The organism is Streptomyces sp. NPDC036764 (assembly GCF_055609385.1).
Genome location: NZ_JBVJPT010000008.1, coordinates 1 through 55407, shown reverse-complemented (window position 1 = coordinate 55407; position 55407 = coordinate 1). Strand labels below are relative to the sequence as shown.

At 70.3% G+C, this 55407-nt stretch carries 59 protein-coding genes and 1 rRNA gene (1 of these 60 only partly in view); 35 read left to right on the top strand and 25 right to left on the bottom strand.

From position 1 onward, the window contains the following. The 6 genes from ygfZ to ACZ69Q_RS27055 all read right to left on the bottom strand — a co-directional run. Window positions 1–703 carry the 5' portion of a CAF17-like 4Fe-4S cluster assembly/insertion protein YgfZ gene (gene ygfZ, locus ACZ69Q_RS27080; RefSeq protein ID WP_471046471.1) on the bottom strand. Its footprint begins 263 nt before the window's first position, so only the first 703 of its 966 coding nucleotides appear in the window; its start codon is at window positions 701–703; its stop codon lies beyond the left edge, outside the window. 10 nt (window positions 704–713) lie between these two features. After that, window positions 714–1166 carry a Fur family transcriptional regulator gene (locus tag ACZ69Q_RS27075; protein WP_471046470.1) on the bottom strand — a complete coding sequence of 151 codons (453 nt, stop codon included), beginning with the start codon at window positions 1164–1166 and terminating at the stop codon, window positions 714–716. A 50-nt stretch (window positions 1167–1216) separates the two neighbouring features. After that, the gene (locus ACZ69Q_RS27070) at window positions 1217–1792 is read right to left on the bottom strand and encodes a heme-binding beta-barrel domain-containing protein (protein ID WP_471046468.1); all 576 of its coding nucleotides are present in this window, start codon (window positions 1790–1792) and stop codon (window positions 1217–1219) included. A 226-nt stretch (window positions 1793–2018) separates the two neighbouring features. After that, on the bottom strand, window positions 2019–2879 hold the full coding sequence (locus ACZ69Q_RS27065; RefSeq protein WP_471046467.1) for a hypothetical protein: 861 nt from the start codon (window positions 2877–2879) through the stop codon (window positions 2019–2021). Continuing rightward, the gene (locus ACZ69Q_RS27060) at window positions 2876–3829 is read right to left on the bottom strand and encodes a hypothetical protein (RefSeq protein WP_471046466.1); all 954 of its coding nucleotides are present in this window, start codon (window positions 3827–3829) and stop codon (window positions 2876–2878) included. Before ACZ69Q_RS27060 ends, ACZ69Q_RS27065 begins: the two co-directional genes overlap by 4 nt. Beyond that, the gene (locus tag ACZ69Q_RS27055; protein ID WP_471046464.1) at window positions 3826–4611 is read right to left on the bottom strand and encodes a hypothetical protein; all 786 of its coding nucleotides are present in this window, start codon (window positions 4609–4611) and stop codon (window positions 3826–3828) included. Before ACZ69Q_RS27055 ends, ACZ69Q_RS27060 begins: the two co-directional genes overlap by 4 nt. A gap of 156 nt (window positions 4612–4767) precedes the next feature. Between ACZ69Q_RS27055 and ACZ69Q_RS27050 the strand changes: the two genes are divergently transcribed. Continuing rightward, window positions 4768–5130, top strand: a complete 363-nt coding sequence (locus ACZ69Q_RS27050; protein ID WP_471046462.1) for a DsrE family protein — start codon at window positions 4768–4770, stop codon at window positions 5128–5130. An 18-nt stretch (window positions 5131–5148) separates the two neighbouring features. Here ACZ69Q_RS27050 and ACZ69Q_RS27045 read toward each other — a convergent pair whose 3' ends face one another. From ACZ69Q_RS27045 to ACZ69Q_RS27010, 8 genes are all read right to left on the bottom strand, one after another. Next, complete coding sequence (locus ACZ69Q_RS27045) at window positions 5149–5412, bottom strand: DUF3099 domain-containing protein (protein ID WP_030957146.1); 264 nt, start codon at window positions 5410–5412, stop codon at window positions 5149–5151. A 103-nt stretch (window positions 5413–5515) separates the two neighbouring features. Next, window positions 5516–5803: a DUF1416 domain-containing protein gene (locus ACZ69Q_RS27040; protein ID WP_003991226.1), complete on the bottom strand. Its 288-nt coding sequence runs from the start codon at window positions 5801–5803 to the stop codon at window positions 5516–5518. A gap of 64 nt (window positions 5804–5867) precedes the next feature. After that, the gene (locus ACZ69Q_RS27035; RefSeq protein WP_471046460.1) at window positions 5868–6707 is read right to left on the bottom strand and encodes a sulfurtransferase; all 840 of its coding nucleotides are present in this window, start codon (window positions 6705–6707) and stop codon (window positions 5868–5870) included. Between the two features lie 126 nt (window positions 6708–6833). Further along, entirely contained in the window at window positions 6834–6914 is an 81-nt protein-coding gene (locus tag ACZ69Q_RS27030; RefSeq protein ID WP_350751515.1) for an Ms5788A family Cys-rich leader peptide, read from the bottom strand. A 225-nt stretch (window positions 6915–7139) separates the two neighbouring features. Beyond that, window positions 7140–7877 carry an LmeA family phospholipid-binding protein gene (locus ACZ69Q_RS27025; RefSeq protein WP_471046459.1) on the bottom strand — a complete coding sequence of 246 codons (738 nt, stop codon included), beginning with the start codon at window positions 7875–7877 and terminating at the stop codon, window positions 7140–7142. Window positions 7878–8035: 158 nt separating this feature from the next. Beyond that, window positions 8036–9319: a hypothetical protein gene (locus ACZ69Q_RS27020; RefSeq protein WP_471046458.1), complete on the bottom strand. Its 1284-nt coding sequence runs from the start codon at window positions 9317–9319 to the stop codon at window positions 8036–8038. Between the two features lies 1 nt (window position 9320). After that, a complete protein-coding gene (locus tag ACZ69Q_RS27015; RefSeq protein WP_471046456.1) occupies window positions 9321–9575 on the bottom strand; it encodes a MoaD/ThiS family protein in 255 nt (84 codons plus the stop codon). 64 nt (window positions 9576–9639) lie between these two features. Further along, the gene (locus tag ACZ69Q_RS27010; protein WP_471046454.1) at window positions 9640–10527 is read right to left on the bottom strand and encodes an alpha/beta hydrolase; all 888 of its coding nucleotides are present in this window, start codon (window positions 10525–10527) and stop codon (window positions 9640–9642) included. A 181-nt stretch (window positions 10528–10708) separates the two neighbouring features. Here ACZ69Q_RS27010 and ACZ69Q_RS27005 point away from each other — a divergent pair, with 181 nt between their 5' ends. From ACZ69Q_RS27005 to ACZ69Q_RS26970, 8 genes are all read left to right on the top strand, one after another. Next, a complete protein-coding gene (locus tag ACZ69Q_RS27005) occupies window positions 10709–11488 on the top strand; it encodes a winged helix-turn-helix transcriptional regulator (RefSeq protein WP_471046452.1) in 780 nt (259 codons plus the stop codon). 127 nt (window positions 11489–11615) lie between these two features. Beyond that, window positions 11616–12638: a LacI family DNA-binding transcriptional regulator gene (locus tag ACZ69Q_RS27000; RefSeq protein ID WP_471046450.1), complete on the top strand. Its 1023-nt coding sequence runs from the start codon at window positions 11616–11618 to the stop codon at window positions 12636–12638. 208 nt (window positions 12639–12846) lie between these two features. Then, window positions 12847–13872, top strand: a complete 1026-nt coding sequence (locus ACZ69Q_RS26995) for a S1C family serine protease (protein WP_471046448.1) — start codon at window positions 12847–12849, stop codon at window positions 13870–13872. Between the two features lie 27 nt (window positions 13873–13899). Next, a complete protein-coding gene (locus tag ACZ69Q_RS26990) occupies window positions 13900–14094 on the top strand; it encodes a hypothetical protein (RefSeq protein ID WP_471046446.1) in 195 nt (64 codons plus the stop codon). 86 nt (window positions 14095–14180) lie between these two features. Then, window positions 14181–14918 carry a response regulator transcription factor gene (locus ACZ69Q_RS26985; protein WP_471046444.1) on the top strand — a complete coding sequence of 246 codons (738 nt, stop codon included), beginning with the start codon at window positions 14181–14183 and terminating at the stop codon, window positions 14916–14918. After that, a complete protein-coding gene (locus tag ACZ69Q_RS26980) occupies window positions 14915–16348 on the top strand; it encodes a sensor histidine kinase (RefSeq protein ID WP_471046442.1) in 1434 nt (477 codons plus the stop codon). The genes ACZ69Q_RS26985 and ACZ69Q_RS26980 overlap by 4 nt, the downstream gene beginning before the upstream one ends. Before the next feature lie 168 nt (window positions 16349–16516). Further along, window positions 16517–17374, top strand: a complete 858-nt coding sequence (locus ACZ69Q_RS26975; protein ID WP_471046440.1) for a hypothetical protein — start codon at window positions 16517–16519, stop codon at window positions 17372–17374. Window positions 17375–17505: 131 nt separating this feature from the next. Beyond that, entirely contained in the window at window positions 17506–18276 is a 771-nt protein-coding gene (locus ACZ69Q_RS26970; protein WP_471046439.1) for a carbonic anhydrase, read from the top strand. 117 nt (window positions 18277–18393) lie between these two features. On the opposite strand, the gene ACZ69Q_RS26965 is transcribed toward ACZ69Q_RS26970, so the two are convergent. Both ACZ69Q_RS26965 and ACZ69Q_RS26960 read right to left on the bottom strand, forming a co-directional pair. Next, window positions 18394–19623: an LmeA family phospholipid-binding protein gene (locus ACZ69Q_RS26965; RefSeq protein ID WP_471046437.1), complete on the bottom strand. Its 1230-nt coding sequence runs from the start codon at window positions 19621–19623 to the stop codon at window positions 18394–18396. A gap of 117 nt (window positions 19624–19740) precedes the next feature. Next, complete coding sequence (locus tag ACZ69Q_RS26960; protein ID WP_471046435.1) at window positions 19741–21555, bottom strand: bifunctional metallophosphatase/5'-nucleotidase; 1815 nt, start codon at window positions 21553–21555, stop codon at window positions 19741–19743. Between the two features lie 206 nt (window positions 21556–21761). On the opposite strand from ACZ69Q_RS26960, the gene mshD reads away from it, so the two are divergent. The 12 genes from mshD (at window position 21762) to pstB (ending at window position 34539) form a co-directional block, all read left to right on the top strand. Next, a complete protein-coding gene (gene mshD / locus ACZ69Q_RS26955; RefSeq protein ID WP_471046433.1) occupies window positions 21762–22688 on the top strand; it encodes a mycothiol synthase in 927 nt (308 codons plus the stop codon). Window positions 22689–22799: 111 nt separating this feature from the next. Next, entirely contained in the window at window positions 22800–23186 is a 387-nt protein-coding gene (locus ACZ69Q_RS26950; RefSeq protein WP_030958763.1) for a GntR family transcriptional regulator, read from the top strand. After that, window positions 23183–24070: an ABC transporter ATP-binding protein gene (locus tag ACZ69Q_RS26945; RefSeq protein ID WP_471046430.1), complete on the top strand. Its 888-nt coding sequence runs from the start codon at window positions 23183–23185 to the stop codon at window positions 24068–24070. Before ACZ69Q_RS26950 ends, ACZ69Q_RS26945 begins: the two co-directional genes overlap by 4 nt. Further along, window positions 24067–25068 carry an ABC transporter permease gene (locus tag ACZ69Q_RS26940; RefSeq protein ID WP_471046428.1) on the top strand — a complete coding sequence of 334 codons (1002 nt, stop codon included), beginning with the start codon at window positions 24067–24069 and terminating at the stop codon, window positions 25066–25068. The genes ACZ69Q_RS26945 and ACZ69Q_RS26940 overlap by 4 nt, the downstream gene beginning before the upstream one ends. Next, window positions 25065–25991 (top strand): hypothetical protein, encoded by a 927-nt coding sequence (locus ACZ69Q_RS26935; RefSeq protein ID WP_471046426.1) that lies wholly within the window; start codon window positions 25065–25067, stop codon window positions 25989–25991. Before ACZ69Q_RS26940 ends, ACZ69Q_RS26935 begins: the two co-directional genes overlap by 4 nt. Before the next feature lie 146 nt (window positions 25992–26137). Beyond that, window positions 26138–28504, top strand: coding sequence for an RNA degradosome polyphosphate kinase (locus tag ACZ69Q_RS26930; RefSeq protein ID WP_471046424.1), 2367 nt, complete (start codon window positions 26138–26140; stop codon window positions 28502–28504). Then, a complete protein-coding gene (locus ACZ69Q_RS26925) occupies window positions 28485–29648 on the top strand; it encodes a CHAD domain-containing protein (RefSeq protein WP_471046422.1) in 1164 nt (387 codons plus the stop codon). Before ACZ69Q_RS26930 ends, ACZ69Q_RS26925 begins: the two co-directional genes overlap by 20 nt. A 64-nt stretch (window positions 29649–29712) precedes the next feature. After that, the gene (locus tag ACZ69Q_RS26920) at window positions 29713–30135 is read left to right on the top strand and encodes an NUDIX hydrolase (protein WP_471046420.1); all 423 of its coding nucleotides are present in this window, start codon (window positions 29713–29715) and stop codon (window positions 30133–30135) included. Window positions 30136–30381: 246 nt separating this feature from the next. Further along, the gene (pstS, locus tag ACZ69Q_RS26915) at window positions 30382–31509 is read left to right on the top strand and encodes a phosphate ABC transporter substrate-binding protein PstS (protein ID WP_471046418.1); all 1128 of its coding nucleotides are present in this window, start codon (window positions 30382–30384) and stop codon (window positions 31507–31509) included. 131 nt (window positions 31510–31640) lie between these two features. Beyond that, window positions 31641–32645 carry a phosphate ABC transporter permease subunit PstC gene (gene pstC, locus ACZ69Q_RS26910; protein ID WP_471046415.1) on the top strand — a complete coding sequence of 335 codons (1005 nt, stop codon included), beginning with the start codon at window positions 31641–31643 and terminating at the stop codon, window positions 32643–32645. Further along, entirely contained in the window at window positions 32642–33706 is a 1065-nt protein-coding gene (gene pstA / locus ACZ69Q_RS26905; RefSeq protein WP_471046413.1) for a phosphate ABC transporter permease PstA, read from the top strand. Before pstC ends, pstA begins: the two co-directional genes overlap by 4 nt. A 56-nt stretch (window positions 33707–33762) precedes the next feature. Beyond that, window positions 33763–34539 (top strand): phosphate ABC transporter ATP-binding protein PstB, encoded by a 777-nt coding sequence (pstB, locus tag ACZ69Q_RS26900; RefSeq protein ID WP_471046411.1) that lies wholly within the window; start codon window positions 33763–33765, stop codon window positions 34537–34539. Window positions 34540–34689: 150 nt separating this feature from the next. Here pstB and ACZ69Q_RS26895 read toward each other — a convergent pair whose 3' ends face one another. After that, window positions 34690–34869, bottom strand: coding sequence for a hypothetical protein (locus tag ACZ69Q_RS26895; RefSeq protein WP_471046409.1), 180 nt, complete (start codon window positions 34867–34869; stop codon window positions 34690–34692). Window positions 34870–34995: 126 nt separating this feature from the next. Between ACZ69Q_RS26895 and ACZ69Q_RS26890 the strand changes: the two genes are divergently transcribed. Together ACZ69Q_RS26890 and ACZ69Q_RS26885 are read left to right on the top strand one after the other, a co-directional pair. Next, window positions 34996–35829 (top strand): SCO4651 family lipoprotein, encoded by an 834-nt coding sequence (locus tag ACZ69Q_RS26890; RefSeq protein ID WP_471046407.1) that lies wholly within the window; start codon window positions 34996–34998, stop codon window positions 35827–35829. A 113-nt stretch (window positions 35830–35942) separates the two neighbouring features. Continuing rightward, window positions 35943–36119, top strand: a complete 177-nt coding sequence (locus ACZ69Q_RS26885) for a hypothetical protein (protein ID WP_471046405.1) — start codon at window positions 35943–35945, stop codon at window positions 36117–36119. Between the two features lie 36 nt (window positions 36120–36155). Here the strand turns inward: ACZ69Q_RS26885 and ACZ69Q_RS26880 are convergent, their stop codons facing one another. Further along, window positions 36156–36533 carry a metal-sensitive transcriptional regulator gene (locus ACZ69Q_RS26880; protein ID WP_471046403.1) on the bottom strand — a complete coding sequence of 126 codons (378 nt, stop codon included), beginning with the start codon at window positions 36531–36533 and terminating at the stop codon, window positions 36156–36158. Between the two features lie 235 nt (window positions 36534–36768). On the opposite strand from ACZ69Q_RS26880, the gene ACZ69Q_RS26875 reads away from it, so the two are divergent. From ACZ69Q_RS26875 to ACZ69Q_RS26865, 3 genes are all read left to right on the top strand, one after another. Beyond that, on the top strand, window positions 36769–37389 hold the full coding sequence (locus ACZ69Q_RS26875; protein WP_030951199.1) for a DUF47 domain-containing protein: 621 nt from the start codon (window positions 36769–36771) through the stop codon (window positions 37387–37389). Between the two features lie 7 nt (window positions 37390–37396). Continuing rightward, complete coding sequence (locus ACZ69Q_RS26870) at window positions 37397–38395, top strand: inorganic phosphate transporter (RefSeq protein ID WP_471046401.1); 999 nt, start codon at window positions 37397–37399, stop codon at window positions 38393–38395. Between the two features lie 318 nt (window positions 38396–38713). Beyond that, entirely contained in the window at window positions 38714–40276 is a 1563-nt protein-coding gene (locus ACZ69Q_RS26865; protein ID WP_471046399.1) for an FAD-binding oxidoreductase, read from the top strand. A 188-nt stretch (window positions 40277–40464) separates the two neighbouring features. Here the strand turns inward: ACZ69Q_RS26865 and ACZ69Q_RS26860 are convergent, their stop codons facing one another. From ACZ69Q_RS26860 to ACZ69Q_RS26850, 3 genes are all read right to left on the bottom strand, one after another. Then, a complete protein-coding gene (locus ACZ69Q_RS26860) occupies window positions 40465–41175 on the bottom strand; it encodes a phosphatase PAP2 family protein (RefSeq protein WP_471046397.1) in 711 nt (236 codons plus the stop codon). Window positions 41176–41371: 196 nt separating this feature from the next. Beyond that, entirely contained in the window at window positions 41372–42379 is a 1008-nt protein-coding gene (locus tag ACZ69Q_RS26855; protein WP_471046395.1) for a C40 family peptidase, read from the bottom strand. 36 nt (window positions 42380–42415) lie between these two features. After that, window positions 42416–43201: a trypsin-like serine peptidase gene (locus ACZ69Q_RS26850; RefSeq protein WP_471046394.1), complete on the bottom strand. Its 786-nt coding sequence runs from the start codon at window positions 43199–43201 to the stop codon at window positions 42416–42418. Window positions 43202–43430: 229 nt separating this feature from the next. Between ACZ69Q_RS26850 and ACZ69Q_RS26845 the strand changes: the two genes are divergently transcribed. Further along, the gene (locus ACZ69Q_RS26845; protein WP_471046392.1) at window positions 43431–43841 is read left to right on the top strand and encodes a DUF1330 domain-containing protein; all 411 of its coding nucleotides are present in this window, start codon (window positions 43431–43433) and stop codon (window positions 43839–43841) included. Here ACZ69Q_RS26845 and ACZ69Q_RS26840 read toward each other — a convergent pair. After that, window positions 43806–44567 (bottom strand): PIG-L deacetylase family protein, encoded by a 762-nt coding sequence (locus ACZ69Q_RS26840; RefSeq protein WP_471046391.1) that lies wholly within the window; start codon window positions 44565–44567, stop codon window positions 43806–43808. The two genes, ACZ69Q_RS26845 and ACZ69Q_RS26840, sit on opposite strands and share 36 nt — an antisense overlap. Window positions 44568–44697: 130 nt before the next feature. Here ACZ69Q_RS26840 and ACZ69Q_RS26835 point away from each other — a divergent pair, with 130 nt between their 5' ends. Next, on the top strand, window positions 44698–45114 hold the full coding sequence (locus ACZ69Q_RS26835) for a hypothetical protein (RefSeq protein WP_471046389.1): 417 nt from the start codon (window positions 44698–44700) through the stop codon (window positions 45112–45114). Between the two features lie 123 nt (window positions 45115–45237). On the opposite strand, the gene ACZ69Q_RS26830 is transcribed toward ACZ69Q_RS26835, so the two are convergent. Beyond that, the gene (locus ACZ69Q_RS26830; RefSeq protein ID WP_471046387.1) at window positions 45238–46197 is read right to left on the bottom strand and encodes an oxidoreductase; all 960 of its coding nucleotides are present in this window, start codon (window positions 46195–46197) and stop codon (window positions 45238–45240) included. A 90-nt stretch (window positions 46198–46287) separates the two neighbouring features. Between ACZ69Q_RS26830 and ACZ69Q_RS26825 the strand changes: the two genes are divergently transcribed. The 7 genes from ACZ69Q_RS26825 to ACZ69Q_RS26795 all read left to right on the top strand — a co-directional run bounded on the left by ACZ69Q_RS26825 (window position 46288) and on the right by ACZ69Q_RS26795 (window position 54668). Then, a complete protein-coding gene (locus ACZ69Q_RS26825; RefSeq protein WP_471046385.1) occupies window positions 46288–46890 on the top strand; it encodes a TetR/AcrR family transcriptional regulator in 603 nt (200 codons plus the stop codon). A gap of 558 nt (window positions 46891–47448) precedes the next feature. Next, complete coding sequence (locus tag ACZ69Q_RS26820) at window positions 47449–47757, top strand: hypothetical protein (protein WP_030950340.1); 309 nt, start codon at window positions 47449–47451, stop codon at window positions 47755–47757. Between the two features lie 198 nt (window positions 47758–47955). After that, window positions 47956–48786 carry a hypothetical protein gene (locus ACZ69Q_RS26815; RefSeq protein ID WP_471046384.1) on the top strand — a complete coding sequence of 277 codons (831 nt, stop codon included), beginning with the start codon at window positions 47956–47958 and terminating at the stop codon, window positions 48784–48786. Then, window positions 48776–50107, top strand: a complete 1332-nt coding sequence (locus tag ACZ69Q_RS26810; RefSeq protein WP_471046382.1) for a hypothetical protein — start codon at window positions 48776–48778, stop codon at window positions 50105–50107. The genes ACZ69Q_RS26815 and ACZ69Q_RS26810 overlap by 11 nt, the downstream gene beginning before the upstream one ends. Then, window positions 50104–51663 carry an SCO6880 family protein gene (locus ACZ69Q_RS26805; RefSeq protein ID WP_471046380.1) on the top strand — a complete coding sequence of 520 codons (1560 nt, stop codon included), beginning with the start codon at window positions 50104–50106 and terminating at the stop codon, window positions 51661–51663. Before ACZ69Q_RS26810 ends, ACZ69Q_RS26805 begins: the two co-directional genes overlap by 4 nt. A gap of 6 nt (window positions 51664–51669) precedes the next feature. Then, entirely contained in the window at window positions 51670–53079 is a 1410-nt protein-coding gene (locus ACZ69Q_RS26800; RefSeq protein ID WP_471046378.1) for an ATP-binding protein, read from the top strand. A gap of 8 nt (window positions 53080–53087) precedes the next feature. Beyond that, a complete protein-coding gene (locus tag ACZ69Q_RS26795) occupies window positions 53088–54668 on the top strand; it encodes a type IV secretory system conjugative DNA transfer family protein (RefSeq protein WP_471046376.1) in 1581 nt (526 codons plus the stop codon). Window positions 54669–54697: 29 nt separating this feature from the next. Here ACZ69Q_RS26795 and ACZ69Q_RS26790 read toward each other — a convergent pair whose 3' ends face one another. Beyond that, window positions 54698–55243, bottom strand: a complete 546-nt coding sequence (locus tag ACZ69Q_RS26790) for a GNAT family N-acetyltransferase (protein WP_471046374.1) — start codon at window positions 55241–55243, stop codon at window positions 54698–54700. Between the two features lie 69 nt (window positions 55244–55312). After that, window positions 55313–55407 (bottom strand): 5S ribosomal RNA (gene rrf, locus ACZ69Q_RS26785); the annotation flags it as partial.

Sequence of the window (55407 nt, the reverse complement as noted above, 5' to 3'; positions counted from 1 at the left end):
CGCGGGCGACCGTCTCCTGGCCGCGGTAGCAGCCCTTCTGCAGATGCACCGCCGTACCGATCCAGCCCAGCTCGTGCGGGATCGTGCGGTGGTCGGTCTCGAAGCCGAGGCGCGGGCGGTGGTGCTCGACGCGCAGGGCCTCGTAGGCGAGGATGCCGGCCGCCGGGCCCGCCTTCTCGGCGTAGGACTCCAGGTCGGCCCGCGGCAGGAACAGGTCGCGGCCGTACGCCGTCTCGCGTACGACGACGCCCTCGGGCACCTCGGCGATGGATCCGGCGGGCAGGTGCACGACCGCGAAGTCATCCGTACGGTCGGCGACTTCGACCTGGTAGAAGAACTTCATCGACTCCAGGTACGCGATCAGCGCCTGCTGGGTGCCTGGCTCGACATGGGCCCAGACGGTGGTGCCGTCGTCGACGAGATACAGCGCGTGCTCGACGTGGCCGTGCGCGGAGAGGATCAGCGCCTCGGTGGCCTCGCCCGTGGGCAGCTCGCTGACGTGCTGGGTGAGCAGCAGATGCAGCCAGCTCAGCCGGTCGTCACCGGTGACGGCGACGACTCCGCGGTGCGACAGGTCGACGAAGCCGGTGCCGTCGGCGAGGGCGCGCTGCTCGCGGAACAGATCGCCGTAGTGGGCGGCGACGCCTTCGTCCACGCCCTCGGCGGGCACGGCGCCGGGAAGGGTCAGCAGGGGGCTCTTCATGGGGACAACCCTACGACTCGGTAGTTGAACTCTTGCCGGTCGCGCCCTTGCGCGCGCAGTCCTTGCACCGGCCGAAGATCGCGAAGTGCTTCATGTCGGTGTCGAAGCCGAACTCGCGACGCAGCTTGGCCGTGAACTCGGCGGCCACCGAGACATCGGCCTCGATCACGTTCGTGCAGTCGCGGCAGACCAGGTGGATGTGGTGGTGGCGGTCCGCCAGGTGGTACGTCGGCGCGCCGTGCCCGAGGTGGGCGTGGCTGACCAGCCCGAGCTCCTCCAGGAGCTCCAGGGTCCGGTACACGGTGGAAATGTTGACCCCCGACGCCGTCTTCCTCACTTCCACGAGGATGTCGTCGGGGGTCGCATGCTCAAGGGTGTCCACGGCTTCCAGGACAAGCTGACGCTGAGGCGTCAGCCGGTAGCCGCGCTGCCTGAGGTCGCTCTTCCAGTCGGTGCTCACCACACCGGAAAGTCTAGAGCCACTCGGTCGGATGCCTCTTTGAAGTCGGCCGCCTACTTGAAGAAGGCGATGCCGTCGTCCGGCATGTCGTCCGGGAGGGCCTTGGCCCAGCGCTCGACGTCCTCCGGGGTGACGACCTTCTTCAGGTGGGCCGACATGTAGGGGCGCAGCTCGACCTCGGGGGTCTGCTTCTCGCCGACCCACATCAGGTCGCTCTTGACGTAGCCGTACAGGCGCTTGCCGCCGGTGTAGGGGCCGGAGGCGGCCGTGCGGGCCACGGCGTCCGTGACCAGGTCGATCTGGGGCTTCTTCGCGGCCATCTCGCCGTACCAGATCTCGACGACGCCGTCGTCGCGGACCATCGTCACCTCGACCTTGCGGTCGGCGTCGATGCGCCAGAAGCCGTGCTCGGACTCCAGGGGACGGACCTTGTTCCCGTCGTTGTCCAGGACCCAGGTGTGGGACTGGTACTCCAGGAAGTCACGGCCGTCGTGCGTGAAGGCGACCTCCTGCCCGAAGTTGCACTTCTCGGAGCCCGGGAAGTCGTGCACGCCCGCGCCGGCCCAGTTGCCGAGCAGGAAGGCGAGCGGGACGAGGTCCTTGTGGAGGTCGGACGGAATCTCGATCATGAGCGGCGTTTCCTAGACGTGGGTCAGCGCTGGCCCTGGTACAGCTTCTTCACGGTCAGTCCGGCGAAGGCGAGGACGCCGACGCAGACCAGTGCCAGCAGGGCTTCGAAGAAGATCTCCACGGGGTGCTCCTCGATTGAGCGGAGGTTGTGCGGTACGTAAAGGGCCGGGCCCCAGCTTACGCGGCCGGGGACCGGCCCTCCTTGTGAGGTACGCCCTCGCGGGGTCAGTCCAGAAGCTGGCTCTGCAGGATCACCGTCTGCTGGAACGGCACGGCCGCCGCGCCGCCCTTTCGGGAGTGCACCACCAGGCCCACGACGTCTCCCGACACCAGGTAGGCCTGCCGGACCTGCTCGGCGCCGTACGGCTTGGCCTCGGTGTAGGAGTAGTGCCGCACGTTCATGACCACTGCCTCGCTGGGGAACTCCTCGTCCGTGTGCACCTCGGCGGCACCGCGCAGGGCGTGGTTGGGCGAGTCGTAGCTGGTCAGGTGGTCCTGCTGGAGCACGTCCGCGACCTGTCCCGAGTCGAACTGGAGCAGGTAGATCCGGGTATGGGTGCCGTCCGGGGTGGTCCAGCCGCGAGCGGCGACGTGCCGCAGGCCGTGGTCCTTGAGCACCTGGCCGAGGCTGTCCCGGTCCTCCTTCGACGCGTACGCCGACAGGAAGTCCTTCGTCGCCAGCCAGCCGCCGCGTCCGGCGAGCGCCTTGTCGGCCTTGGCTCCCACGGGCGACGGCAGCAGCAGCGCGCGCAGGTCGGCGTAGTGGGCGGAGGCCGCGTTGGCCTCGGCGAACGGGGCGGGACGGCCGGCGGGCAGCGGCGGCTTGGTGATCTCCGGGTAGGTCCAGCGGCCGTCCGTCTCGGTCGCCAGACCGGGAACGTCGGTGCGCTCCATCCGCGTGATGCCGTACGCCGTGGAGGCGCCGACGGCGGCGAGCACGGCGACGGCCGCGGTCCAGCGCAGGACCGCGCGCAGGACACGGCGGTCCTTCTGCACGGGCGGTACGGCGTCGATCACGGGCGGGGCGGGCGGCATCGGCGGTACGTCGGCCGTGGGCGCCGTCGCGATGGGCTGCTGCTCGGTCATACGGCCTTCCCCGGGTCGTCGATGCGGTCGAGCTGCTCGGTGACGAACATCCCGATGCTGTTCGTGTCGACCGGCCTGACGCCGGACGCCGTCACGCTGATCAGCACGTCTCCCGAGTAGGCCGTGCAGTACACCCGGTCGAGCTTCTCGTCGAGGCCCTTGGGCGTCAGGAAGCACTCGGCGTTCCTGTGTCCGCGCACCTTCGGGCCCTTGCGGAAGATGTGCAGGTCGGAGACGAACTCGTTCTGGGACGTCGCGACGTCCTTGGCGGCGTCACGGCTCTCCATGCGGGCCAGTACGACGCTGACGAAGAAGGCCTTCTTCTGGTAGATCGCCTGGCCGTCCGCGTTGTAGTAGCTGCGCATGACCATGCCCTTGATGGGCTTCTTGTCGAACTCCTTCTGCATCCGGCGGCGATCGGCGCGGGGCAGGTCCTTGAGGGACTCGTCGCGCAGGGCGGAGGCCTGACGGCCGCTGAGCTCGGCGTCGGAACCGAACTCTCCGAGGTCGGGGCCCCGGGTGTAGCCCTTCTCGTCGTACGGCAGCAGCAGCCCGCGCAGCCCGGAGGCCGCCTCGTCGGCCTTGCCGTCCGCCTTGTCGTCGGCCGCGGCCGACTTGGGGAACTTCCACGTCGGCAGGCCCGGGTCCCGGTCGGCGTCCTGGACGGTCACGACGGTGTACCCGGCACCGGCGACGACGGCGCCGAGCAGCAGGACGGTCCCGGCGACGGCGGCGATACGCGCGCCGCGCGGGCGCCGGCGGGCGGGGGTCGGCGAGCCCTCAAGGCTCTCCGGGGCCCGGACGGCCTCGGGGGCCAGGACGGCCTCGACGACCTCGGGGGCCTGGACGACCTCGGGGCTCTGCACGGCCTCCGGGCTCTGCACGGCCTCCGGGCTCTGCACGGCCTCCGGGCTCTGCACGGCCTCGGGGCTCTCAGGTGTCTCGTTCACAGCCGTCCCACCTGGCGCTTGGCGAGGTCCATGATCTTCTCCTTGGAGATCGGCTTGGTGTCGAAGACCCAGATGTCCATCGCGATGTCACCGCGCCAGGCGTGCGCCTCGGCCGAGTACACCGGGAGGAAGCCGGCCTCCTGCTCGGGGCTGCCGTGCACGTACGCCAAGCCGTCGCCCGTGCCGGGGATGGCCCAGCTACGGGTGTCGGGCTCGTCCTCGGCCCAGTAGTGGCCGTCGTCGGCGTGGGCGGCGGCGGCCAGGGTCTGCTCCTGGCGGAACTGCACCAGGTGGATCTCGACGCTGGAGGTGCTGCCCGTCCGCCAGCTCGCCACGGCACCGCGGCGGAACTCGTCGCTGATGAGGTTGCCGAAGACCTCGTCCGGATCCTCATAGGTGTCCGCGAACTCGGCGAGGTCCATCCAGCCGTCCGTGCCGGTCTCGAACACGGTGTCCCGCGCGCCCTTGGGGCGCTGGAGCAGCAGCTTGCGCAGGTCGCCGTCGGTCCTCAGCCGCCGGTCCTCGGCGGCCGACAGCGGCTCGGCCTCGCCCTTGGCCTGCTTGACCACGGGCTGGGACAGGGGCGGCAGCTTCGTCGGCTCGCGGTCGGCCTGCACGAGGTAACCGGCACTGGTCCCGCCGACGAGCCCGAGCACGACGGACGCGGCGAGCAGCAGCGCCGTACGCCCGCGCCGGCGGGGCCGGGGAGCGGCGGGCTCCTCGGCCGGACCGGGATCCGCCGCGCCGCCGGTTGCGGCCGCGGCAGCCGTCGCAACCGGCACAACCGGTGCGTCAGCCGCTCCTCCTGCCTCTCCTACTTCTTCGGGTACATCCAAGACGTCCCCCACAGAACGTGAAGCGCGCATTCCGTATGCGCTGCGCACAGGAGACCGACGGGTAACGTCCGGGGTTGCAACGGCGTTGATTACGATTCGGCCATGGCCAACAAGCTGGTGATCAAGGTGACGGCGGGGGCCGACGCCCCCGAACGCTGCTCACAGGCGTTCACGGTCGCGGCGGTGGCCGTGGCCTCCGGCGTGGACGTCTCCGTGTGGCTGACCGGCGAGTCCGCCTGGTTCGCCCTCCCGGGCCGGGCCGCCGAGTTCGAACTGCCGCACGCGGCCCCGCTCCCCGACCTCATCGACTCCGTCCTCGCGGCCGGCCGGCTCACCCTGTGCACCCAGTGCGCGGCCCGCCGGGACATCACGGAGAAGGACGTCATCGAGGGCGTACGCATCGCGGGCGCGCAGGTGTTCGTGCAGGAGGCGATGGCGGACGAGACGCAGGCGCTCGTCTACTGAGACGACCTCTGACGACCTCTACGGGTGGGGCCGCTTCTTGCCGTCCAGTTCGTCCCACCACTCGTCGGACTTCGGGTCGCCGGAGGGGTCGTCCCACCAGCGGTCCTCCGGCCCCCGCCGGTTGGCGACCATCGCGGCGAGCGGCGGGATGACCATGGCGACCACGCACATGCCCACGGCCACCGGAATCGACCACAGGCGCACGACACCCCACGCCAGGACGAAGAGGGCGATGCACGTCCCCATCATGGCGAAGTAGAGATGACGTCGCCGTGCGTACATACGTCCAGGGTAGGCCCGGAACCGACAGGCCGCGGGCATGCCGAAGGGCCGCATCCCCGGCGTCCAACCCAAGGGATGCGGCCCTTTCAGGAACCGAGTCGCGTCAGACCGCGATCGCGACCTCCGCGAGGCCACCCTGCTGCGCGACGACCGTGCGGTCGGCGGTGGCGCCGGGGACCAGGGCGCGGACGGTCCAGGTGCCCTCCGCCGCGTAGAAGCGGAACTGGCCCGTGGCGGAGGTGGGGACCTCCGCGGTGAACTCGCCGGTCGAGTCCAGCAGTCGGACGTAGCCGACGACGGGCTCGCCGTCCTTGGTCACCTGACCCTGGATGGTGGTCTCACCGGGCTTGATCGTCGAGGCGTCGGGGCCGCCGGCCTTCGCTCCACACATGTCTTTCTCCAGATTGGGGTCTGACCGGAAGGAAGGCCGGTCGGGTTTGCCTGCGAGGGGTGGGTTACTTGTTGGCGCCGAGCTCGATCGGGACGCCGACGAGGGAGCCGTACTCGGTCCAGGAGCCGTCGTAGTTCTTGACGTTCTCCACGCCGAGCAGCTCGTGCAGCACGAACCAGGTCAGCGCGGAGCGCTCACCGATACGGCAGTAGGCGATGGTGTCCTTCGCCAGGTCGACCTGCTCCTCGGCGTAGAGCTCCTTGAGCTCGTCGTCCGACTTGAAGGTGCCGTCGTCGTTGGCGTTCTTCGACCACGGGATGTTGCGGGCGGACGGGACGTGGCCCGGACGCTGCGACTGCTCCTGCGGCAGGTGCGCCGGGGCGAGCAGCTTGCCGGAGAACTCGTCGGGCGAACGGACGTCGACCAGGTTCTGCGAACCGATGGCCGCCACGACGTCGTCGCGGAAGGCGCGGATGGCGGTGTTCTGCGGCTTGGCCTGGTAGGTGGTCTCGGTGCGCTCCGGGACCTCCTCGACCAGCTCGCGGGCGTCCAGCTCCCACTTCTTGCGGCCGCCGTCGAGAAGCTTGACGTTCTCGTGGCCGTAGAGCTTGAAGTACCAGTAGGCGTAGGACGCGAACCAGTTGTTGTTGCCGCCGTAGAGGATCACCAGCGTGTCGTTGGCGATGCCCTTCGCCGACAGGAGCTTCTCGAAGCCCTCCTGGTCGATGAAGTCGCGGCGGACCGGGTCCTGCAGGTCCTTGGTCCAGTCGATGCGGATCGCGTTCTTGATGTGGTTCTTCTCGTAGGCGGACGTGTCTTCGTCCACCTCCACGATCGCGATACCGGGGTTGTCCAGGTTCTCCTGGACCCAGTCGGCGTCGACGAGGACGTCGCTGCGGCTCATGCTCTTTCTCCTCCGGGGCAGTTGCGGCGGGGCGTGCGAGTGCGAGGGGGTGCGCGGGTTCATGTCGAGACGGCGCACCTGTGCCCTGGTCAGGGCAGGGGGAAACGCGGAAGTCGGAGCTTCCGCTCAGAAGGGGCGACAGAGCATGGCGGCAACGCGGCAGAGGTCTACTGCCCGCCGCTTCGTGAGATCCGCCTGTCGCTTCATGGCCTCGATCGTAGGGAGCGACAGGCAGGCGTGTCACCGGTGTGTCGTATTCTGAGACACGATCGTCCGGGATATGGGATTTGGAAGCCGTCGGAACTGCCGCCGCATGGCTTCCGGCCGTCTGCGTCGCGCGTCACATCTACGGTACGGACGACACCGTCTCGCTAATTGGACGAGGCGCGTCCGCCACGGCCCGACGCGCCACGTGCACCGCCGCTCGCCGTACTACCCGGCGAGGCGGACGTTCGAACCCCGCACCGTGATCTCGACGCCGTCCTTCGCCGCCTGGACGCTGTCGAGCTGGATGCCGCCGGGCAGACCGTCGATCTTCTGCTCGAAGTCGGTGATCGCACGGGCCCGGTTCTCGGCGATGTCGGCGCCGCCGAAGTTCGGCAGGGTGTCGGCCTTCACCCGCACGGTGTCGCCCTGCGCGGTGACCGAGCTCAGGACGTAGACCGGGTTGGGCAGCTTGGTGCCGAGCACGGTGGCCTCGACGGCGACCTTGATCTTGCCGTTGCCGCCGTCCGAGAGACCGACGACGCTGGCGGTGACGCCGGGGGCGACCTGGGTGGGCTCGGACTTGGCGGTCTTCAGCAGTTCGGCGTAACTGACGGACGCGGTGCCGGTCGCGGTCGCGGCGGTGGCGGAGCTGTAGTCGCCGGAGAACTCGACGCCCTTCATGTTCGCCTTGAGGTCGTCGATCCGGATCGACTTGCCCTCGGCTCCGGCGGTGGCCTCGAAGCCCTCCATGCCGACCTCGACGTCGTCCAGTGAGCCGCTCGCGACCTGGGTGAGGAACGGGAAGCCCTTGATGGACACGTCAGGGGCGTCGGCGAGGTTCTCGCGGGTCTGGACCTTCGCGGCGACCTCGTCCTCGGCGAACCCGACGGCGAGCCGGTCGGCCAGCACGAACAGGCCGCCCAGGATCACGACGACTATGAGCAGTATCCGCAGGGCGCGCATGTTGTGGTGTTCCCCCCACCTCAGCGGTCGTCGACCACGTGGGTGACGGACGACGACGGTCTTGGACGACCGGGTGGCCGTCCAGCGCGAGGGTAACCCTGGGACGGGGCCCGGCCGGGAGATTGTCGATCACCTGTGACAGGCCGGGCCCTTGCGTCTCAGGTCAGCGCCCGGCCCAGGACGTACACCGCCGGCGCCGCGGCGGCCAGCGGCAGGGCGACGCCCGCCGTGAAGTGGACGAAGCGCGACGGGTAGTCGTAACTGGCCACGCGGTGGCCGATGAGCGCGCACAGCGCCGCGCCCCCGCCGAGCAGCGCCCCGCCCGACCCGACCCCGGTCATCGCACCGACGACGGCCCCGCCACCCGCGCCCGCGAGCAGCGCGACCGCCACGGAGGCAGGCGTCGGCAACGGCAGCGCGCGCACGACGACGGCGACAGCGACCGCCACCGCGCCCACGGTCACCGCGTCCGCCTCGGCCGCGAGATATCCCGCCGCGACGATCGACAGGGCGGCCGAGGCCACCGTCGCCATCAGGCCGTACATCCGCTCGTCCGGGTCGGCGTGCGAACGGAGCTGAAGCACCAGGGTCAGCAGCACCCAGACGCCGAGCGTGCCGAGGATCGCCGCGGGCGCGCGGTCGGCGACGAGCAGCGCGACGTCCGCCGTCACCGCCCCCGCGAAGGCGAGCGCGATGCCCTGCCGGGCGGGCCACATGCCGTTCAGCCGGAACCAGCCCGCGGCCGTCACCGCCTGAAGCGCGACCAGGGGGACGAGCAGGGCGTACGACCCGATCGCCGCCGCCACCGCGAGCAGCAGCCCGAGCAGGGCCGTGAGCCCGGCCGGCTGTATCCCCGGCTCGATGATCGGGGAGCGGCCCTCCAGGCGGGCCCGCTGGGCGTCGGTGACCCGGGGGTTCCCGGCGAGGGTCGCGGGACCGTAGCCGTCCTCCTCGCCCTGCCCGGCCTCGGTGTCGGACTGAGGAGCCTGGGGCTGGGGCTGGGGCTGTGCGTGCGGCTGCGCATGAGCCGGCGCGTGCTCCTGAGCCTGGACGTGCTGCTGCCCGGCGTGGGCCTGGTGCGTGCCGTCCCAGCCGCCCGTCTGATAGCCGGACGCGTAGGCGCCCTGGTGGTCCCCGCTCTGGTACTGCGCGACACCCTGGTACCCGGCGTACGGACCCGCCGTGCTCCCCTGCGGCGGCACATAGGCCGTGTCCTCCGCCGGGGCCGGTGTCACGGGCTGCTGCACCTGGGTCTCCCAGGTCTGCCCCTGCCACTGCTGCGTGTACTGCTGGGCGGCCTGCTGATCGTCGTACGGCTGCTGCTGGGCGGGCCACCCCTGCGGCGCCTGCCGCTGGTACGGGTCGTAGCCCTCGTGGTCCTGCTGGGACCCGTGCCGGGCGCCCTGATAGGGAGCCCCGCCCTCATACGGCTGGTTGGTCATCTCACCCTCCTGCGAACGGCGGGAGCACCTCGACCGTGCCGCCGTCGGCCAGCCGTACCGTCTCATGTCCGCGGGTGCCCACGGGGTCACCGTCGATGAGGAACGAGCATCGCTGCAGTACGCGCGTCAGTTCCCCGGGGTGTCGCTCGCGCACCGCGTCGAGCGCCTCGGCGAGCGTGGCCGCGTCGTACGGCTCCTCGGCGACCCCGGCTGCGGCCTTCGCGGCGGCCCAGTAGCGCACCGTGACCTTTGCCATCTGGTTCCTCAATCGATCGACGTGATCACCGCCGGGAAGCGAGGGGCGGTGAGCAGCGACCAGGCTAGCCCGCCCGGCCGGCGGCCCAGTCCCCGATCCGGGCCAGCAGCTCGTCGGCGGCCGCGTGCTCGGCGTGCCCCATGCCGGTCTCCAGCCAGAGTTCGCCGTGGTCACCGGCGGCGTCGGCCAGCATGCGGGGGTGGTCTAGGGGGAAGTAGCCGTCCAGGTCGCCGTGGACGATCAGCAGCGGCGTCGGGGCGATGTGCGCGGCCGCCTGGACCGGGGACATCGGCACCGGGTCCCAGCCCCGGTGATGGATCCGGGTGCGGAAGCCGTAGCGGCCCACCAGACGTCCCTCGGGCCGGGTCACCATCCAGTGCAGCCGGCGCATCCGGGGCGTGCCCCGGTAGTACCAGCGCGCCGGTGCGCTCACCGACACCACCGCGTCCGTGCCCGCCCCGCTCCGGCCGGACGGCCCGACCTCCGCGCTGCCGACACCCGTACGGCCGTACAGCGCCGCGTGCCGCAGCACGACCGAGCCGCCCATGGAGAAGCCGATGGTCGCCACGCGCGTGTGTCCGAGTTCTCGGGCCCAGCGCACCGCGGCGGCCAGATCGAGCACCTCGCGGTCCCCGACGGTCGAGCGGCCGCCGGACGCGCCGTGGCCGCGGAAGGAGAAGGTGACGACGGCGCCGTGCCGGGTGAGCGCCTCCGCCACCCGTCGAACATGCGGCCGGTCCACGTCGCCGGTGAAGCCGTGGGCGACGACGAACGCCAGGTCACCGGCAGATGGACGTGAGGCGTCGTATACGACTGCTCCCGGGTCGTATACGGAATCGATCGTCACCCCGTCGTCGGTGTACAGAAACGTCCGCAAAGGTGTACGTCTGGTCGTCTCAGAGTTCGGACGAACCGTCGATCGTGCCACATGACCTGCCGTACCAGCGCCCATGTCGGCTATTCTGCTGGACAGAGGACTCGGGCAGCGTAGCCCCCGGGTCCTTTTGTGCTTTCGGAAGCGTTGTATACGAAGCGGGAAACTCCAGGTGACCGCGGTGTACGAGGCCACCGGGATCGCAGAGCAGGTGAAGTACCACACGCGTCCTCGCAGGGACCGAGGAGGAACCAGACGTATGAGTTCACTGCTGCTCCTGACCAATGCCCTCCAGCCGTCGACGGAGGTGCTCCCGGCACTCGGCCTGCTGCTGCACAACGTGCGCGTGGCTCCGGCGGAGGGCCCCGCCCTCGTCGACACCCCGGGCGCCGACGTCATCCTCGTCGACGGCCGGCGTGACCTGCCCCAGGTGCGCAGCCTGTGCCAGCTCCTGCGCTCCACCGGGCCCGGCTGCCCGCTGGTCCTCGTCGTGACGGAGGGCGGCCTCGCCGCCGTCACCGCCGACTGGGGCATCGACGACGTACTGCTCGACACCGCCGGCCCGGCCGAGGTCGAGGCCCGGCTGCGGCTCGCCATGGGCCGCCAGCAGATCGTCAACGACGACTCCCCCATGGAGATCCGCAACGGCGACCTGTCGGTCGACGAGGCGACCTACTCCGCCAAGCTCAAGGGCCGGGTCCTCGACCTCACCTTCAAGGAGTTCGAGCTCCTGAAGTACCTCGCCCAGCACCCGGGCCGCGTCTTCACGCGCGCACAGCTCCTCCAGGAGGTCTGGGGCTACGACTACTTCGGCGGCACCCGGACGGTCGACGTCCACGTACGACGACTGCGCGCCAAGCTCGGGCCCGAGCACGAGTCACTCATCGGAACCGTCCGGAACGTCGGTTATCGATTCGTTACTCCGGAGAAGATCGACCGGGCCGCCGAGGAAGCGAAGGCCAAGGCCGCCCAGGCAAAGCCGGAGGATGCGGACGAGGCGGGCGCCCTGGACGGCACCGAGGTCCGGGCCGAGGCGTAGAAAGAGCCGACGGACGCCGGGGCGGGCAGCTTCGGCGTCCCTTTCGCACCGAGAAGGCGCCGGGCGGGCGGCAAGGGAGGTCCTTCACGCCCTGCCCAGAGCGGGTCCATCCGCGTAGACTCCGCGCGTGGCCAAGGTGACTCGCGATGACGTTGCGCGGCTGGCAGGGACCTCCACTGCCGTCGTCAGCTATGTCATCAACAACGGACCCCGGCCGGTCGCCCCGGCCACGCGCGAGCGCGTTCTCGCCGCGATCAAGGAGCTGGGCTACCGGCCCGACCGGGTCGCCCAGGCGATGGCCTCGCGGCGCACGGATCTCATAGGCCTGATCGTCCCGGACGCGCGCCAGCCCTTCTTCGGGGAGATGGCCCACGCGGTCGAGTGGGCCGCGGCCGAGCGCGGAAAGATGGTTCTCGTCGGCAACTCCGACTACGTCGGCGAGCGCGAGGTCCACTATCTGCGGGCGTTCCTCGGAATGCGCGTCTCGGGGCTCATCCTCGTCTCCCACGCGCTGAACGACCTGGCCGCCGCGGAGATCGAGGCCTGGGACGCCCGGGTCGTCCTGCTCCACGAGCGGCCCGAGGCAATCGACGACGTCGCCGTCGTCACCGACGACCTCGGCGGCGCCCAGCTCGCGGTACGCCATCTGCTGGAGCACGGCTACGAGTACGTCGCCTGTATGGGCGGCACCGCCGAGACCCCCGCGGTCGGCGACCCGGTCTCCGACCACGTCGAGGGGTGGCGGCGCGCGATGGCGGAGGCGCGGATCCCCACGGAGGGGCGGCTGTTCGAGGCGCCGTACAACCGCTACGACGCGTACCGCATAGCGCTGGACATCCTCGCCGGGCCCCAGCGTCCGCCCGCGATCTTCTGCTCCACCGACGACCAGGCCATCGGTGTGCTGCGCGCGGCGCGCGAGCTGCGGATCGACGTGCCGGAGGAGCTGGCCGTCGCCGGGTTCGACGACATCAAGGAGGCGGCGCTGGCGGATCCGCCGCTCACCACCGTCGCCTCGGACCGGTCCGCCATGGCTCGCGCCGCGGTGGATCTGGTGCTCGACGACGGGTTGCGGGTCGCGGGGTCCCGGCGAGAGCGGCTGAAGGTGTTTCCGTCGCGGTTGGTCTTGCGGCGGTCTTGCGGCTGCGCCTAGAAGCTCGGGGGCTCTGTTGTCGGTCGGCTCGCGGTCGTGTGTGGTTTCTCGCGCAGTTCCCCGCGCCCCTGGGTGGGCTTCCCTTAAGCCAATCTGAGAAGGCTCGGCCCGCTGCCAGAAGCGTCCTTACATCGGGCATACGACCTTCTGCCGGGCTTCTCAGCCGGCGCTCAGGAAGCTCTCATGGTCGGGCGACATGCTCATTTCCATGACCGAGAGCTTCCGCCGCAGCGGCGAGTACGAGAACCCGTACCAGCAGCAGGCCTCCTCCCCCGTGAACCCGGAGTGGCCGCCCCCGCCGGCGCACCAGCCGTCGGCGCACACCACCCTCCTCGCCGAGCCCGTCGCCCAGCCGCCGAAGTCGCGGCGTCGGCCTCGCGGACCCGTCGCCCTCCTCGCCGCCGTGGCCATCGTCGCCGCGGCGATCGGCGGCGGCACGGCCTTGGGCATCCAGGAGCTGACCGGCAACGACACCGTCGCCGCCTCCAGCTCCACCAGCACCAACGTCGTCCCCTCCAGCCAGAGGGGCACGGTCTCCGGGGTCGCCAAGGCGGTCAGCCCGAGCATCGTCGAGATCAACGCACAGTCCAACGCCGGTTCCTCCACCGGCTCCGGCGTGATCATCACCGGCGACGGCGAGATCATCACCAACAACCACGTCGTCTCCGGCGCCTCCACGGTCAAGGTGACGACCAGCGACGGCAAGCAGTACACCGCCGACGTCGTCGGCACCGACAGCGGCAAGGACCTGGCGCTGATCAAGCTCCGGAACGCCTCCGGGCTGCCGACGGCCACCCTCGGCAACTCCGACGGGGTCCAGGTCGGTGACGAGGTCGTGGCGATCGGCTCCCCCGAGGGCCTGACCGGCACCGTCACCAGCGGCATCGTCTCCGCGCTCGACCGTGACGTGACCGTCTCCACGGACGAGGGCCAGCAGCAACAGCAGCAGGGCGGCGGCTGGCCGTTCGAGTTCGGCGGTCAGCAGTTCAACGGCGACACCGGCTCGTCCACGACGACGTACAAGGCGCTCCAGACCGACGCGTCCCTGAACCCCGGCAACTCCGGCGGCGCGCTGATCGACATGAACGGCAACATCATCGGCATCAACTCGGCGATGTACTCGGCCGCCGGCTCGGGTTCGTCCAACGCGGGCAGCGTGGGCCTCGGCTTCGCGATCCCGATCAACACCGTCAAGGCCGACCTGGCGAAGCTGCGGTCGGGTTCGCAGAACTGAGCCCCACGCAACGCGAAGGAGCAGCTCATGATCACGCAGGTCGAGCACACCGCGGCCGGCACGCCCGCCGGCGCCGCCGACATCGCTCTGGCCCTGGAGGTCGCCGGCGCCCTGCACGCGCCGACGGCTCCTTCCCGGGCGCCGGAGCTGGCGACCGCCCGCCCGCGCGCGGGTCGCCGGACCGCCGCGGCCCGTGGCCGTCGCCGTACCGTACGAGGCTGAGAACGTGCGAGGCTGAAGCCGTTCGAGCCCGCTCAGCCCTCCTCCGTCCCAGCCCCTTTCCCACCCCACCCGAGGATCCCGAGCCCATGAGCCCCGCCGATGGCGACCGTGACCCCCAGCGCATCCTGATCGTCGACGACGAGCCGGCGGTGCGCGAAGCACTTCAGCGCAGCCTCGCCTTCGAGGGGTACGACACCGAGGTCGCGGTCGACGGCGCGGACGCCCTGGAGAAGGCGACCGCCTACCGGCCCGACCTCGTGGTCCTCGACATCCAGATGCCCCGCATGGACGGCCTGACCGCCGCCCGCCGCATCCGCGGCGCCGGTGACACCACGCCGATCCTGATGCTGACGGCCCGTGACACGGTCGGCGACCGCGTCACCGGGCTGGACGCCGGGGCCGACGACTACCTGGTCAAGCCGTTCGAACTGGACGAGCTGTTCGCCCGGGTCCGCGCGCTGCTGCGACGCAGCTCGTACGCGGCGGCGGCCGGGGCGGACGCGGCCGCCGAGGACGAGGCGCTGACCTTCGCCGACCTGCGTATGGACCTCGCGACGCGGGAGGTCACGCGGGGCGGGCGGCCGGTTGAGCTGACCCGTACCGAGTTCACGTTGCTGGAGATGTTCATGGCGCATCCGCGCCAGGTGCTGACGCGTGAGCAGATCCTCAAGGCCGTGTGGGGCTTCGACTTCGAACCGACGTCGAACTCGTTGGACGTGTACGTCATGTACCTGCGCCGCAAGACCGAGGCGGCCGGCGAGCCGCGGCTCGTGCACACGGTTCGGGGCGTGGGGTATGTGCTGCGACAGGGCGGGGCGGAGTGAGGAAGGTACTGCGCCGGTTCCGCTCCCTGCCGATCCGGTCCCGGCTGGCGCTGCTGGTGGCGGCGGCGGTGGCGTTCGCGGTGGCGGCGGTGTCGGTGACCTGCTGGTTCATTGTGCAGGGGAAGCTGTACGAGCAGCTCAACGCCGACCTGAAGGACATGGCACGCAGGCCCGGCACGGTCGCCTCGCTCCTCCAGAGCTGCACCCAGAGCCCGCTGGAGAACACCCAGGCGTTCCCGGGCCGCAACGACTACGTCCAGGCGATCAAGGAGAAGGGCGACCCCTGCGTCGACCAGACCTCCCCGGGCACGGTCAAGGTCACCGGCTCCGACCAGGACGTGATCAAGGCTGGGAACGCCAACGAGGTCTACTTCCGCAACGGCACCGACGAAGACGGCAACGCCGTACGCGTGCTGACCCGGTACCTGGGCGTGGACCAGAACGACGGGCAGGGGGTCGCCCTGCAGCTCGCGGTCCCCCTCAAGGGCACCGAGTCCACCCTCAACGACCTCGCCCTGATCCTCCTCCTCGTCTCCGGCGTCGGAGTGGTCGGCGCCGGTGCCGCCGGGCTCGCCGTGGCCCGCGCGGGTCTGCGCCCCGTCGACAAGCTCACCGAGGCCGTCGAACACGTCGCCCGCACCGAGGACCTGAACATCCGCATCCCGGTCGAGGACGACTCCGAGGACGAGGTGGCCCGCCTCTCCCGTTCCTTCAACTCCATGACCTCCGCCCTGACCAGCTCCCGCGAGCTCCAGCAGCAGCTCATCGCGGACGCCGGCCACGAACTGCGCACCCCCCTCACCTCCCTGCGCACCAACATCGAGCTCCTCACCCGCAGCGAGGAGACCGGCCGCCCGATCCCCGAGGCGGACCGCAAGGCCCTGCTCGCCTCCGTCAAGGCGCAGATGACCGAACTGGCCGCCCTGATCGGCGACTTGCAGGAACTGTCCCGCTCGGAGGCGCAGCGCGGCGAGCGCGTCCAGGTGATCTCGCTGGAGGACACGGTCGAGGCGGCCCTGCGCCGGGCCCGGCTCCGCGGCCCGGAGCTGACGATCACCTCCGATCTCCGGCCCTGGTACGTCCGTGCGGAGCCGGCGGCCCTGGAACGCGCGGTCGTCAACATCCTCGACAACGCGGTGAAGTTCAGCCCGGATGGCGGGAGCGTCGAGGTCCGGCTGGTGGACGGCGTCCTGACCGTCCGCGACCACGGCCCCGGCATCCCCGCCGACGAACTCCCCCACGTCTTCGACCGCTTCTGGCGCTCCCCGAGCGCGCGTGCCCTGCCCGGTTCGGGCCTCGGCCTGTCCATCGTGGCCCGCACGGTCGAGCAGGCCGGCGGCCAGGTCACCCTCTCCCACGCGCAGGACGGCGGCACGGTGGCGACGGTACGCCTGCCGGGGGCGCCGACTCCGCCCCCTGAGGTCGTCTGACCGGACGGACGGAGTGCCTGCCTCCGTGCCGTACGAGCTGTCGATGTCCTGTCATCCTCAGCGATCCAGACCCTACTCGCGGGTTCTCTGAAATCTTCCTGGCTGTCAGACAGGCAGGCGCCTGCCCGGTGCCGCCTGTGCACAGACCAACGGAGTGAGCCAACCCCCATGCGACTCATTCGCACATCGACGCTCAAGAAGAGCGCCCTGAACATCGTCTCCGCCGCCCTCGCCATATCCGGCGTGCTGGCGGGTGCCGGTTCCGCCGAGGCGGCCGGGCCCGGCGGAGCCCAGAACGTCCGGGGCGTCGACCCCGGGAACACCGACCTGATGATCGAGCGGCTCTGCGGTCAGGAGCCGAGCCTGACCGGCGTCTACGGTGCCTACAACGTCGACACCGGCGAGTTCAAGACGCAGGACGAGTACCTGCGGGACGTCTTCGGGCTGTGGAAGCCCGCCGGGCCGTGGGAGCTGTTCCGCGGCTGGTGCGGTTACGCCGAGGCCTCGACCTGGTCGACCAAGGGCGAGACGATCCGCACCTCCCGGTGGATCGGCAACCGGGGCTCGAAGGACGACAAGGAGACCTTCGTCAGCAGCTACAGCACCAAGACGTTCGCCAAGAAGAGCGTCGGCGGCACCATCAGTCTCTCCCTCGCCAAGAGCATCTTCTCGGGCGGCGTCGGCGGCAGCGCCGGCTACGAGTGGGGCTGGGAGAAGACCTCTTCCTTCGAGACCCGCAGCGAGAAGACCGTTCCGCCGTGCAGCCAGGTGGCCGTGACATGGACGCCGTACCAGCGCGTGGTGCGCGTGAACCCGGTCTTCCAAGTCGAGGACTACCAGTGGAACAAGGGCGGCGACGACGTCACCGCGCACACCTGGCGCGGCCGGGACGCAGGCTGGAAGACGATCTACTCGTACGGCTACTACATCGACGGCGTCTCCGACAAGCTCCTGCCCAACGGCCAGCCCGACGGCCGTGAGGACAAGGTGGAGGAGAAGCTGGATCCCGACACCTGCACCAAGTAGGCCACCGAAGGTCAAGGCGGGCGCGGGAGAACACCAAGAGCGGGCCAACAATCGATCATGGGATTCCCGCGCCCGGCCATGATTCAGTAACACGAACTGATGTCCGGTCATTCGAGCGTACGTTCCTGCCCGTGAACGCTGATAGTTCCGTCGGCGCCCAGCCGACCGCAGCCGCCCACAAGCGGTTCGCCCTTCCCTCTCCCGCCCGCCGCGCACTCCTGCGGTTCGGGCTCACCGGCGCCGCCGCACTGGGGGCCACCGCCGCCCTCGGCGCGGCTCCCGCGTCCGCCACCCCCACACCCACCTCCCGTCCCCGGCCGGGCACGCCCGACGAGGCCCTGCGTGAGCTGGCCGCCGGGAATCTGCGCTGGCGCACCTTCCGCGAGCGCCACCCCGACGAATCGCCCGCGGTGCGGCAGAGTCTGACGTCGGGTCAGCATCCGTTCGCCCTCGTCCTCGGCTGCATCGACTCGCGCGTACCGCCGGAGCTGGTCTTCGACCAGGGGCTCGGGGACCTGATGACCGTGCGCTCGGCCGGCGAGGTCCTGGACGAGGCCGTGCTCGGCAGCGTCGCCTACGGAGTGCTGGAACTGGACATACCGCTGGTGCTGGTGCTCGGGCACCAGTCGTGCGGTGCGGTGAAGGCCGCCGTCGAGGCGGACGAGTCCGGGGAGCGGCTGCCGGCCCACATCCAGTACATCGCCGACCAGATAGCCCCGAACATAGATCGCACGAAGGAGGGCGACGCCCGCGTCGACTCGACCATCGACGTCAACGTCCGTGCCGTCCGCGCCCGGCTCGCCGCGGAGCCCGATCTCGCCGCGAAGGTCGCCACCGGCCGACTGGCCATCGTCGGCGCCCGCTACGAGCTGACCAACCAGCGCGTCCGCCGCCTGGCCTGACCTCCGGAAGCGGCCGAGGCACCCGGCGTGCTCGGGGTCGGCGAATGCCGAGCATGCCGGGGGCGGGCACGTAGCCAGGCCGAGGACAGCCGGCCCCGAAGGCCGAGGCCGACGGCGTCAGCGGCCCACCGCCAGGTCGGCGCCCTCCAGGTGCACCCTGATCCCGTCCTTCTCCACCCGCACGTCCCGCAGTCGCACCTGGCCGCTCGGGGGTTTCGGGAGGCGGAAGCCCAGGGAGAGCTGGTCGGTGAGGACCGGGCGGGTGAGGCGGGGCAGGGCGTCCAGGAGGGCGGGGTCGAAGCCCAGGAGGGCCAGGACCTGGGGGTGGTCCAGGGCCAGGTCGATGAGGTTCAGGCGCATCGCCTGATGCAGGAAGCGCGGGGTGCCGACCAGCTCGGTGAGCTTGGACTCGTTGCGCAGCGCCTCGCGGACGAGGGAGTCGGGTACGCCCAGGCGCCGTACCACCGCAGGAACGGACAGCAGCGCCTTCGCCTTGCGGGTCTCGCGGGCGAGACGGGCCACCGACTCGCGGCTGAGGTGCAGGCCCTCCGAGGTGCGGGCGCCGGGCCGGTACGTGGCCAGGTCCCCGATGTCCAGGCGCATTCCGCCGATGTGCGTGGCGATGCCGCGGTCGCCGTTGCGCACGATCCGGGCCTCGGCCCGCAGCCGCAGGTCGTGCCCGGCGACCGGCAGGGTGCCGCGCGCGCGGACCCGGTCGCGGCCCTCGCCGGTGAACGTCACCTGGGACGCGCCGAGTTCACGGTTCAGGTCGGCGAAGGAGAGCAGGACGTCGCCCTCCAGACGCGGGACGTCGGCGCCGCGCACCGAGGTGGGGCCGTCGGTGTCCAGCCGTACGTCTGTCGCCGTCGCCGTCACCTGGGCGAGCGAGACCCGGTCGGCGGCCAGGTCGGGGACGGTCACCTTCACCGAGTCCAGTCGTTCGTCGGCGAGCTGGGTGAGGAAGGGAAAGCCGTCGATCTCGACTTCGGGAGCGGCCGTGAGCTTCAGCCGGGTCTTGAGGGTGTCCGCCGCTCTGCGCTCGGCGTACAGCAGCGCCCAGCGGTCGGCGAGGGTGAGGAAGGCGGCGAGGACGAGGATCGCGACGACCGACTTCATCGCGAAGGAGAGGCCCGCGAGGCTGCCGCGCCGCTTGCGCCGGCTGCCCTTGCGGTGGTTGGGCGGGGCCCAGGGATCATCCTGGGCCTCCGCCTCTTCCCGCGCACGCTCCGTGTCCTCGACGAGGAACTCCTCCAGCGGACTGTCGCCCAGTGGGCCTTCGTCCAGACCGCCGAGTTGCTCGTAGGGGTTTATATAGGGATGCGCCGTTATGTGGTGGGGGGAACGCATCGGCCCATCCGACCATGCGCACTCCCCCCACCCGCAACCTCTACCGGGGGTTTGCGATCTAGTTCACGCCAATTCACATACTTGAGGCATGAACCACCGCACGGATTACGGCAGTTGCTACTTGACGACCGTGATCCGGTTCGCCGCCGGCGGCTGGATCGGGTTCGTGGCCGTGGAATTGGCCGTCAGGTACTTCTCCAGCACCGTCAGGTCGTCCGTGCCGACGAGGTCGTTGGTGCCCTGGCCCAGCGTCGGGAAGCCGTCGCCGCCGCCCGCGAGGAAGTTGTTCATCGCGACGCGGTAGGTGGCCGCCGGGTCGATCGCCGCACCGTTCAGCTTGATCGAGTCCGTCACCACACGGTCCGCGCCCGACTTCGTCAGGTCCAGCGTGTAGGTCAGGCCCGAGGAGATCTGGAGGATCTTCGGGGAGACCGCGTTCGTGCCGCTGACCTGCTCCTTGAGCACCTGGACGAGCTGTGCGCCGGTGAGGTCCTGGAGGTTCAGCGTGTTGGAGAACGGCTGCACCGTGAAGCCCTCGGCGTAGGTCACCACGCCGTCACCCTCGGCGCCCTTGGCCGCGTAGGTCAGCGGCGCCCGGATGCCGCCGGGGTTCATCAGCGCCAGGTCCGTCTCCGGGTCCAGCTCCTTGCCGTACGCGAGCTGCGCGTCCGCGATCAGGTCGCCGAGCGGGGACTCGGTGCCCGTGCTGGGGATGTCGGCGCCGATGTAGCCGATCGCGCGGTTGCCGATGGGCGCCGCGAGGGTGTTCCACCCGGAGATCAGCTCGGTCATGTCGGGCGCCTTGGGGACGTCCCGGGTGACCACGCGGTTCGCGGACTTCACGGCCGTACGGGCGATGTCGCCGGTGAAGCGGTCGTACGTCAGCGTCGTGTCGGTGTAGAGCCGGCCGAAGGACGCGGCCGAGGTGACCATGCGGGGCTTGCCCGACGGGTCGGGGATCGTGCAGACGTAGGCCGCGTGCGTGTGGCCGGTGACCAGCGCGTCCACGGACGGCGTGATGTTCTTGGCGATGTCGGCGATCGGGCCGGAGATGCCGTCACCCGCGCCCGGCGCGTCGCAGTTGTAGTTGTACGCGCCGGAGGCCGGCTGCCCGCCCTCGTGGATCAGCGCGACGATCGACTTCACGCCCTGGCGCTGGAGCACCTTGGCGTACTTGTTGATCGTCTCGACCTCGTCCTTGAACTTCAGGCCCTTGACGCCCTCGGCGGAGACGACGCCCGGAGTGTCCTCCAGGGTCACGCCGATGAAGCCGATCTTGACGTCCTTCTTCTTCCACACCCAGTAGGGCTTGAGGATCGGCCTGCCGGTCTTCTCGTCGAGGACGTTCGCGGCGAGGTAGGGGAAGTCGGCGCCCTCGAACTCCTTGTCCGTGTAGCAGCCGGCCGTCGGGTGGCAGCCGCCGTTCTGCAGGCGGGCCAGCTCCTTGGCGCCCTCGTCGAACTCGTGGTTGCCGACCGAGGTGACGTCCAGGTCGAGCTTGTTCAGCGCCTCGATGGTGGGCTCGTCGTGGAAGAGGCCCGAGATCAGCGGGGAGGCGCCGACCATGTCGCCGCCGGCCGCGGTGATGGAGTACTTCTCGCCCTCGCGGGCCTGGCGCAGGTGGGTGGCGAGGTACTCCACGCCGCCCGCGTCGATGGTCTTGGTCGTGCCGTCCGCCTGGAGCTCGGTGACCCGGCCCGACGAGCCGGCCGGCGGCTCAAGGTTGCCGTGCAGGTCGTTGAAGGACAGGAGCTGGACGTCCTGGTACCGGCTGAAGTGGTGACCACCGCCGTGCTTCTCGGAGCTCTCCCCCGCCGACGCCGTGGCCGGGAGCGCCGCGGCCAGCGCGCCCGCGGTGGCGAGCGTCGCGGCGGTCGCCATCAGAGCGTACGTACGGCGTCTGCGGTGGTGCTGGTGGGATGTGGCTGACATCCGCCCCCCTGTGAGTCGTGAAAGACACGCAGGTCGTGGATGACCTGTGCGTCATGAATGACATGGCCCCGTCGGGCGGCAGCCTAGAGTCAACGCGCGTAGCGCGACAGGGGGTTCCTGGTTACAGCCTGGTTGCGTCTGATGTTGCCGCCGTCCTTGATTTCCGTGCCGGGACTTTGCCCGGACCGCCCCTTACCCTCGTACGCATGACCAGCGACGACACCGCACACCCCCTCCCCACCCGTTCCATCGAGACCTACTCCGCGCTCGCCCCCGAGCAGACCGAGGCCGTACTGGAGCTGCTGGCGGAGGCCGCCCGGAACGACGGGCAGCAGGCGGTGTCCGAGCAGGGCCGGCTGCAACTGCGCGGAGGAGAGCGCGAGGGCGTCTCGCATCTGCTGCTGAACGTCGGCGGCGAACTCGTCGGCTACGCCCAACTGGAGGACACCGACCCGGTGGAGGCACCGGCCGCCGAACTCGTCGTCCACCCCTCGCACCGCGGCCACGGCCACGGCCGCGCGCTCGGCTCGGCCCTGCTCGGCGCGTCCGGCAAGCGGCTGCGGGTTTGGGCCCACGGCGGCCACTCGGCCGCGCGCCATCTCTCCCAGGTGCTCGGCCTCACCCTGTTCCGGGAACTGCGCCAGATGCGCCGCCCGCTGGCGGATCTGAACCTGCCGGACCCGGTGCTCCCGGAAGGCGTCACGGTCCGCACCTTCGTGCCCGGCCGGGACGACGCGGCCTGGCTCGCGGTGAACGCGGCCGCCTTCGCCCACCACCCCGAGCAGGGCTCCCTCGCCCAGCGCGACCTCGACGACCGCAAGGCCGAGCCGTGGTTCGACCCGGCGGGATTCTTCCTTGCGGAACAGGACGGCGAACTCGTCGGCTTCCACTGGACGAAGGTCCACGCGGAGGAGGGGCTCGGCGAGGTGTACGTGCTCGGGGTGCGACCGGGCGCGCAGGGCGGTGGCCTGGGCAAGGCCCTGACGACGATCGGCCTGCGGCACCTGGCGGCCCAGGGGCTGCCCACGGCGATGCTCTACGTCGACGCGGACAACAAGGCGGCGGTGTCGGTGTACGAGCGGCTGGGGTTCACGACGTACGAGACGGACCTGATGTACCGCACGGAGACCTGATTCCCGGTACAAATAACCGACATAACTCCCTTAAGGGGCGGCGATCTTGACGCCGCCCCTTCTCTTGCACCACCCTTTCACTACTCAATTAGTGAAAGGGTGGTGGAACGGATGGTCGAGTACCGCATAGACCGGCGCTCCGGCGTCGCCACCTACGTGCAGATCGTCCAGCAGACCAAACAGGCCCTGCGTCTGGGCCTGCTGGAGCCGGGCGACAAGCTGCCGACGGCCCGCGAGGTCGTCGAGGCGACCGCCATCAACCCCAACACCGTGCTCAAGGCCTATCGCGAACTGGAACGCGAGGGCCTGGTCGAGGCGCGGCGGGGGCTCGGCACGTTCGTGCGACGGGGACTGAACACCGCGCCGGCGGACTCGCCGCTGCGCACCGAACTGGACGCCTGGGCCGCACGGGCCCGCGCGGCCGGGCTGGACCGCGACGACGTGGACGCTCTCTTCACTTCCGTACTGGACACGCACTTCAAGGGGGACGAGTCATGACCGAGACCGCCATCGAGGCGGCCGCGCTGGGCAGGACGTTCGGGCGACGGCGCAAGGCGGCACTGGACGAGTGCACCTTCCGACTGCCGGCGGGCAGCGTGTGCGCCGTCGTCGGACCCAACGGCGCCGGCAAGTCGACCCTGCTCTCGATCGCCGCCGGACTGCTTCGCCCCACCGACGGCACGATCACCGTCCTCGGCCAGGCCCCGGCAGCGGTCCGCGAACGACTCGCGTACGTCGCCCAGGACAAGCCCCTGCACCCCCAGCTCACCGTCGCCGACACCCTGCGCTTCGGCCGTGAACTCAACCCCGGCCGCTGGGACGCGAAGGCCGCCGAGCGGATCGTCGACGAGGGCGAACTCGAACCGGACGCCAGGATCCGCACCCTCTCCGGCGGCCAGCGCACCCGCGTCGCGCTCGCCCTCGCCCTCGGCAAGCGGCCCGAACTGCTGCTCCTGGACGAGCCGATGGCCGACCTCGACCCACTGGCCCGGCATCAGCTCATGGCCACACTCATGGCGGACGCCGCCGAGCACGGCACCACGGTTGTCATGTCCTCGCACGTCGTGGCCGAGCTGGACGGCTCCTGCGACCACCTCCTGCTGCTCGGCGCCGGCCGGGTCCGCCTCGCCGGCCCGCTGGACGACATGCTCACCGCGCACCGCCTGGTCACCGGCCGGGCCGACGCGCCCCTGGACCCGCACACCGTGATCGAGTCCCGCACCACGGGCCGCCAACTCACCGCACTCGTACGCCCCGAGGGCCCGCTCGACGCCAACTGGCAGGCCACCGTCCCGACCCTGGAAGAGCTGGTCCTGGCCCACCTGCGCGCCCCGCAGGCCCCGGCCCTGCGCCTGGACGACGTGCGGGAGGCCGCCGTATGACCGCCGTGACGACCATCGAGACGGCCGCCGTCGCCGCGCCCTCCCGGGGCCCGCGCGGACTGCTCTGGGTGATGCTGCGAGTGCACCGCTCGGCGCTGTGGTTCTGGGTGCTGCTGGTCGCCTTCGGCGCGGGAGCACTGCTGTGGGCGTACGGCCCGGGGGCGGACGCCGCCTGGGCCGAGTTCCACAAGATGGGGTGCGACTCGGGGCAGCCGCTCCTGGGCTGCGACGACATCGGCTCCGCCTACACCCGGTACGACACCCTCAGCAGCCTCGGCGCCGGAGTGCTCGGCATCGCCCCCTTCCTCGCCGCGGCCTGGGCGGGCGGGTCGCTGATCGGGCGCGAACTGGAGAACGGCACGGCCCAGTTGGCGTGGACGCAGTCGGTCTCCCCGGCCCGCTGGCTGGCCGCCAAGCTCGCCGTCCCGGCCGCCCTGCTCGCCTCCGGCACCCTCGTGCTCACGCTGCTGCACCGCCTGATGTGGTCGACGGACGGACAGCTCCGTCTGGCGATGGGCTCACGCGACTGGTACCAGAGCACCACCTTCGAGGCCAACGGCACCCTCGCCACCGCCTACGCCCTCCTGGGCCTCGCCGTCGGTGTCCTCGCCGGCCTGCTCCACCGCCGCGCCCTGCCGGCGCTCGGCACCGCGGTCGTCGGTACGGCAGTCCTCGCGTCCTGGCTCGTCAGCCTGCGCCCGCACCTGTGGCCGGTCGAGACGCTCACCGCCAAGGACGGGTACCCCGAGTACATCGGCATGGTCCTCGGCGAAGGCGCGCTCACCTCCACCGGCGCCCGCGTCCAGGACCCCATGTGCGTCGACGACGTCAAGTGCCTCGCCGAGCACGACATCGTCGGCTTCTACCGCGACTACCACCCCTCCTCCCACTTCTGGCCCCTTCAGCTCGTGGAGACGGGCATCGTCCTCGCGGTGGCGGCCCTGGCGGTGCTGATCGCCTTCAGGCTGCTGAAGCGCCGTACCGGAGCCGCCGTATGACCGCCGCCCTCGCCGCCGCGACGGCCCCGGCCACCGGCCCCTCGCGCGGGCCGAGCGGCCTGGTCTGGGCCGTCCTGCGGGTACACCGCACGGCACTCGTCTTCTGGGCGCTCTGCCTGACCGGCGCCACGGCCGCGCTGATCTGGATGCACGCCATCGGCGACGAGGCCCGCAAGGGCAACGTCCCGTGCACGACGCCGGCCCAGGGCGGCCATCCCGCCTGCGCGTCCCTCGAAACGATCACCGTGGACGACGTCTACTCGAGCTGGAGCGGGCTGATCGCCACCGCCCTGACGTACGCGGTCCTCCTCGTGGCCGCCTGGGCCGGCGGCGCGCTCATCGGGCGCGAGGTGGAGAACGGAACCGCCCGGCTCGCCTGGACCCAGTCGGTCGTCCCGGCCCGCTGGCTGGCCGCCAAGCTCGCCGTCCCGGCCGTATTGCTCACCACCGGCACCGGCGCGGTCGTGCTGCTGAACAACTGGGCGCGCGGGGACAGCGCCCCCGACCTGGTCGGGGACTGGTACGACGCGGACGTCTTCGTCGGCACCGGCCCGACGGCCGTCGCGTACGCCCTGGCAGGTCTCGCCCTCGGCGCACTCGCCGGACTGCTGCTGGGCCGGGCCCTGCCCGCCGCCGGGGTGGGCTTCGCGAGCGCGATCGTCCTGTGCGCCGTGCTGGAGACCTTCCGCGAGGACCTGTGGCCGACGATCACCCGCAGCGGAACCGAGGGCGGTTTCGAGCTGCCCCGCTCGGACTGGCAGATCGGCTGGACCGAAGAGAAGGGCTCCACCACCCTCACCGCCACCTTCCACCCCCAGTCGCACTTCTGGCCGCTCCAGCTCGTCGAGACCGGCATCGTTCTCGCCGTCGCCGCCACCGCGACCCTCGCCGCCTTCTGGCTGCTGCGCCGCCGCACCCCGTAGATTCCGCCGCACGTCCCTCCACGGGGGGAGGGACGTGCGGTCTGGACACACGTGCGATCACGTAGACGCCCGCGAGCCGCCCCCCGCTATCCCACACGCCATGTCTCCGTAACCATTGGTTCAGACGGGCTTGCGACGCTCACCCAATGACCGCCGCCGTGCCAGAGCCTTCGCTTCCCGCGCAGGCGAGCGCGAGGAACGGGGACGCACGACGCCTCCCCTCGACACTCCCGCCCGCTCTTTCCGACGCGCCCATTGGGCTCGATGCGCGGAACAATGGGCATATGAGTCAGTCCTCCAACGCCCCGGTCCAGCACGCGCAGCCCTCCGTGGGCTCCATTGCGGCGCACCGCCCGCACACGGTCTCGGCGGTCGTCTCCGATCTGGAACCCGATATCGACGCCGACCTCGACGCGTACGAGGTCACCGAGATCGAAGGTGTCCAGTTGCCCCAGGGCCGGTTCCTGGACCGGGAGCGAAGCTGGCTCGCGTTCAACGAACGCGTCCTCGAACTCGCCGAGGACCCGAACACCCCGCTCCTGGAGCGGGCGAACTTCCTCGCGATCTTCGCCAGCAACCTGGACGAGTTCTTCATGGTCCGCGTGGCCGGACTGAAGCGCCGTATCGCCACCGGTGTCGCCACCCGCTCCGCGTCCGGCCTCCAGCCGCGCGAGGTCTTGGAGATGATCTGGGCCCGCTCCCGCGAGCTGATGGCCCGGCACGCCGCGTGCTACCACGAGGACGTCGCCCCCGCGCTCGCGGAGGAGAGCATCCACCTCGTGCGCTGGAGCGAGCTGACCGAGAAGGAGCAGGCCCGCCTCTTCACGCTCTTCCGGCACCAGATCTTCCCGGTCCTCACGCCCCTGGCGGTCGACCCGGCGCACCCGTTCCCGTACATCTCCGGCCTGTCGCTGAACCTGGCCGTACGCGTACGCAACCCCGTCACCGGCACCCCGCACTTCGCCCGGGTGAAGGTGCCGCCGCTGCTCTCCCGCTTCCTTGAGGCCTCCCCCGGCCGGTTCGTCCCGATCGAGGACGTCATCGGCGCGCACCTGGAGGAGCTCTTCCCGGGCATGGAGGTGCTGGAGCACCACGCCTTCCGGGTCACCCGCAACGAGGACCTGGAGGTCGAGGAGGACGACGCCGAGAACCTGCTCCAGGCCCTGGAGAAGGAGCTCATGCGGCGCCGCTTCGGCCCGCCGGTGCGCCTGGAGGTCGAGGAGAACATCAACCAGGAGGTCCTGGACCTGCTGGTGCGCGAGCTGAAGATCAGCGAGGCCGAGGTCTACCCGCTCACCGGCCCCCTGGACCTCACCGGCCTCTTCCGCATCGCCTCCATCGACCGGCCCGAGCTGAAGTACCCGAAGTTCGTCGCGGGCACCCATCGCGATCTCGCCGAGGTCGAGTCGGCGTCCGCGCCGGACATCTTCGCCGCGCTGCGCAACCGGGACGTGCTGCTGCACCACCCGTACGACTCGTTCTCCACGTCCGTGCAGGCCTTCCTGGAGCAGGCCGCCGACGACCCTGACGTCCTCGCGATCAAGCAGACCCTGTACCGCACCTCCGGCGACTCCCCGATAGTCAACGCGCTCATCGACGCCGCCGAGGCCGGCAAACAGGTCCTGGTCCTGGTCGAGATCAAGGCCCGCTTCGACGAGCACGCCAACATCAAGTGGGCGCGCAAGCTGGAGGAGGCCGGCTGCCATGTCGTCTACGGCCTCGTCGGCCTGAAGACACACTGCAAGCTGTCGCTGGTGGTCCGCCAAGAGGGCGAGACGCTGCGGCGCTACAGCCACGTCGGCACCGGCAACTACCACCCGAAGACGGCGCGGCTGTACGAGGACCTGGGCCTGCTGACCGCCGACCCGCAGGTCGGCGCGGACCTGTCCGACCTGTTCAACCGCCTGTCCGGCTACTCGCGGCGGGAGACCTACCGGCGGCTGCTGGTCGCCCCGAAGTCCCTGCGCGACGGGCTGGTCGCGCGGATCAACAAGGAGGTCCAGCACCACCGTGCCGGGCGTCCCGCCTACATCCGCATCAAGGTCAACTCCATCGTCGACGAGGCGCTCATCGACGCCTGCTACGGCGCGTCCCAGGCGGGTGTGCCCGTCGACATCTGGGTCCGCGGCATCTGCGCGATCCGCCCGGGCGTGACCGGACTGTCGGACAACATCCGCGTCCGCTCGGTCCTCGGCCGCTTCCTCGAGCACTCCCGGGTCTTCGCCTTCGGCAACGGCGGCGAACCCGAGGTGTGGATCGGCAGCGCCGACATGATGCACCGCAACCTCGACCGCCGTATCGAGGCCCTGGTCAGGGTCACCGACCCGGCCCACCGCGCCGCGCTGAACCGGCTCCTGGAGACCGGTATGTCCGACACCACCGCGTCCTGGCACCTGGGCCCGGACGGCGAGTGGACCCGGCACGCGGCGGACGCGGATGGCCAGCCCCTGCGCAACGTCCAGGAGATGCTCATAGACGCCCGGAGGCGCCGGCGTGGCACAGCAACACCTTGATCCGACGGACCCCACGGCCGGGGCGTCACCCAAGCTCTCGACTGCGCTCGACCAGGGTGGTGCCCCCTTCGGGGACGCCCTGGCGTGTTACCTGCGTGCCCAGGCCACGGAGTTCCTCCGGGCCCTGCGCCTGCACCGGGAGAACGGCGGCGACGGAGGTGCCCCGGCGCGCAACAAGGCGCGCGCCGGGGACAACGGCACGCAGGAGTCCGTCGACGCGGCACGGGCCCTGCGCCGCTCGGCCCGCCGTATCAGCGCCAGCCTGCACACGTTCCGCCCGCTGCTGGACGCCGACTGGTCGGAGGCCATCCGCCCCGAGCTGGCCTGGCTGTCCGGCACGCTGGCGCTGGAGCACGCCTACGCGGCCCGCCTGGAGCGTCTGCTGCTGGCGCTGCACCGGCTGTCGGGGGCGGCGGCAGTGCCGGCGCAGACGGGCACGCTCGGCGCGGCGGCCGCCCCGCAGAAGGCGGCTTCCGGCGACACCGGGCCCGCGGCCCACCCGGCCGCCGGCCCGGAGCGCGGCAACCTCACGGTGGGCGCCGCCAAAGCCGGCGCCCTGCTCGAACGCCAGCTCACCCTGGCCCGGACCCGGGCGCACAGCACCGCCCTCCAGGCCCTCGGCTCCTCCCGCTTCCATGCCGTCGCCGACAGCATCGCCGTACTGGCCAGCGAGGTCCCGCTCACCCCGGCCGCGGCGACCGCCGACCTGCGTCCCCTCGCGGCCGCGGCCGAGGAGCGGCTCACCGACGCGGTGGCGGCGCTGCCCCTGGTGACCGCGGGCAGCCCGTACAACGCCGAGGCCCTGATCCACGGCCTCTCCCCGGACCCGGCCCCGCATCCGCAGGACGCGCCCTGGCACCAGGTCCGGCTGCTGCTGCGCCTGCACCGCTATGCCCGCGAGGTCCTGCACGGCGACTCCGCCCAGGTGGACGTACGGCTGCTGGCGGCCGGCCAGTCGCTCAACCGGCACCGCGACGCCTCCGAGGCGGCGGCCGCCGCGGCCCAGGCCGCGCGCACCCCGCGCATCGCCCCCGCGACGGCGTACGCGCTCGGCGTCCTGCACGCCGACCAGCGCCACGAGGTGGAGGCGGCGCGGTTCGCGTTCCAGCAGTCCTGGCAGAGGCAGACCGTGGGCACGCCCTAGCGACCCTGAGGCCCGCCCTGGGAACCCCTGAACCACAGGCAGTCCCGAAGGAGGCAGACAACCGGTGACTCACGCGAATGACCTCACGGTCCATGCGGCCGGCTGTGTCCTGTGGCGCCGTTCGCCGGTAGACGGTGAGGTGGAGATATGCCTGGTCCACCGACCGAAGTACGACGACTGGTCGCATCCGAAGGGCAAGTTGAAACGCGGCGAGGACCCCCTGGCGGGCGCGCTGCGCGAGGTGCTGGAGGAGACGGGGCACTCCGCCGAGCCCGGCGCCGGGCTGCCGACGATGCGGTATCTCGCGAACGGCCGGCCCAAGGAGGTCCGCTACTGGGCGGCCGAGGCGGGACCCGGCGTCTTCGCGCCCAACGCCGAGGTGGACCGGGTCCTGTGGCTCTCCCCCACGGCCGCCCGGGTGCGTCTGACCCAACCGAGGGACCGCTCCCTTGTGGACGCTCTGCTGCAGTCGCTTCGGCTGGCCTAGTCCGAATCAACCCCGACAAAGACTCGGAATACACCCGTGTCCTCAACGTAAGCCTTCCGTTACCTCACCCAGCCGTACCCAGGGGTTCACCCCTCGTTCATTTACGCCCTTCGGCGCCTTCACCTGATCTGCCTAATTTCGGCCGTGCAAGATGACGGGCCGCACCTCGGTGGACGCGTCCGCATCACTCATTCTTCGCACGCCGCCGGAATTCAGGACGGCGGCTCCCGGAAGGAACTCCCTCAAGTGAAGCTTCAGCGCAAGAACCGGCGCGTCCTCGCTCTCGGCGCTCTCGCCGTCTCCGGCGCCCTGGCCCTCACGGCGTGCGGCTCCGACGACACCGGCAACGGCGGCGACGCCTCGGCGAGCGCTCCGGCCGCCGGCAAGATCGACTGTGGGGACGCCAGCGGTCAGCTCCAGGCGTCCGGCTCGTCCGCGCAGAAGAACGCGATCGACGCCTGGGTCAAGCAGTTCACCGCCGCCTGCAAGAGCGTTCAGCTCAACTACAACCCGACCGGTTCGGGTGCCGGTGTCACCGCCTTCCTGCAGGGCCAGACCGCGTTCGCCGGTTCTGACTCCGCCCTGGACCCGGAGGAGATCACCGAGTCCAAGAAGACCGCCTGCACGGGCGGCGGCCAGGCCATCGACCTGCCCATGGTCGGCGGCCCGATCGCGGTCGGCTTCAACGTCCCCGGTGTCGACAGCCTCGTCCTCGACGCCCCGACGCTGGCCAAGATCTTCAACAGCGAGATCAAGAACTGGAACGACAAGGCCATCGCGGCGCTGAACCCCGACGCGAAGCTCCCCGACCTCCAGATCCAGCCCTTCCACCGCTCGGACGAGTCCGGCACCACGGACAACTTCACCAAGTACCTGATCGCCGCCGCGCCCGACAACTGGAAGTACGAGGGCGGCAAGTCGTGGCAGGCCAAGGGCGGCCAGTCCGCTCAGGGCTCCTCCGGCCTGGCCCAGCAGGTGACGCAGACCTCGGGCGCCATCGGCTACTTCGAGCTCTCCTACGCCAAGGGCATCAAGACGGTCGACGTCAAGACCCAGGCCGCCGAGCCGGTCAAGGCGTCCACCGAGAACGCCTCGAAGGCCATCGCCGCGGCCAAGGTCGTCGGCACCGGCAAGGACATGGCGCTCGAGCTCGACTACAAGCCGACCGCCGCCGGCGCCTACCCGATCACCCTGGTCACCTACGAGATCGTCTGTGACAAGGGCAACAAGGCGGAGAGCCTCCCCGCCACCAAGGCCTTCCTGACCTACATCGCCTCCGAGGACGGCCAGGGCCTGCTGTCCGACGCCGGCTACGCCCCGCTCCCCGCGGAGATCGCCACCAAGGTCCGCAGCACCATCTCGGGCCTGAGCTAACCCTGAGTGCGGCCCGCTCCACACCGGAGCGGGCCGCATCGTCCGGTGCACCGCCGCCAGGAGCCTCCCGTATCTCGGGCGGTTCCGCCGTGAGCCACCCCGCCCGGTGGCTCCGCAGACCGGAGAACCCCATGGACATATCAACAAAGAACGACACACCTCCCCCCGCACCCCAGCCGTCCGAGACCGAGCAGAATCGCGCCGCCCGCGGCGCCACCCGTCCCGGTGACCGCGTCTTCCTCGCGCTCTCCCGCGGATCCGGCATCTTCCTGCTCGTGGTCATGGCGGCCATCGCCGTCTTCCTGAGCATTCGCGCCGCCAGCGCGATCAGCAAGGACGAGGCCAACTTCTTCACGACGTTCGAGTGGAACCCCACCGCCGTCCCGCCGCAGTTCGGCATCGCGGTTCTGGCCTTCGGCACCGTCGTGTCGTCGATCATCGCGCTCGCCATCGCGGTTCCCATCTCGCTCGGCATCGCGCTGTTCATCACGCACTACGCCCCGCGCAAGCTCGGCGGCCCCATCGCGTACGTGATCGACCTGCTCGCCGCCGTGCCGTCCATCGTCTACGGCCTGTGGGGCGCCCTCGTCCTGGTGCCGCACCTGGGCGGGCTGTACGGCTGGCTCGACGAGTACCTCGGCTGGACCGGCCTCTTCGAGTGGCAGGGCGGCGCGCCCCGCGCGATGTTCACCGTCGGCATCCTGCTCGCGATCATGATCCTGCCGATCATCACCAACGTGAGCCGCGAGATCTTCCGTCAGGTCCCGCAGATGCACGAGGAGGCGGCCCTGGCCCTCGGCGCCACGCGCTGGGAGGTCATCCGCATGTCGGTCCTGCCCTACGGCCGCTCCGGCATCATCTCCGCCTCGATGCTCGGCCTCGGCCGCGCGCTCGGCGAGACGATGGCCGTCGCCATGGTCCTGTCGCCGAGCTTCGACATCAACGCCAGCCTGCTCGACCCGGGCGGCGGCACCTTCGCCCAGAACATCGCCAGCAAGTTCAACGAGGCGACCGAGAACGGCCGTGACGCGCTCATCGCCTCCGGTCTGGTGCTCTTCGTCATCACCCTGCTGGTCAACGGCACCGCCCGCATCATCATCGAGCGGCGCAAGGAGTTCTCGGGGGCCAACGCATGAGCCACGCAACCCTTTCCGACAAGCGCCCCAGCTCCCTGAAGGGCGCCACGCTGCCCAAGTGGTTCCCCTGGGCGGTCGCCGCGGGCTCCGTCGCCCTCGGCTTCGGCATCAGCGCGGCCGCCGGGCTGGACAGCAGCATCCAGTGGGCCCTGATCGCCGCGCTGCTGTTCATCGTCGGGTCGTACGGCATCTCCGCGGGCGTCGAGGGACGCCGCCAGGCCAAGGACCGCACCGCCACCAGCCTGATCTGGGTCGCGTTCCTGCTCGCCGCCATCCCGCTGGTCTCGATCATGTACGAGACCATCAAGCGCGGTGTGAAGGTCCTCGACGGCTACTTCCTCAGCCACTCGATGGGTGTGGTCTCCGACACCGAGCCCGGCGGCGGTATCTACCACGCCCTCCTCGGCACCCTGGAGCAGGTCGGCATCGCCACCGCGATCTCCGTGCCGATCGGTGTGCTGACCGCGATCTACCTGGTCGAGTACGGGCGCGGCAAGCTCGCCAAGGCCATCACCTTCTTCGTCGACGTCATGACGGGCATCCCGTCGATCGTCGCGGGTCTGTTCATCCTCAGCCTCTGGATCGTGACCCTGGACATGGGCTACTCCGGCTTCGCCGGCTCGATGGCCCTGTGCATCCTGATGCTGCCGGTGGTCGTCCGCTCCACCGAGGAGATGCTCAAGCTCGTCCCGAACGAGCTGCGCGAGGCCTCGCTGGCGCTGGGCGTGCCCAAGTGGCGCACCATCCTCAAGGTGGTCCTGCCGACGTCCATCGGCGGTATCACCACCGGTGTGATGCTCGCGGTCGCGCGTATCACCGGTGAGACCGCTCCGCTGCTGCTGCTGGTGTGGGTGACCAACTTCATCAACACCAACCCGTTCAAGGACCCGCAGGCGTCGCTGCCGGTTTACATCTACCTGCAGTTCACGAACAGTGGCGGTCAGGGGCCGGCCTACGACCGCGCCTGGGCGGGAGCACTGGTGCTCATCGCCTTCATCATGATCCTCAACCTGGTGGCTCGCGGCATCGCCCGCTGGAAGGCCCCCAAGACCGGTCGCTGACGCGGCCAAAGAGTTGAACAGTCAGCGACTCGGATTCGAAAGAAGCAGTGATCTAAATGGCCAAGCGCATTGATGTCAGCGGCCTCAACGCCTACTACGGTTCCTTCCTGGCCGTCGAGGACATCTCGATGACCGTCGAGCCCCGCTCCGTGACGGCCTTCATCGGCCCGTCCGGCTGCGGCAAGTCCACCTTCCTGCGCACGCTCAACCGCATGCACGAGGTCACGCCGGGCGGCCGCGTCGAGGGCAAGGTCCTCCTCGACGACGAGAACCTGTACGGCGCCGGCATCGACCCGGTGGCCGTGCGACGTGAGGTCGGCATGGTGTTCCAGCGGCCGAACCCCTTCCCCACGATGTCGGTGTACGACAACGTCGCGGCCGGTCTGCGGCTGAACGGCTCGTACAAGAAGTCCCAGCTCGACGACGTCGTGGAGAAGTCCCTCAAGGGCGCCAACCTCTGGAACGAGGTGAAGGACCGCCTGAACAAGCCGGGCTCCGGCCTCTCCGGCGGTCAGCAGCAGCGTCTGTGCATCGCCCGCGCCATCGCGGTCGAGCCCAAGGTCCTGCTGATGGACGAGCCCTGCTCGGCCCTGGACCCGATCTCGACGCTCGCGATCGAGGACCTGATCGGTGAGCTGAAGGAGCGCTTCACGATCGTCATCGTGACGCACAACATGCAGCAGGCGGCCCGTGTCTCGGACCGCACGGCCTTCTTCAACCTCGCCGCCGTCGGCCAGCCCGGCAAGCTGATCGAGATAGACGACACCGAGCGCATCTTCTCCAACCCGTCGGTCCAGGCCACGGAGGACTACATCTCCGGCCGCTTCGGCTGATCCGGCCGCCTTCGGGCGACACGAACCCCTCGCGGTGCTGCATGGCGGTGCCACCGCGAGGCAGATAAAGGGCCCGCCCCCCGGCTCCCGGGGGGCGGGCCCGCATCTGTGTTCGGACGGGTACGCCTGCCGCGACCCGCACCGGGCGTCTCAGCCCCGCACGTGACCGTCCGCATCCGTCCTCGCCAGGCTCCGCGCCCGTCTCGCCGGCCCCCGCCAGCCGCAGGTGCAGCGAGCCGAACAGAACGGCCCCTTCTCCATCATCGACGTGCGGTGCTCTGAGAGGTAGCCAGGTTTCGTAGGGGAGGTCGGTCCATCCTTCTGCGCCACGCCGACAACGTTACCCAAGGCAAGTAAGCCCAACCCCGCCAGCGTGCGTGACGAGGGCACCTACCCGTCGTTAACCGGAACGACGGGGGGCCCGTGACGGACGTACCGGCTGGGGGTAGGCAGGCGATGACGGAGCGGCAGCAGCACAGAAAGCGTGGGGCGGGCGTCGCGGCCGGGGTCTTGTGTGTCTGCCTCGCCGGCAGCGGATGCGCGCAGAGCGGGGCCGCCGCCGAGGACGCACACGGCGAAGGCGCGGTCGAGGTCGTGCGCCGCGCCGCCGACACCCTGGCCGGGACCCGCAGCTCCAAGACCCGTACGTCGATGGAGATGGCCACCGGCGGCACCCGCGTCACGATCCGCGGCGAGGGCGTCTACGACTTCCGCCGGCAACTGGGGCGGCTGAGGGTCCTGCTTCCACAGGATCCCGCGGGTGCCACCGCGCACCGGCCGATCATGGAGCTGCTGGCTCCCGGGGCCCTGTTCATGAAGAACCGCGGCGCCGGGGTACCCGCCGACAAATGGGTCCGCGTCGACACCCGGTCCCTGTCCGACGGCAACCTCGTCACCGGCGGGGCCACCGACCCGTTCGCCGCCGCCGAGGTGCTGCGCGGGGCGCGGACGGCGACGTACGTGGGCGACGAGGAGGTCGCAGGCACACCGGTGCGGCACTACCGGGGCACCGCTGACCTGGGGATTGCCGCGCAGAAGGCGTCCGACGGGAACGCCGACTCCCTGGCCGCGGCGGCGAAAGGGTTCGCCACGGACCAGGTGCCGTTCGACGTCTTCCTCGACGACGACGGACGGATCCGCAAGGTCAGACACCGCTTCAGCTTCGTCAACGGGCAGCAGCAAGACGCCGTCGCCGTCGCCTCGACCACCTTGCTGTACGACTTCGGGGCCCCCGTCGACGTACGGTTGCCGGACCGCGGCGACATCTACGCCGGCAAGATCGCCGGATAGTGGGGGTCGGTGAATGCGCGCGTGACGGGCGTCAAGAACTAGCCCGTCCGTGCCATGCGCGGTGTGTAGGCCGCTCCCTACTCTAGGAAGTCGGTAACGGCAGAGAAGAGGTGATGCACGTGGCTCCGGTCGGCGGTACGGCAGTTCAGGACCACGTGGCCCTCGCCGAGATCGAGCTGTGCGGAGAGCTGATCATCGCGGCCTCGGCCGCCCGGGAGGACCGGCTCAGCCTGGAAAGCATCGACGAGGTGCTGCGGGTCGCGGAGGAACGGAACACGTCGGCCGAGTGAGCCGTCCCTCACATCCGCTCGGTCACATCCACGCGGTCACGTCCGCAGGAGCCGGCCGATCGCCTTCGTGGCCTCCTCCACCTTCGCGTCGATCTCCGCACCGCCCTTGAGGGCCGCGTCGGCGACGCAGTGGCGCAGATGTTCCTCCAGCAACTGGAGGGCGAAGGACTGCAGGGCCTTGGTCGAGGCGGACACCTGCGTGAGTATGTCGATGCAGTAGACGTCCTCGTCGACCATGCGCTGCAGGCCCCGGATCTGGCCCTCGATTCGGCGCAGTCTTTTGAGGTGCTCGTCCTTCTGCTTGTGGTAGCCGTGGATGCCCCGGTCGTGGTCGGTCACGACTTCCTCGACGGCCGGTTCCACGCTCTGGTCTGCGGCGGAGGTCGCACCAGCGCCGGCCTCGGTGGTCGTCATCGCGTCCTCCAGACGTAGACCGCTTCTATACCCCTACTGGGTATATCGTACCGAACTTTGCTGGGTATAGGGCCTGTGGCCGACGCCGCGAGCGGTCGTTGGACTGGACCACTGGGCAGCCCCCGTGCCGACCACTGTGCCTCATGGGCGACACTGGAGGACGGCCCATTAGCCGTGGCCGGATGATGCACTTAGCATCAGCCTGACCGAAACCGATGCTTCTTGAGGACCCCACGTGCGATTTCGTCTGACCCCCCGGGAGACGAGCTTCTACGACATGTTCGCCGCATCCGCGGACAACATCGTCACGGGCTCGAAACTCCTGATGGAACTGCTCGGGGCGGACACCGCCGGCCGGGCCGAGATCGCAGAACGTATGCGGGCCGCGGAACACGCAGGTGACGACGCCACACACGCGATCTTCCACCAGTTGAACTCCTCGTTCATCACGCCGTTCGACCGCGAGGACATCTACAACCTCGCATCGTGCCTCGACGACATCATGGACTTCATGGAGGAGGCCGTCGACCTGGTCGTCCTCTACAACGTCGAGGAACTGCCCAAGGGCGTCGAGCAGCAGATCGAGGTGCTGGCGCGGGCGGCCGACCTGACGGCCGAGGCGATGCCGAACCTGCGCACGATGGACAACCTCACGGAGTACTGGATCGAGGTCAACCGCCTGGAGAACCAGGCCGACCAGATACATCGCAAGCTTCTCGCCCACCTCTTCAACGGCAAGTACGACGCGATCGAGGTCCTCAAGCTCAAGCAGATCGTGGATGTGCTGGAGGAAGCGGCGGACGCCTTCGAGCACGTGGCGAACACGGTGGAGACCATCGCCGTCAAGGAGTCCTGAACCCTTAATGGACACCTTCGCCCTGGTCGTGACCATCGCGGTCGCGCTCTTCTTCACGTACACCAACGGCTTCCACGATTCGGCGAACGCCATCGCCACGTCCGTGTCGACCCGTGCGCTGACCCCGCGTGCGGCGCTGGCGATGGCCGCGGTGATGAACCTCGCGGGCGCCTTCCTCGGCTCCGGCGTCGCCAAGACGGTCAGTGAGGGCCTGATCCAGACACCCGAGGGCTCGAAGGGGATGGGCATCCTCTTTGCGGCACTGGTGGGCGCGATCACCTGGAACCTCGTCACCTGGTACTTCGGCCTGCCGTCCTCCTCCTCCCACGCACTGTTCGGCGGCATGGTGGGAGCGGCGCTGGCCGGCGGGACGACGGTGTACTGGAACGGCGTCCTGGAAAAGGTCGTCATCCCGATGTTCGTGTCGCCGATCGTGGGTCTGTGCGCGGGCTACCTGGTCATGACGGCGATCATGTGGATCTTCCGCCGCTCCAACCCGCACAAGGCCAAGCGCGGCTTCCGCATAGCCCAGACCGTCTCGGCCGCCGGCATGGCCCTCGGCCACGGCCTCCAGGACGCGCAGAAGACCATGGGCATCGTGGTGATGGCCCTGGTCATCGCCGACGTCGAGGACTACGGCGACCCGATCCCCGTGTGGGTGAAAATCGCCTGCGCCGTCATGCTCTCCCTCGGCACGTACGCCGGCGGCTGGCGCATCATGCGCACCCTCGGCCGCAAGATCATCGAACTCGACCCCCCGCAGGGCTTCGCCGCGGAGACCACCGGCGCGTCGATCATGTTCACCACGGCCTTCCTTTTCAAGGCCCCCATCTCCACGACCCACGTCATCACCTCGGCCATCATGGGCGTCGGCGCGACAAAGCGCGTGAACGCCGTCCGCTGGGGCGTCGCCAAGAACATCGTCCTCGGCTGGTTCATCACGATGCCGGCGGCAGCGCTGGTGGCGGCGGGGGCGTACGGGGTCGTGAACCTGGCGTTCCTTTAGGACGTCGGGTCGTAGATCTGGGATTCCCGTAGAGGGACGTCAGGTCGTAAATCTCGCCCACTCACAGCTTCCAGGTGCCGGGTCCGCGTTTTTCAGCCCGTCCGGCGTTTGCGGACGAGGCCGTTCAGGCCGATGCGGGGGTCCGGGGACGACAGCCCCCGGGGACGATGGGGGTCCCCCCGCTCGAGCGAAGCCGAGAGTGGGGGAGGGTAGGGGCGGCGGGGGCGAGAATCCGTGCCCCGAGCAAACAGCCGTCGCGTGATGGAACCCCGCCCCTCACCCCCTCGTCTCGTTCCACGTAACCCCCCAGGAGGCGACATGGAACGGCGTACCTTCATCGGCGGCACCGCAGCAGCCCTCACCGCCCTGACGGCAACCGCCTGCAACGGCAGCGAGACCAAGGCCGGCGGCACGGCCATCGGCACCATGGCCACCGGCACCAGTACCCGCGCCGGCGCAGCCGCCGCCCCCGCCAACTGGGCCGCCCTCGCCCGAGACCTCGACGGCCGCCTCATCCGCCCGGGCGACGCCGACTGGAAGTCGGCCCACCAGCTCTACAACACCCGCTTCGACACCCTGAAGCCCGCCGCGGTCGCCTACGTCGCCCACCCCGACGACATCCGCACCACCCTCGCCTACGCCCGCGCCCACCACCTCAAGGTCGCGATACGTAACGGCGGCCACTCCTACGCGGGCTGGTCCTCCGGCGACAACCGCCTGATCATCGACGTCTCCAAGCTCAACCGCATCCGAGCCAGCGGCAACACCGCGGTCGTCGGCGCGGGTTCCAAGCTCATCGACGTATACCGGGCCCTCGCCGCCAAGGGCACCACCATCCCCGCCGGCTCCTGCCCCACCGTCGGCGTCTCCGGCCTCACCCTCGGCGGCGGCCAGGGCGTGACCTCCCGCGCCTACGGCCTGACCTGCGACAGCCTGACCCAGGCCACGCTCATAACCGCCGACGGCAAGCAGCTCGTCGCCAACGCCACCACCAACAAGGACCTCTTCTGGGCCCTGCGCGGCGCCGGCAACGGCAACTTCGGCATCGTGACGGAACTGCACTTCAAGACCCACCCCGCCCCCCAGGCCGTCAAGGCGTACATGACCTGGCCCTGGTCGAAGGCGGCCGCGCTGATCAAGTCCTTCCAGGAGTGGGGCCCGAGCCAGCCCGACGAGATCTGGTCGTCCCTGCACCTGGCCAACCACGCGGGCGGCAACCCGACCATCGCCGTCGCCGCGTTCTCCCTCGGCACCTACGGCGAACTCCAGAACGCGGTGGACCGCCTGGCCGACCGCCCCGGCGGCCCGGGCCCCGCGCGCAGCGTCTCCCTCAAGCGCCACTCCTACGAGGAGGCGATGGAGATCTACGCCGGCTGCTCGTCCTTCAGCACCGACGCGCAGTGCCACCTCCCAGGCTCGACCCCCGGCCGCTCCCCGCAGGGCGTACTGGTCCGTGAGACATACACGGCGAAGTCGGACTTCTTTGACCGTTCGATCTCGGCCGCGGGCATCCAGGCGCTGCTGAAGCAGATGCAGTCGGTCCGCGGCGGCGCCGGCAGCATCGCCCTCACGGCCCTCGGCGGAGCGATCAACCGCGTCTCCCCCACCTCGACGGCCTTCGTGCACCGCCGCTCCCGCATGCTGGCCCAGTACATCGCCTCCTGGCCCGCCGGCACGACGGGCTCCACGGTCCAGTCCTGGCTGACGTCGGCCCACAACGCGATGCGCCCGTACGCCTCCGGCGCCGCGTACCAGAACTACGCCGACCCGACCCTGCGGGACTGGCGCAAGGCGTACTACGGGGACGCGGCGACGCGCCTGACACAACTGAAGAAGCAGTACGACCCGGAGGGCTTCTTCACCTACCCGCAGGCGCTCTAGCGCGGCACGGGCCGGTCACCACACCGCCGGCCGAACAGGACGCCGGTCACCACACCGCCGGCCGAACGGGACGCCGGTCACCGCGAATCCGATGACCGGCGTGCACCGCTGGACCGCAAGGACGCTGGACGTCGAGGCCGCTGGACCGCGAGGACGCTGGACGTCGAGGCCGCCGACCCGCGAGCCCGCTAGGCCGCCAGATCCCGCTCCTCAGTCCCCGCGCTCTCCGTCCGGGCCCCCGGAATCAGCGCCTCCTGCCCGCCCTTCCCGGACCGCCCCCGCGCCTTGATCAGCCATCCGCCCCGCGGCGACCGCTCGATGGCGGACATGAGCGGCGTCATAAGGGCCATGGCCAGCGGCGACAGCAGCAGGGCGACGGCGGTGCCGAGCGCGAACCCGCCGACGACGTCGGTCGGGTAATGCACGCCCATGTAGACCCGGCAGAACCCTTCGAGCAGCGCCAGCCCGATGCCGACGAGCCCGAACTTCCGGTTCGCGACGAACAGCCCGACGCCCAGGGCCATCGCGATCGTCGCGTGATCACTCACGAAGGAGTAGTCGGTCTTGCCGCTCACCAGGACCTCGAGCCCTTGGTGGTCGTTGAAGGGCCGGGGCCGCTCGACGAACCCCCGTATGGGCACGTTCACCAGCACGGCGGCCGCGGCGGCCAGCGGAGCCCACACGAGCGCGGCCACGGACGAGGCGGCATCCTCGTCGCCGCGCCGCCGCACGGACCACCAGCACCACACCACGAGCACGATCAGGGCGAGCAGCAGCCCGTACTCACCGACGTACTCCATGACCCGGTCGAACCACCGCGGCGCGTCCTTGGCCAGGCCATTGATGTCGTAGAGCAGCTCGACGTCGGGGTTCGACCCGGATTCTGCGAGTCCAGCCATGATGCCGCGGCCCCTTCATCGTCTATCGGCGCATCGTGCGTACGCCGTCCCGCCCACCCCCGTGGTTGTAGATCCGGCTACGAAACCAGGAACGCACGGCCCCTGTTGATACGTTCCACACTCCACTGAATGATCACGCAGACGTTATCGAAGAGAGACCCATCGCCGCAGCTCAGGGGGTGGGTTCACGCTCCGTCTATACCGTCGTGGGCAGCGCTTTCGCGCCATCTGCGGTCACTCGGGTGGCCCCGAAGTAGTCCGGGGTGTCGATCGGGTCGAACCGGATCACAGCACCCGTTCTCGGCGCGTCGATCATGTACCCGCCGCCCACATAAATACCGACATGCCGGATGGCCCGGGAGTTGCTGAGGTCGTCGGAGAAGAACACCAGATCCCCGGGCAGCAGCTCTTCCCTGGCCGGATGCGCGCCCGCGTTCCACTGGTCGTTGGCCACGCGCGGCAGCGTTATCCCGACGCTGTCGTACGCGGCCTGCGTCAGCCCCGAGCAGTCGAACCGCCCGCCGTCCGCGGCCGAGCCCTCACCGCCCCACAGGTAGGGCGTGCCCAGCTTCTTCTGCGCGTAGTAGATGGCCCCCGCGGCCTGCTTGCTGGGATCCACCCGGCTGACCGGCGCGGCGAAGCTCTCCTCCAGCGTCGTGATCGTCTTCACGTAGTTCTGGGTCTCCTTGTACGGCGGCACGCCCCCGTACTTGATGACCGCGTACGCCCCGGCGTTGTAGGACGCGAGCATGTTCTTCGTCGCGTCGCCGGGCACGTCCTTCACATAGGAGGCGAGCTTGCAGTCGTACGACGCGGCCGACGGGATCGCGTCCTTCGGGTCCCAGACGTCACGGTCGCCGTCGCCGTCCCCGTCGACCCCGTGCGTGGCCCACGTCCCCGGGATGAACTGGGCGATGCCCTGCGCGGCCGCCGGGCTCTTGGCCTTCGGGTTGAAGCCGCTCTCCTGGTAGAGCTGGGCGGCGAGCAGCGCGGGGTTGATGGCGGGGCACAGGTTGCCCCACTTCTGCACGATGTCCCGGTAGGCGGCCGGCACGGCCCCCTTGGCCAGCGCTTTCGACGCTCCGCCGACCCCGCCGGCGAGGTTCCCGGCGACGATGAAGACCCCGACGACGAGCAGCATCACGAAGCTGAGGCCCACCGCGAGAGCGGCACCCGCCACGATCCATGCCTTACGCACCGTCAACCGCCCCTCGCCCGCCGGGAGTCCGCCCGCGCCAGTCTAGGAGCTTCCCACATGGGACTCGCGGCAACCGGCACTCTCGTCGTACAAGTGCGCCGCCTCGGCCCCGAACGCCACGCTGTACGACACGTCGGCCGTGGTCCCTCCGCTGTCGTGCCCGCCGAGCACCCCCACGACCTGCCCGTCCCCGTTCACCCACGGGCTCCCGCTCGACCCGCCGCCGAATCCGGGGCAGGAGATGCGTTGTTGCGTACGGTTGCGAGGGCGGGGCTTGTTGGTGCAACTGACCGGTGCCTCCCGGGAGTTGAGGTAGGCCGTGACGGTCACCGCGGTGGCTCCGGTGGCCGTGCCGGCGGCGAACCGGTTCCCGCCGACGGCGTCCTCGACCCCCTTGCCGCCCCGGCGGTCCAGCACCGCGAACGCCACGTCGCTGTTCTCGTCGCGCCCCCGGGCCCACCCGTCCGGCAGGAACCACCTCCCGACCGTCCACACCCCGTACGGCGCCACGCCGTCCCGGTAGCCGGGCACGAACACGAGCCTCTCCTCGGTCTTCCCGTTCAGGCAGTGCGCGGCGGTGACGACGAGGTCGTGCCCGGGACTGTGCACGACGGACGCGGTACAGAAGTGGCCGCCGCGCAGGCGGTCGCGCCGCCCGGCCGTGAACAGGGCGCCGACCCGCGCGCTCTGCGCCGTCGCCGCGGTGGTGACGGTCACGCCGAAGGGCCCCGTACCGGCGCCGGCGGCCGCGGCGGAGGCCGACGGGAGGGCCAGCAGGGCGACGGCGGCGTACAGGGGAAGGCGCGAGGTGCGCTGTGTCCGGGGCATCGGGGGTCACTGTGACGCACGAAGGTGAGAGAAACGTCAGACGCCGGGCCCGGCTGACTGACGGACGGACACCACGCCCCACCCCACGATGCACACCACGACACACCCCACGACGCACACCGAGCGGCCAACGCCGCCCGGGCATTACCTCCCGCGTAATCGCCTCCGCAGGACCCGCCTGCCACGATCGTCGGCAGAGGGACCGAGCCCGACCGCCAGGGAGGACACCATGCCCGCCTACGCCATAGCCCACCTCCGGGACGCCGCCCCGCACCCGGAGATCGCCGAGTACATCGAGCGCATCACCGCCACCTTCGAGCCGTACGGCGGCCGCTTCCTGGTGCATGCCACACCGCACGAGACGAAGGAGGGCAACTGGCCCGGGCACGTCGTGGTGATCGGCTTCCCGGGGATCGCGCAGGCCCGGACCTGGTGGGACTCACCCGCCTACCAGGCGATAGCACCGCTGCGCGCACGGCACATCGAGGGCGACATCATCCTGGTCGAAGGCGTCCCCGACGACTACGACCCGGCCACCACCGCACAGTCTCTCCGGGCAACCCTGCCCACCGACGGACCATCCGCCCCCGCCCCGCCGACCCGCTCAAACGGTCAGCCCGGTCTGACCCGACAGCGCTGACAGGGCCATCTCCTGCCGGATGTACCACTCGGTGCCGAGGATCCCTTCCCGCACGGCCCGCGGAAAGCCGGCAAGCAGCCCCGGCGCGGCCCCGCGCTCCACTTCGGTGCGATGGGCCAGTACGGCGGCCCACTTCCGCTCCAGCCAGGGCCGCACGTCGACGGTCGCGCTGACCCAATCGTCCGGAACCGTGTTCATACCCTTGCCCGCACGGGCCAGTTCGCCCAGCGCGTCCAGGGCCGAGTGCGGGTGCGTGGCCAGATAGAGGGCGTCCGGCTGCCAGGGGGTGCCGGCGTCCGGGTTGAGCCGTTCGAGGCCGGCGGCCCGGACGGCGAGGGTGGTCAGGCGGTGGGTGTGCACATGGTCGGGATGGCCGGTGAGGCCGCCGTATGCGTCGTGGGTGATCACGATCCGCGGGCGGAACAGCCGTATGTGGGCGACCAGCCGGCCCACCGCCTCGTCCAGTGGCGCGGCGCACAGCCGCGGGCTGCCCGGGGCGGAGTGCGGCACCCGGTCGTCGGCGTAGCCGAGCATCCTCGGTTCGCCGGCACCCAGGATCCGCAGTGACTCGGCGAGTTCGGCGCCGCGTCGGGTGTGCGGGGTCCAGGTCGCCGTCACCACGGCGGTGCGCGCGCCGGACGCCGCGTGCCGGGCCAGGACGCCGCCCGAGAACAGGGCCTCGTCGTCCGGGTGCGCGAACACCCCGAGCAGGCTGGGCATCGCCATCGCTCGACCACCTCCGAGTACGGCCTACCCCTGAGTACGGAAACTCAGGCGCAAGGTCATCCGACCCGGCAAACTGTGCGGCGGCCGGCCAACAGGCCGATGACCAAGCCGAGTTCAGGGGGAACGAATCGTGAGACGAATCAGCCGTGCCCTTGCCGTGACGGTGCTCGTGACCGGTGCGCTGACCGGCGCCGCGGTGGGTCCCGCCGGCGCGGCGACCGATGTTCTGCTGCCGCATCCCGGTCCGGACGGCCTGGTGTGGGTGCCGGAGCACACGGGGGACGGCGGTGTCGCGTCCGGCGGTGCGTGGGAGGGTCTGCCGACCGTGCTGACGGTGGCGTGCGAAGGGGGTGGCGATGTGCGGGTGACGATGTCCCAGGAGACGGAGGTCGCCGCGTTCTCCGTCGACTGCCCGGCCGGGGAGGCCGGAGTGGGCTCGGTGACGATGGACCCCGGTGTGGTCCGTTTCGGGTCCTTCTCGATCGGCGTCGACGCATCGTCGGACGACATTCGCTGGGCTCTTACGGTGACCCAGCCGGAGTCGTAGGCCGTACGGGGCCCGGCGGGGACGCTTCAGCCCGGAGTCGTAGGCCGTACGGGGCCCGGCGGGGGCGCTTCAGCCCGGAGTCGTAGGCCGTACGGGGCCCGGCGGGGGCGGCGGCGGGGCGCTTCAGCGCTCGGCCGCCACCTGCCCGGCCGGCGCCTGCTCACTCGCTCCCAACGGCCAGATCACTCCCGTCAGTTCCTCAGAGACCGTCCACAACCGCCGCGCCGCGTCCGCGTCGCTCGCCGCCGCGCTGCGACCCACCAGCGTCGGCCCACCCCGCAGCTCACCCAGCCCGTCGGGCCCGACGTAGCTCGCGCCGGGCAGGTCCTGCGTCGCGGCGTACAGCGTCGGAAGCGCGCCCGCGCGGTCGTCCTGGGCGAAGAACCGGTTGCCGATCTTCATGAACCCGCGCATCACCGGGCTCCCCGCATGGCTCTGGAGGTTGGTGGCCGCGTAGCCCGGGTGCGCGGCGAGGGCGCGTACCGGAGAGCCGGCCTCGGCGAGCCGCCGCTGGAGTTCCAGCGTGAACAGCAGATTCGCCAGCTTCGACTGGGCGTACGCCCGGTTCGGGTTGTAGTCGGACGTGAAGTTCAGGTCCTCGAAGCGGATCCGCGCGCCGGGCCAGCGGTGCGCGCCGGACGCCAGCGTCACCACCCGGTCGGTGACGTACGGCAGCAGCAGGTTCGTCAGCGCGAAGTGGCCCAGATGGTTCGTGCCGAACTGCATCTCGAAGCCGTCCGCCGTCCGCTGCTGCGGCAGCATCATCACGCCGGCGTTGTTGATCAGCAGATCCAGCGGGCGCCCCTGCCAGGCGTCCGCGAACTCCCGCACGGACGACAGATCCGCCAGGTCCAGCCGCCGCACCTCGGTGCTGCCGCTCACGGTCGCCGCCGCCTTCCGGCCCCGCTCCAGGTCCCGTACGGCGAACACGACATGCACGCCCGCGCCGGCCAGCGCCGCGGCGGCGGTGAGTCCGATGCCGCTGTTGGCCCCGGTGACGACTGCCGTGCGCCCGACGAGATCGGGCAGCCGGCCCACGTCCCACGCCTTGCTCTTGCTGTTGGTCTTCGTGTTGTCAGCCATGCAAACGAATGTAGGCGCCGCCAACAATGCTGTCAACGACAACAATGGTGACGACGCCAACAATGATGGCGGCGACTACATCAAGCTACGATGGTCCGCATGCCCGAGACCCGCCCCTACCACCACGGAGACCTGCGCGCCGCCCTGCTCGCGGCAGCCGAACGCACCCTGCGGGAGAAGGGCGTCGGCTCGCTGTCACTGCGTGAACTGGCCCGCGAGGTCGGCGTGAGCCACGCCGCCCCGGGCCGGCACTTCAAGGACAAGCAGGCCCTGCTCAACGCCCTCGCCCTGGCCGGGTACGACCGGCTCAGCCGGACCCTGAACGCCGCCGAGGACCCGGCGCTCCCGCTGGAACCCCGGCTCACCGCGCTCGCCCGCGCCTACCTCGGCTTCGCCATCGACAACGCCGAGCTGCTGGAGCTGATGTACGCCCGCAAGCACGAGCCGGACGCCTCGGAGCAGATGGCCGCGGCCGTCGAACGGACGGTCGGCAGCCTGGAACGGGTCCTCGCCGACGCCCAGAAACGCGGCGAGATCATCGAGGGCGACCCCGAGGAACTCAACCTCGTCACGGGCGCCGCCCTCCACGGCATGGCGGGATTCATCGCGGCGGGCTGGCTGCCCCCGGACGCGGCCCTGGCGGGCGTGGAGGGCCTGGTCCACCACTTGCTCAACGGCTTGAAGCCCCGATGACCGAGCGCCCGTAGGGGCGCGGGGAACTGCGCGACCAGCCGCATCGAACCCGCGGCCGCCACACCACCGCACGCCTGCGGCGACAAGGCGCGCCTCACGCTTCGGACGCGATGGGCCTGACGCCACAACAGGACGCCCCGGCCAAGCAGCCCCTGCTCCTGATCACGACTAACGTCGCCGAGGACAACCCCCGCTGACGCTCCGTCACCACCCGCGACCGCGCCGAGCCGCGACACCAACCCAGCGACGGCCGGTTCACCATCCCGGGATAGCCTTCACCCGCAGAACACCGGCACGACCAATCACCCGACCAGCCGCCAGAAACGGCACCCGGCGTGAAAAGGGCTAACGACAGAACCACACGACAGGTTCCGCTCAGGCCTCATTGCCCGGCGTGACCTGCCGTGATACACAGAGTGACCGTACGAGATTCGTACGAATCCCGCCTATCAATGACGCCAAGTCGACATACGACGGCAGCATTGTCGGCGAGAATGAGGGCTGACCTCTGCGCACCGCAGGGGACTGCGGAACTACCCATCAGGGGCGGTGACTTACATGCTCTTTGCAGCCGACAAGGGCGACATCAACACCATCATCGGCGGGATCGCCCCTGACTGGGGCCCCTTCGGGGCACTGGGGAACGAAGCGAAGACGATGATCCAGGTCGTCATGGCGGTCGCCATCCTGATCTGCCTGGGCATCGCCATCTGGGGCGCGGCCAAGCAGCGTATCGGCGCCACCGCCCTGCGCGACACATTCAGCGCCGAGCAGGGCAAGGGGCTGATCGTCGCCGGTCTGACGGGTGTCTTCATCATCGGCTCACTGGGCACGCTGTTCACCATCGTGTACGGCATGGCGGTATAGCCGCCCAGGCACCCCCGACCCCCTCCGTCCGCTCCGGGCACGCCCGGTCCCCCTAGTCCCCCACCCACCCGTCGTGCCCACCGGCTGAGGTTGCGTTTCCCTGATGTCGAGTCACCACACCGCACCCATGCGGGAACCAGCACGGCTACCGTCGTACTCCTACGTGTATCTGTCCGACGTCGAGGGGGCGTACGCGGCATGAGTCTCGGAGACGAGCGGGAGACCTCCGGCGGTTACGGAGGCACCGGTCAGACCCGCACGCGGCTGCCCGAGAGCAGCGGTGACGTGTACGGGGGCGCACGGCGGGGTGGCCGTTCGTCGTCCCGGAGCCTGGTCACCGTCGTCGGCGTAGTGGTCCTCCTCATCGCCGCGATCGCCTTCGCGAACCGCGGAGGCGACGAGTCCGCTTCCCCGGACGGCGACGAAAACCGGCCGAATTCCTCGACAACGGCAGCCACGGGGACCCGCCCGGTGGACGGAAAGGCAGCAGGAATCCCCGGAGGCTTCGCCCGGGACGAACAGGGGGCGCAGAGCGCGGCGGCCAACTATGCGGTGACGCTGGGCTCGACCGGCATGTTCAGCAAGGAGAGCCGGCACGGCATCGTCGACACCATCTACACGCCTGCGGCGGCTGCGAAGCTCCAGGGCGCGATGGACCAGGCATACACGGCCGACTTCCTCAGCAAGCTCGGCCTGGACGCAGACGGCAACGCCCCCGAGGGCAGCACGTTCGTGTCGCGCACTGTGCCCGTCGGCACCACGGTCGACCAGTTCAGCCAGAGCCGCGCCAAGGTCTCGGTCTGGTACGTAGGCCTCATCGGTATGTCCGGCCCGGGCTCGACCGACCCAGTGAGCCCGACCTGGAAGACCTGGACCTTCGACCTGCAATGGGCCAACGGAGACTGGAAGATCACCGCGGACACGCAGAAGGACGGCCCGGCGCCGGTGCCCGGTGACGACAGAGCCGCCAGCTCCGACGAGATCAGCAAGGCCATCGAGGAGTACGGAGGGTTCACGTATGCCCGGTAGCCCGCGACGCGTACTGAAGCTCACGGCTCTGGTCACCGCTGTACAGACCAGCGCCGTGCTGCTGGCCACCCGCGCCTACGCGGCCCCCACGCCTACGCCGACACCCACCGCGAGCGACGACCCTTGTGACCTTCTCATCGGTCCCGCCAAGCAGTACTGCCAAGAAGACAACGGCGGCTCCGGCGGAGGCGGTGGTGGGCGGTCTCTCACCGACCCCACCTCCACCCTCGACCCCCTCTCCTCCCTCGCCAGGGGCTGCGCCGACGCCGCCTCCTGGACCGTCAAGCAGCTCAGCAAGGCCGTGCAGGAGACCGCGAACGTCGACTTCACGAACGCCAAGTTCCTCCAGCAGTACGCGGTCGTCTTCGCGGCGTCGACGATCCTGACCCTCCTGCTCTGGCTCCTGGCCGTCGCCAAGCGAGCAGTCCGAGGCGTCCCCCTCACCACCGCCATCTCCGAGGCGATCGGCTTCCTCTGGCTCACCGTCCTCGCGTCCGCGTTCACCCCCCTGATCCTCTACACCGTCGTATCGGCGACCGACGGCGTCACCGAGGTCCTCGCGAAGACGACCGGCAACCAGACGGACACCTTCTTCGGCACCTTCGCCGGCGCCCTGGAAAAGGGCGAGGACATCGGCGGCGGCCCGATCATGCTGATCGTCGTCTCCCTGGTGAGCATCCTCGCCGCCGGCATCCTCTGGCTGGAGCTCGTCATCCGCGCCGCCCTGCTCTACGTCGGCGCCCTCCTCGGCACCGTCGTCTACGCCGGGCTGGTCGACAAGAACCTCTGGGGCCATGTCCGCCGCTGGGCCGGCATCATGATCGCCGTCATCCTGGTCAAGCCGGTCATCGTCATCGTCCTCGGCCTGGCCGGCGCGCTGTCCGCCGACGACGGCCCCGACGCCTTCTCGGCCGTGGTCTCCGGCCTCGCCATCATCCTGCTCGCCATCTTCGCCAGCGCGATGATCTACCGCTTCGTCCCGGGCTTCGGCGACGAGATCGCCGGCTCCCGCAACAACCGCATCATGCGCGGCGCCGAGGGCAAGGCCGCCGCCGTAATCAGCTCCCCGGCGACCCTCGTCGCCCAGGGCATCAAGACCCACAGCTCCCGCGCGGACAACAACGGCGGCGGCGGCCAGTCGGGCGCCCGCCCCTCGAACCCCGCCTCCGGCGGCGTAGCCGCGCACAGCTCGCGCTCCTCGAACGGAGGCGGCGGATCTGTCCCCTCCGCCGCACCCGCACCCCGCTCGAGCAGCCCGGTGAACACCCCGCACGCCAGCAACACCCGCAACAGCAATAGTTCAGGAGGTGACGGGCGTTGACGACGCAGTCCCACGTGTCCCATTCGGTCACGCCCCGCCGTACATATCTGATCGGCCGCGCCCGGCCGAACGCGGTCGTCGGACGCAACCGTGAGACCGGCGAGATCGCGCTGATCATCGTCGGCGCGTTCCTCGGCATGATGTGCGGACTCCTCGTCCCCGTCCTGTCCCTGCGCATCGTCCTGCTGACCGGCTTCCCGCTGCTCGCGCTGGCCGCGGTCTACGTGCCGTACAAGCACCGGACCTTCTACAAGTGGTTCGAGATCAACCGCAGCTACAAGCGCACCCTGCGTCAGGGCACCGCCTACCGCTCCGGCGCGATCGAGGCCGGCACGCGCGGCGACGGGCGTGAGGTCGAGGTCGGTCCGCCGCCGGGGATCGGCCGCATCACCTGGCTGGCCGCCCCGTTCGGGCCCGACGAGATCGCCGTGCTGCTGCACGCCGACCGCCGCACGGTCACCGCGGCCATCGAGATCGAGGGCCCCGGCGTCGGCCTGCGCGACTCCGAGGACCAGGAGGCACTCGTCGACCGCTTCGGCACCCTGCTGAAGCACGTCGCCAACGGGGACGGCTTCGTCACCCGCCTGCAGATGCTCGCGCGCACCCTGCCCGCCGACCCGGACGCCCACGCCAAGGACGTCTCCGTACGTGGCGACGAGCGCTCCCCGGCCTGGCTCCAGCAGTCCTACGACCAGCTCCAGTCCATGGTGTCGACGAGCAGCGAGCAGCACCGCGCCTACCTCGTCGCCTGTATGCACTTCACCCGCGAACTGGCCGCCGAGGCCCTGGCGATGGCCCGCGCGTCCCGCCCGCACGGCGGCGGCAAGGTCGACCGGGACGCGGGTCTCGCGGTCGTCATGGCGCGCGAGCTGACCGACATCTGCTCGCGCCTGCAGGAGGCGGACATCCGCGTACGGCAGCCGCTCGGCCAGGGCCGCCTCGCCTCCCTCATCCACTCCATGTACGACCCGGACCACCCGATCGACCACATCCAGGCGATGACGAAACGTAATGCCTGGCCGGCCGAGCTGGACGCGATGGAGCCGACGTTCCTCCAGGCGAAGACGCGCGAGTCGTCCACCCGCGCCCCCTGGTGCCACGCCACGGCCTGGGTGAAGGAGTGGCCGATGACCCCGGTGGGCGTCAACTTCCTGGCGCCCCTGCTCGTCCACACCCCCGACGTCATCCGCACGGTCGCCGTCACGATGGACCTCGAACCCACCGAGATCGCCATCGAGCGCATGCTGACCGAGAAGACCAACGACGAGGCCGAGGCGAGCCGCGCCGCCAAGATGAACCGCACCGTCGACCCGCGCGATGTCGCCGCCCATACCCGCCTCGACCAGCGCGGAGAGGACCTCGCGAGCGGTGCCGCCGGAGTCAACCTGGTCGGCTACATCACCGTCTCCTCCCGCTCCCCCGAGGCCCTCGCGCGCGACAAGCGGACCATCCGGGCGTCCGCCGGAAAGTCGTATCTGAAGCTGGAGTGGTGCGACCGCGAGCATCACCGGGCATTCGTCAACACACTCCCCTTCGCCACCGGCATTCGGAGGTAGGACCTGATGCGGGACCCGCTGTCCGTCCTCACCGACGCCTTCACGTCCTTCCTGTTCGGGAAGGTCGAGACGACCCGGCTTCCGGTGCGCACGTCCACGGGCCAGGCGCAGGCGGTCTACCTCCCGACCGCCGCCCCCGGCCTCGGCGACTCGGGCGTCATCATCGGCCGCGAGGTGTACTCCGGGAAGGGCTACATCTACGACCCCTTCCAGCTCTACGGCCAGCAGCTCCCCGCCCCGCACTGGCTGGTCCTCGGCGAGTCCGGCAACGGCAAGTCGGCGCTGGAGAAGACGTACGTCCTGCGCCAGCTCCGCTTCCGCGACCGCCAGGTCGTCGTCCTGGACGCCCAGGGCGAGGACGGCGCCGGCGAGTGGAACCTCATCGCGCAGGAGCTGGGCATAACGCCGATCCGGCTCGACCCGATGGCCGCGCTCGACCAGGGCATCCGCCTCAACCCCTTGGACCCGGCAATCACCACCACGGGCCAGCTCGCGCTGCTCCGCACCATCATCGAGGTCGCGATGGGCCACGGCCTCGACGAGCGCTCCGGGTTCGCGCTCAAGGTCGCGCACGCCTACGTCAACGAGACCATCATCGAACGCCAGCCCGTCCTGACCGACATCGTCGAGCAGCTACGCCACCCCGAGCCGGAGTCGGCGGAGGCGATGAACGTCGCCATAGACGACGTACGGGCGTGGGGCCTGGACGTGGCGCTGGTGCTCGACCGTCTGGTCGACGGTGACCTGAGGGGCATGTTCGACGGCCCCACGACGGTCGGCATCGACCTGGACGCGCCCCTCATTGTGTTCGATTTGTCCCACATCGACCGCAACTCCATCGCCATGCCGATCCTGATGGCGATCGTCGGCGTATGGCTGGAACACACCTGGATCCGCCCCGACCGGAAGAAGCGCATCTTCCTGGTCGAGGAGGCCTGGCACATCATCAACAGCCCATTCGTGGCCCAGCTCTTCCAACGGCTGCTGAAGTTCGGCCGCCGGCTCGGCCTGTCCTTCGTCGCGGTGGTCCACCACCTGTCCGACGTCGTCGACGGAGCCGCCGCCAAGGAAGCGGCGGCGATCCTCAAGATGGCCTCGACCAGGACGATCTACGCCCAGAAGGCCGACGAGGCAAGGGCGACGGGCCGCGTGCTGGGCCTGCCACGCTGGGCGGTGGAGATCATCCCAAGCCTCACCCCCGGCATCGCGGTGTGGGACGTCAACGGCAATGTCCAGGTCGTCAAGCACCTGGTCACCGAGACGGAACGCCCCCTCGTCTTCACCGACCGCGCGATGACCGAGTCCTCCAGCGACCTGAACGACGACGCCCTGCGCGCCGCCGAGCTGGAGGCCGAGGAGCGGGCGGCGGCGTTCGTGGAGCAACACGTGGGCGACTCCGAATCGACGGTGGCGTAGGGGGCAGCGTGAGACCGGACGACCACCGCGACGGCCGGCGCCACCGGGACCAACGGGACGGCCAAGGAGGCATCCCCGACGGCCTCCTGATCGGCATGCTCGCCTTCCTCCTCGGCATGACGCTGCTGGTCTGGACGGCGACGGGCCTGGCGGCCTGGTTCACCCACGGCACCTGGCCGTCCGGGGTCACCTTCACCCGCACACCGCTCGCGATGCGCTCCCTGATCGCCGAGCCTCACGACATCCCGGGCGCCTGGCCCGACACACCGGCCGGACGGCTCTCCGGCTACGGCCTGTTCTGGGGCCTGTTCATCGGCCAGCTCATGATCCTCGTCGTGCTCACGGTGTTCGTGCTGGGGACGGTGGCCCGTTGGCGGGCGGTCAGAGCGGGGCGGCGCGCGGGAAAGACGGCACCTGCGGGTGAACCGGAGTTCTCGACCTCCGGGCCGCCTCCCGCGCCGGTACATGGCGAGGTGCCGGCACCGCGCAGGGAATCGGAGCCGACGGGCGTCCGGCACAGCGAGAACCGCCCGCTGGAGGTGCGCCCTGACGCAGCATCACCGACGACGGTCGCGCAGGAGCAGGCCCAGGGCAGCGCGGAAGCGACCCCCACGGCACCACAGGCGCCCCACACCCCCGTGTTCACCGCCCGGGCGGGCGCCGGCCACGAGAAGATCCTCGTAGCCCCCCGAGAAACCCGCCAGACGACCGCCGCCCAGGCCGTACGCGACGCGGAGGGCCCCGCCCTAGTCATCACCTCGAACCCGGCCCTCTGGCAGGAAACCAAGGACGCCCGCGGCAAACTCGGCCCCGTCCTCCTCTACGACCCCACCCATCTCTGTGACACCCCGGCCCGCCTCCACTGGACCCCCACGGCGGGCTGCGAGGACAAGCAGACAGCGGTCTTGAGGGCAGCCGCGCTCCTGACCCCGGTCCGCCCCACCTCCCGCCTCGACCAAGCGGTGAGCGACACGGCCGAAACGCTCCTGCGCAGCTACCTCCACGCCGCCGCCGTCGACGGCCGCACCATCCGACACGTCCACCGCTGGTCCCAGGGCACCCAGATCCAGGACGCCGTACGCATCCTCCGCACGAACCCGAAGGCGGCCCCGGGCTCCGCCGGCGAACTCGAGGCCGCTCTCACGGCCCACCCCGAACGCCGTGACATGGCACAGGAGTTGACCACCAGGGCGCTGGTCGCCCTTTCCATGGTCAACATCCGGGAGTCCTGCACTCCAAACCGAACTGATGACCTCACCTTGGATTCCTTCGTCAATGAAGGGGGCACGCTTTATGTGGTGGGTGAATCCATCGAGGACCCCCGAGCCAACCCGGGCGCCATGCCACTCCTGACGGCCCTCGCCGCAAGCGTGGTCGAGCGCGGCCGGCGCATGGCCGAACGGTCATCCTCCGGTCGCCTCGACCCACCAATGACGCTCGTCCTGGACGACGTCGCCGCCGTGGCTCCGCTTCCCCAGTTGCCGGAGCTGCTGGCAACCGGAGCGGACCGGGGCATGCCGACCCTGGCCCTGCTCCGGTCCCGCGAACAGGCCCGCTCCCGCTGGCCGCACGACGAGCTCCCGGTATAGCCGACGGGCACACACTCGCCAGGGCGCTCCTACGGCCGCTCGAGGACGAACTCCAGCTCCTTCTCCTCCGGGCTCCCGGACAACGGCACGAGAAGGCCGCTCGGTACGAACCCGACCCGCCGATAGAGGCGTTGGGCTCGCCCGTTGTCCTCGTGCACGATGAGCCGCACCCGCTCGGCGCCGCGTCCCCAGGCCCACTCCAGGCCGGCATCGAACAGCACCTCGGTCAGCCCGCTGCCTCGTTCCTCGGGCCGCACGAACACCCCGACCACATGCCCCTGCATCCGCTCCACGGGATACCCGGCCCAGTCGGTCGTCCCCGGCTGCTCGATCAGCACGGTCAGCGTCCCGACCCACCGCCCGTCCGGTGCCTCGACGATGATCTGCTGCGCGCCGTCGGCGCCCTCACAGCCCCCGGCGGCCCGCTCCATCCAGAAGGAGTCGGGCCGGGCCAGCGCTTCCTCGTGAGTCTCGAGGAAGGCGATGTGGGCAACCGGGTCCTGGAGCGCCGCGAGCCGCAACTCCTTGACGGCCGGCCACTCGTCCGCACGGATGGATCGGATGACGTAGTTCATACGACTCAAGCTAACGGAAAAACAAAAAAGGCCCACACCAATTATGGTGTGGGCCTTTTTTCACAATTTGTTCGGCGGCGTCCTACTCTCCCACAGGGTCCCCCCTGCAGTACCATCGGCGCTGTAAGGCTTAGCTTCCGGGTTCGGAATGTAACCGGGCGTTT

Coding starts and splice junctions, on each gene's coding strand:
- ACZ69Q_RS26960 (WP_471046435.1), bottom strand. CDS start 21,555: ATGTCAGCCACATCCCACCAGCACCACCGCAGACGCCGTACGTACGCT.
- ACZ69Q_RS26965 (WP_471046437.1), bottom strand. CDS start 19,623: ATGCGTTCCCCCCACCACATAACGGCGCATCCCTATATAAACCCCTAC.
- ACZ69Q_RS26975 (WP_471046440.1), top strand. CDS start 16,517: ATGCGACTCATTCGCACATCGACGCTCAAGAAGAGCGCCCTGAACATC.
- ACZ69Q_RS27040 (WP_003991226.1), bottom strand. CDS start 5,803: ATGTGTGGAGCGAAGGCCGGCGGCCCCGACGCCTCGACGATCAAGCCC.
- ACZ69Q_RS26930 (WP_471046424.1), top strand. CDS start 26,138: ATGACCGCCGCCGTGCCAGAGCCTTCGCTTCCCGCGCAGGCGAGCGCG.
- ACZ69Q_RS26850 (WP_471046394.1), bottom strand. CDS start 43,201: ATGCCCCGGACACAGCGCACCTCGCGCCTTCCCCTGTACGCCGCCGTC.
- ACZ69Q_RS27050 (WP_471046462.1), top strand. CDS start 4,768: ATGGCCAACAAGCTGGTGATCAAGGTGACGGCGGGGGCCGACGCCCCC.
- pstC (WP_471046415.1), top strand. CDS start 31,641: ATGGACATATCAACAAAGAACGACACACCTCCCCCCGCACCCCAGCCG.
- ACZ69Q_RS26995 (WP_471046448.1), top strand. CDS start 12,847: ATGACCGAGAGCTTCCGCCGCAGCGGCGAGTACGAGAACCCGTACCAG.
- ACZ69Q_RS26880 (WP_471046403.1), bottom strand. CDS start 36,533: ATGACGACCACCGAGGCCGGCGCTGGTGCGACCTCCGCCGCAGACCAG.
- ACZ69Q_RS26990 (WP_471046446.1), top strand. CDS start 13,900: ATGATCACGCAGGTCGAGCACACCGCGGCCGGCACGCCCGCCGGCGCC.
- pstB (WP_471046411.1), top strand. CDS start 33,763: ATGGCCAAGCGCATTGATGTCAGCGGCCTCAACGCCTACTACGGTTCC.
- ACZ69Q_RS26815 (WP_471046384.1), top strand. CDS start 47,956: ATGAGTCTCGGAGACGAGCGGGAGACCTCCGGCGGTTACGGAGGCACC.
- ACZ69Q_RS27030 (WP_350751515.1), bottom strand. CDS start 6,914: ATGAAGCGACAGGCGGATCTCACGAAGCGGCGGGCAGTAGACCTCTGC.
- ACZ69Q_RS26885 (WP_471046405.1), top strand. CDS start 35,943: ATGCACGTGGCTCCGGTCGGCGGTACGGCAGTTCAGGACCACGTGGCC.
- ACZ69Q_RS26830 (WP_471046387.1), bottom strand. CDS start 46,197: ATGGCTGACAACACGAAGACCAACAGCAAGAGCAAGGCGTGGGACGTG.
- ACZ69Q_RS26825 (WP_471046385.1), top strand. CDS start 46,288: ATGGTCCGCATGCCCGAGACCCGCCCCTACCACCACGGAGACCTGCGC.
- ACZ69Q_RS26840 (WP_471046391.1), bottom strand. CDS start 44,567: ATGGCGATGCCCAGCCTGCTCGGGGTGTTCGCGCACCCGGACGACGAG.
- ACZ69Q_RS26870 (WP_471046401.1), top strand. CDS start 37,397: ATGGACACCTTCGCCCTGGTCGTGACCATCGCGGTCGCGCTCTTCTTC.
- mshD (WP_471046433.1), top strand. CDS start 21,762: ATGACCAGCGACGACACCGCACACCCCCTCCCCACCCGTTCCATCGAG.
- ACZ69Q_RS26820 (WP_030950340.1), top strand. CDS start 47,449: ATGCTCTTTGCAGCCGACAAGGGCGACATCAACACCATCATCGGCGGG.
- ACZ69Q_RS26790 (WP_471046374.1), bottom strand. CDS start 55,243: ATGAACTACGTCATCCGATCCATCCGTGCGGACGAGTGGCCGGCCGTC.
- ACZ69Q_RS27020 (WP_471046458.1), bottom strand. CDS start 9,319: ATGACCAACCAGCCGTATGAGGGCGGGGCTCCCTATCAGGGCGCCCGG.
- ACZ69Q_RS26985 (WP_471046444.1), top strand. CDS start 14,181: ATGAGCCCCGCCGATGGCGACCGTGACCCCCAGCGCATCCTGATCGTC.
- ACZ69Q_RS27015 (WP_471046456.1), bottom strand. CDS start 9,575: ATGGCAAAGGTCACGGTGCGCTACTGGGCCGCCGCGAAGGCCGCAGCC.
- ACZ69Q_RS27025 (WP_471046459.1), bottom strand. CDS start 7,877: ATGCGCGCCCTGCGGATACTGCTCATAGTCGTCGTGATCCTGGGCGGC.
- ACZ69Q_RS26845 (WP_471046392.1), top strand. CDS start 43,431: ATGCCCGCCTACGCCATAGCCCACCTCCGGGACGCCGCCCCGCACCCG.
- ACZ69Q_RS26945 (WP_471046430.1), top strand. CDS start 23,183: ATGACCGAGACCGCCATCGAGGCGGCCGCGCTGGGCAGGACGTTCGGG.
- ACZ69Q_RS26800 (WP_471046378.1), top strand. CDS start 51,670: ATGCGGGACCCGCTGTCCGTCCTCACCGACGCCTTCACGTCCTTCCTG.
- pstA (WP_471046413.1), top strand. CDS start 32,642: ATGAGCCACGCAACCCTTTCCGACAAGCGCCCCAGCTCCCTGAAGGGC.
- ACZ69Q_RS27005 (WP_471046452.1), top strand. CDS start 10,709: ATGAGTTCACTGCTGCTCCTGACCAATGCCCTCCAGCCGTCGACGGAG.
- ACZ69Q_RS26940 (WP_471046428.1), top strand. CDS start 24,067: ATGACCGCCGTGACGACCATCGAGACGGCCGCCGTCGCCGCGCCCTCC.
- ACZ69Q_RS27065 (WP_471046467.1), bottom strand. CDS start 2,879: ATGACCGAGCAGCAGCCCATCGCGACGGCGCCCACGGCCGACGTACCG.
- ACZ69Q_RS27035 (WP_471046460.1), bottom strand. CDS start 6,707: ATGAGCCGCAGCGACGTCCTCGTCGACGCCGACTGGGTCCAGGAGAAC.
- ACZ69Q_RS27045 (WP_030957146.1), bottom strand. CDS start 5,412: ATGTACGCACGGCGACGTCATCTCTACTTCGCCATGATGGGGACGTGC.
- ACZ69Q_RS26865 (WP_471046399.1), top strand. CDS start 38,714: ATGGAACGGCGTACCTTCATCGGCGGCACCGCAGCAGCCCTCACCGCC.
- ACZ69Q_RS26860 (WP_471046397.1), bottom strand. CDS start 41,175: ATGGCTGGACTCGCAGAATCCGGGTCGAACCCCGACGTCGAGCTGCTC.
- ACZ69Q_RS27070 (WP_471046468.1), bottom strand. CDS start 1,792: ATGATCGAGATTCCGTCCGACCTCCACAAGGACCTCGTCCCGCTCGCC.
- ACZ69Q_RS26890 (WP_471046407.1), top strand. CDS start 34,996: ATGACGGAGCGGCAGCAGCACAGAAAGCGTGGGGCGGGCGTCGCGGCC.
- ACZ69Q_RS26935 (WP_471046426.1), top strand. CDS start 25,065: ATGACCGCCGCCCTCGCCGCCGCGACGGCCCCGGCCACCGGCCCCTCG.
- ACZ69Q_RS27010 (WP_471046454.1), bottom strand. CDS start 10,527: ATGGGCGCTGGTACGGCAGGTCATGTGGCACGATCGACGGTTCGTCCG.
- ACZ69Q_RS26950 (WP_030958763.1), top strand. CDS start 22,800: ATGGTCGAGTACCGCATAGACCGGCGCTCCGGCGTCGCCACCTACGTG.
- ACZ69Q_RS26810 (WP_471046382.1), top strand. CDS start 48,776: ATGCCCGGTAGCCCGCGACGCGTACTGAAGCTCACGGCTCTGGTCACC.